The 56,778-nt window shown below is 51.8% G+C and carries 59 protein-coding genes and 1 pseudogene (2 of these 60 only partly in view); 38 read left to right on the top strand and 22 right to left on the bottom strand.

Annotated elements, in window-relative coordinates; all coding sequences use genetic code 11:
- From ydgH to folM, 3 genes are all read left to right on the top strand, one after another.
- Positions 1-70 carry the end of a DUF1471 family protein YdgH gene (gene ydgH / locus WHR59_RS11675; RefSeq protein WP_043016395.1) on the top strand. Its footprint begins 875 nt before the window's first position, so the window shows 70 of its 945 coding nt (coding positions 876-945); the start codon falls outside the window, past its left edge; its stop codon occupies positions 68-70.
- A gap of 244 nt (positions 71-314) precedes the next feature.
- Positions 315-1,697: an amino acid permease gene (locus WHR59_RS11670; RefSeq protein ID WP_047411385.1), complete on the top strand. Its 1,383-nt coding sequence runs from the start codon at positions 315-317 to the stop codon at positions 1,695-1,697.
- Between the two features lie 36 nt (positions 1,698-1,733).
- Complete coding sequence (folM, locus tag WHR59_RS11665; protein WP_100194405.1) at positions 1,734-2,456, top strand: dihydromonapterin reductase; 723 nt, start codon at positions 1,734-1,736, stop codon at positions 2,454-2,456.
- Here folM and WHR59_RS11660 read toward each other — a convergent pair.
- Complete coding sequence (locus WHR59_RS11660) at positions 2,453-2,788, bottom strand: GlpM family protein (protein WP_043016398.1); 336 nt, start codon at positions 2,786-2,788, stop codon at positions 2,453-2,455. The two genes, folM and WHR59_RS11660, sit on opposite strands and share 4 nt — an antisense overlap.
- A 117-nt stretch (positions 2,789-2,905) precedes the next feature.
- On the opposite strand from WHR59_RS11660, the gene rstA reads away from it, so the two are divergent.
- Both rstA and WHR59_RS11650 read left to right on the top strand, forming a co-directional pair.
- Entirely contained in the window at positions 2,906-3,649 is a 744-nt protein-coding gene (rstA, locus tag WHR59_RS11655) for a two-component system response regulator RstA (RefSeq protein ID WP_043016399.1), read from the top strand.
- A 246-nt stretch (positions 3,650-3,895) separates the two neighbouring features.
- Positions 3,896-5,236 carry an L-cystine transporter gene (locus WHR59_RS11650; protein WP_220771808.1) on the top strand — a complete coding sequence of 447 codons (1,341 nt, stop codon included), beginning with the start codon at positions 3,896-3,898 and terminating at the stop codon, positions 5,234-5,236.
- Between the two features lie 54 nt (positions 5,237-5,290).
- Here WHR59_RS11650 and WHR59_RS11645 read toward each other — a convergent pair whose 3' ends face one another.
- Positions 5,291-6,319, bottom strand: a complete 1,029-nt coding sequence (locus WHR59_RS11645) for a HoxN/HupN/NixA family nickel/cobalt transporter (RefSeq protein WP_338844016.1) — start codon at positions 6,317-6,319, stop codon at positions 5,291-5,293.
- 120 nt (positions 6,320-6,439) lie between these two features.
- Positions 6,440-7,282, bottom strand: coding sequence for an aminoglycoside phosphotransferase family protein (locus tag WHR59_RS11640; RefSeq protein ID WP_338844015.1), 843 nt, complete (start codon positions 7,280-7,282; stop codon positions 6,440-6,442).
- A 192-nt stretch (positions 7,283-7,474) separates the two neighbouring features.
- On the opposite strand from WHR59_RS11640, the gene WHR59_RS11635 reads away from it, so the two are divergent.
- The gene (locus WHR59_RS11635; protein WP_220771810.1) at positions 7,475-8,266 is read left to right on the top strand and encodes an MBL fold metallo-hydrolase; all 792 of its coding nucleotides are present in this window, start codon (positions 7,475-7,477) and stop codon (positions 8,264-8,266) included.
- A gap of 29 nt (positions 8,267-8,295) precedes the next feature.
- Here the strand turns inward: WHR59_RS11635 and WHR59_RS11630 are convergent, their stop codons facing one another.
- Positions 8,296-8,637, bottom strand: coding sequence for a DUF1294 domain-containing protein (locus WHR59_RS11630; protein WP_220771811.1), 342 nt, complete (start codon positions 8,635-8,637; stop codon positions 8,296-8,298).
- A gap of 65 nt (positions 8,638-8,702) precedes the next feature.
- On the opposite strand from WHR59_RS11630, the gene rstB reads away from it, so the two are divergent.
- Together rstB and tus are read left to right on the top strand one after the other, a co-directional pair.
- A complete protein-coding gene (gene rstB / locus WHR59_RS11625) occupies positions 8,703-10,004 on the top strand; it encodes a two-component system sensor histidine kinase RstB (RefSeq protein WP_100194413.1) in 1,302 nt (433 codons plus the stop codon).
- 73 nt (positions 10,005-10,077) lie between these two features.
- On the top strand, positions 10,078-11,007 hold the full coding sequence (gene tus / locus WHR59_RS11620) for a DNA replication terminus site-binding protein (protein ID WP_043016405.1): 930 nt from the start codon (positions 10,078-10,080) through the stop codon (positions 11,005-11,007).
- Here tus and fumC read toward each other — a convergent pair.
- Both fumC and fumB read right to left on the bottom strand, forming a co-directional pair.
- Positions 11,004-12,407 (bottom strand): class II fumarate hydratase, encoded by a 1,404-nt coding sequence (gene fumC, locus WHR59_RS11615; protein WP_047411410.1) that lies wholly within the window; start codon positions 12,405-12,407, stop codon positions 11,004-11,006. The genes tus and fumC overlap by 4 nt on opposite strands.
- A 141-nt stretch (positions 12,408-12,548) precedes the next feature.
- Positions 12,549-14,195, bottom strand: a complete 1,647-nt coding sequence (fumB, locus tag WHR59_RS11610; RefSeq protein ID WP_075146135.1) for a class I fumarate hydratase — start codon at positions 14,193-14,195, stop codon at positions 12,549-12,551.
- A gap of 262 nt (positions 14,196-14,457) precedes the next feature.
- Between fumB and manA the strand changes: the two genes are divergently transcribed.
- Positions 14,458-15,633: a mannose-6-phosphate isomerase gene (gene manA / locus WHR59_RS11605; RefSeq protein WP_043016408.1), complete on the top strand. Its 1,176-nt coding sequence runs from the start codon at positions 14,458-14,460 to the stop codon at positions 15,631-15,633.
- A 106-nt stretch (positions 15,634-15,739) separates the two neighbouring features.
- A complete protein-coding gene (locus WHR59_RS11600) occupies positions 15,740-17,248 on the top strand; it encodes a YdgA family protein (RefSeq protein ID WP_100194943.1) in 1,509 nt (502 codons plus the stop codon).
- A 46-nt stretch (positions 17,249-17,294) separates the two neighbouring features.
- Here WHR59_RS11600 and WHR59_RS11595 read toward each other — a convergent pair whose 3' ends face one another.
- Entirely contained in the window at positions 17,295-18,323 is a 1,029-nt protein-coding gene (locus WHR59_RS11595; protein ID WP_043016409.1) for a Mal regulon transcriptional regulator MalI, read from the bottom strand.
- Positions 18,324-18,492: 169 nt separating this feature from the next.
- On the opposite strand from WHR59_RS11595, the gene malX reads away from it, so the two are divergent.
- Positions 18,493-20,085, top strand: a complete 1,593-nt coding sequence (gene malX, locus WHR59_RS11590) for a maltose/glucose-specific PTS transporter subunit IIBC (RefSeq protein WP_075146134.1) — start codon at positions 18,493-18,495, stop codon at positions 20,083-20,085.
- A gap of 10 nt (positions 20,086-20,095) precedes the next feature.
- Positions 20,096-21,268, top strand: a complete 1,173-nt coding sequence (locus tag WHR59_RS11585; protein WP_338844011.1) for a MalY/PatB family protein — start codon at positions 20,096-20,098, stop codon at positions 21,266-21,268.
- A gap of 45 nt (positions 21,269-21,313) precedes the next feature.
- On the opposite strand, the gene WHR59_RS11580 is transcribed toward WHR59_RS11585, so the two are convergent.
- Entirely contained in the window at positions 21,314-22,069 is a 756-nt protein-coding gene (locus WHR59_RS11580) for a hypothetical protein (protein WP_223306641.1), read from the bottom strand.
- 95 nt (positions 22,070-22,164) lie between these two features.
- Here WHR59_RS11580 and add point away from each other — a divergent pair, with 95 nt between their 5' ends.
- Complete coding sequence (gene add / locus WHR59_RS11575; RefSeq protein WP_047413501.1) at positions 22,165-23,166, top strand: adenosine deaminase; 1,002 nt, start codon at positions 22,165-22,167, stop codon at positions 23,164-23,166.
- 45 nt (positions 23,167-23,211) lie between these two features.
- Here add and WHR59_RS11570 read toward each other — a convergent pair whose 3' ends face one another.
- Positions 23,212-24,252, bottom strand: coding sequence for an oxidoreductase (locus tag WHR59_RS11570; RefSeq protein ID WP_043016414.1), 1,041 nt, complete (start codon positions 24,250-24,252; stop codon positions 23,212-23,214).
- 241 nt (positions 24,253-24,493) lie between these two features.
- Between WHR59_RS11570 and blr the strand changes: the two genes are divergently transcribed.
- The 12 genes from blr to gstA all read left to right on the top strand — a co-directional run bounded on the left by blr (position 24,494) and on the right by gstA (position 34,847).
- The gene (blr, locus tag WHR59_RS11565; RefSeq protein ID WP_003029134.1) at positions 24,494-24,619 is read left to right on the top strand and encodes a division septum protein Blr; all 126 of its coding nucleotides are present in this window, start codon (positions 24,494-24,496) and stop codon (positions 24,617-24,619) included.
- Between the two features lie 291 nt (positions 24,620-24,910).
- Entirely contained in the window at positions 24,911-25,126 is a 216-nt protein-coding gene (ydgT, locus tag WHR59_RS11560; RefSeq protein WP_043016415.1) for a transcription modulator YdgT, read from the top strand.
- Positions 25,127-25,217: 91 nt separating this feature from the next.
- Positions 25,218-25,658 (top strand): DUF2569 domain-containing protein, encoded by a 441-nt coding sequence (locus WHR59_RS11555; protein ID WP_047411424.1) that lies wholly within the window; start codon positions 25,218-25,220, stop codon positions 25,656-25,658.
- Positions 25,659-25,734: 76 nt separating this feature from the next.
- Positions 25,735-26,316 carry an electron transport complex subunit RsxA gene (rsxA, locus tag WHR59_RS11550; RefSeq protein WP_003029144.1) on the top strand — a complete coding sequence of 194 codons (582 nt, stop codon included), beginning with the start codon at positions 25,735-25,737 and terminating at the stop codon, positions 26,314-26,316.
- Positions 26,316-26,894 carry an electron transport complex subunit RsxB gene (gene rsxB / locus WHR59_RS11545; RefSeq protein WP_080625148.1) on the top strand — a complete coding sequence of 193 codons (579 nt, stop codon included), beginning with the start codon at positions 26,316-26,318 and terminating at the stop codon, positions 26,892-26,894. The genes rsxA and rsxB overlap by 1 nt, the downstream gene beginning before the upstream one ends.
- The gene (gene rsxC, locus WHR59_RS11540; protein ID WP_172863062.1) at positions 26,887-29,004 is read left to right on the top strand and encodes an electron transport complex subunit RsxC; all 2,118 of its coding nucleotides are present in this window, start codon (positions 26,887-26,889) and stop codon (positions 29,002-29,004) included. The genes rsxB and rsxC overlap by 8 nt, the downstream gene beginning before the upstream one ends.
- Positions 29,005-30,057 (top strand): electron transport complex subunit RsxD, encoded by a 1,053-nt coding sequence (gene rsxD / locus WHR59_RS11535; RefSeq protein WP_047411434.1) that lies wholly within the window; start codon positions 29,005-29,007, stop codon positions 30,055-30,057.
- A 9-nt stretch (positions 30,058-30,066) separates the two neighbouring features.
- Positions 30,067-30,687: an electron transport complex subunit RsxG gene (gene rsxG, locus WHR59_RS11530; RefSeq protein WP_043016419.1), complete on the top strand. Its 621-nt coding sequence runs from the start codon at positions 30,067-30,069 to the stop codon at positions 30,685-30,687.
- Between the two features lie 3 nt (positions 30,688-30,690).
- Positions 30,691-31,383: an electron transport complex subunit E gene (locus WHR59_RS11525; protein ID WP_043016420.1), complete on the top strand. Its 693-nt coding sequence runs from the start codon at positions 30,691-30,693 to the stop codon at positions 31,381-31,383.
- Entirely contained in the window at positions 31,383-32,018 is a 636-nt protein-coding gene (nth, locus tag WHR59_RS11520; RefSeq protein WP_003029161.1) for an endonuclease III, read from the top strand. Before WHR59_RS11525 ends, nth begins: the two co-directional genes overlap by 1 nt.
- Before the next feature lie 613 nt (positions 32,019-32,631).
- Positions 32,632-34,137 (top strand): dipeptide/tripeptide permease DtpA, encoded by a 1,506-nt coding sequence (gene dtpA / locus WHR59_RS11515; RefSeq protein ID WP_020996425.1) that lies wholly within the window; start codon positions 32,632-32,634, stop codon positions 34,135-34,137.
- 104 nt (positions 34,138-34,241) lie between these two features.
- A complete protein-coding gene (gstA, locus tag WHR59_RS11510) occupies positions 34,242-34,847 on the top strand; it encodes a glutathione transferase GstA (protein ID WP_080625144.1) in 606 nt (201 codons plus the stop codon).
- Between the two features lie 77 nt (positions 34,848-34,924).
- Here the strand turns inward: gstA and pdxY are convergent, their stop codons facing one another.
- From pdxY to anmK, 5 genes are all read right to left on the bottom strand, one after another.
- On the bottom strand, positions 34,925-35,785 hold the full coding sequence (gene pdxY / locus WHR59_RS11505; protein ID WP_043016422.1) for a pyridoxal kinase PdxY: 861 nt from the start codon (positions 35,783-35,785) through the stop codon (positions 34,925-34,927).
- Between the two features lie 64 nt (positions 35,786-35,849).
- The gene (gene tyrS / locus WHR59_RS11500; protein WP_003029168.1) at positions 35,850-37,124 is read right to left on the bottom strand and encodes a tyrosine--tRNA ligase; all 1,275 of its coding nucleotides are present in this window, start codon (positions 37,122-37,124) and stop codon (positions 35,850-35,852) included.
- Positions 37,125-37,250: 126 nt separating this feature from the next.
- Positions 37,251-37,907: a pyridoxamine 5'-phosphate oxidase gene (gene pdxH / locus WHR59_RS11495; protein WP_043016423.1), complete on the bottom strand. Its 657-nt coding sequence runs from the start codon at positions 37,905-37,907 to the stop codon at positions 37,251-37,253.
- A 58-nt stretch (positions 37,908-37,965) separates the two neighbouring features.
- On the bottom strand, positions 37,966-38,295 hold the full coding sequence (gene mliC / locus WHR59_RS11490) for a C-type lysozyme inhibitor (protein WP_087050595.1): 330 nt from the start codon (positions 38,293-38,295) through the stop codon (positions 37,966-37,968).
- Positions 38,296-38,382: 87 nt separating this feature from the next.
- Entirely contained in the window at positions 38,383-39,504 is a 1,122-nt protein-coding gene (gene anmK / locus WHR59_RS11485; protein WP_181634677.1) for an anhydro-N-acetylmuramic acid kinase, read from the bottom strand.
- Positions 39,505-39,778: 274 nt separating this feature from the next.
- Here anmK and slyB point away from each other — a divergent pair, with 274 nt between their 5' ends.
- Positions 39,779-40,246, top strand: a complete 468-nt coding sequence (slyB, locus tag WHR59_RS11480) for an outer membrane lipoprotein SlyB (RefSeq protein ID WP_003029175.1) — start codon at positions 39,779-39,781, stop codon at positions 40,244-40,246.
- A 47-nt stretch (positions 40,247-40,293) separates the two neighbouring features.
- On the opposite strand, the gene slyA is transcribed toward slyB, so the two are convergent.
- Positions 40,294-40,734, bottom strand: a complete 441-nt coding sequence (gene slyA / locus WHR59_RS11475) for a transcriptional regulator SlyA (protein ID WP_043016426.1) — start codon at positions 40,732-40,734, stop codon at positions 40,294-40,296.
- Positions 40,735-40,926: 192 nt separating this feature from the next.
- On the opposite strand from slyA, the gene WHR59_RS11470 reads away from it, so the two are divergent.
- The 3 genes and pseudogenes from WHR59_RS11470 to WHR59_RS11460 all read left to right on the top strand — a co-directional run bounded on the left by WHR59_RS11470 (position 40,927) and on the right by WHR59_RS11460 (position 44,066).
- Positions 40,927-41,163 carry a DUF1656 domain-containing protein gene (locus tag WHR59_RS11470; RefSeq protein WP_047411444.1) on the top strand — a complete coding sequence of 79 codons (237 nt, stop codon included), beginning with the start codon at positions 40,927-40,929 and terminating at the stop codon, positions 41,161-41,163.
- A 2-nt stretch (positions 41,164-41,165) separates the two neighbouring features.
- A complete protein-coding gene (locus tag WHR59_RS11465) occupies positions 41,166-42,029 on the top strand; it encodes an HlyD family secretion protein (RefSeq protein ID WP_047411447.1) in 864 nt (287 codons plus the stop codon).
- Positions 42,026-44,066 (top strand): annotated as a pseudogene (locus WHR59_RS11460) (FUSC family protein). Before WHR59_RS11465 ends, WHR59_RS11460 begins: the two are co-directional and overlap by 4 nt.
- Here the strand turns inward: WHR59_RS11460 and sodC are convergent.
- From sodC to WHR59_RS11445, 3 genes are all read right to left on the bottom strand, one after another.
- On the bottom strand, positions 44,042-44,566 hold the full coding sequence (sodC, locus tag WHR59_RS11455) for a superoxide dismutase [Cu-Zn] SodC (RefSeq protein ID WP_047411451.1): 525 nt from the start codon (positions 44,564-44,566) through the stop codon (positions 44,042-44,044). The pseudogene WHR59_RS11460 and the gene sodC sit on opposite strands and share 25 nt — an antisense overlap.
- 81 nt (positions 44,567-44,647) lie before the next feature.
- Complete coding sequence (locus WHR59_RS11450; RefSeq protein ID WP_043016431.1) at positions 44,648-45,544, bottom strand: aldo/keto reductase; 897 nt, start codon at positions 45,542-45,544, stop codon at positions 44,648-44,650.
- Positions 45,545-45,593: 49 nt separating this feature from the next.
- Complete coding sequence (locus tag WHR59_RS11445; protein ID WP_043016432.1) at positions 45,594-45,833, bottom strand: DUF1289 domain-containing protein; 240 nt, start codon at positions 45,831-45,833, stop codon at positions 45,594-45,596.
- 101 nt (positions 45,834-45,934) lie between these two features.
- On the opposite strand from WHR59_RS11445, the gene WHR59_RS11440 reads away from it, so the two are divergent.
- The 4 genes from WHR59_RS11440 to rnt all read left to right on the top strand — a co-directional run bounded on the left by WHR59_RS11440 (position 45,935) and on the right by rnt (position 48,934).
- Positions 45,935-46,534 carry a TetR/AcrR family transcriptional regulator gene (locus WHR59_RS11440; protein ID WP_047411458.1) on the top strand — a complete coding sequence of 200 codons (600 nt, stop codon included), beginning with the start codon at positions 45,935-45,937 and terminating at the stop codon, positions 46,532-46,534.
- 54 nt (positions 46,535-46,588) lie between these two features.
- Positions 46,589-47,686 (top strand): alkene reductase, encoded by a 1,098-nt coding sequence (locus WHR59_RS11435; RefSeq protein WP_213731833.1) that lies wholly within the window; start codon positions 46,589-46,591, stop codon positions 47,684-47,686.
- 97 nt (positions 47,687-47,783) lie between these two features.
- Positions 47,784-48,191 carry a lactoylglutathione lyase gene (gene gloA / locus WHR59_RS11430; protein WP_043016435.1) on the top strand — a complete coding sequence of 136 codons (408 nt, stop codon included), beginning with the start codon at positions 47,784-47,786 and terminating at the stop codon, positions 48,189-48,191.
- A 95-nt stretch (positions 48,192-48,286) separates the two neighbouring features.
- Positions 48,287-48,934 carry a ribonuclease T gene (gene rnt, locus WHR59_RS11425; RefSeq protein ID WP_003029200.1) on the top strand — a complete coding sequence of 216 codons (648 nt, stop codon included), beginning with the start codon at positions 48,287-48,289 and terminating at the stop codon, positions 48,932-48,934.
- 53 nt (positions 48,935-48,987) lie between these two features.
- On the opposite strand, the gene grxD is transcribed toward rnt, so the two are convergent.
- Positions 48,988-49,335, bottom strand: a complete 348-nt coding sequence (gene grxD / locus WHR59_RS11420; RefSeq protein WP_003832760.1) for a monothiol glutaredoxin 4 — start codon at positions 49,333-49,335, stop codon at positions 48,988-48,990.
- 334 nt (positions 49,336-49,669) lie between these two features.
- Between grxD and WHR59_RS11415 the strand changes: the two genes are divergently transcribed.
- Together WHR59_RS11415 and sodB are read left to right on the top strand one after the other, a co-directional pair.
- The gene (locus WHR59_RS11415; RefSeq protein ID WP_043016436.1) at positions 49,670-50,500 is read left to right on the top strand and encodes a C40 family peptidase; all 831 of its coding nucleotides are present in this window, start codon (positions 49,670-49,672) and stop codon (positions 50,498-50,500) included.
- 127 nt (positions 50,501-50,627) lie between these two features.
- On the top strand, positions 50,628-51,209 hold the full coding sequence (sodB, locus tag WHR59_RS11410) for a superoxide dismutase [Fe] (RefSeq protein WP_338844008.1): 582 nt from the start codon (positions 50,628-50,630) through the stop codon (positions 51,207-51,209).
- A 39-nt stretch (positions 51,210-51,248) separates the two neighbouring features.
- Here the strand turns inward: sodB and WHR59_RS11405 are convergent, their stop codons facing one another.
- Together WHR59_RS11405 and cydH are read right to left on the bottom strand one after the other, a co-directional pair.
- Entirely contained in the window at positions 51,249-52,418 is a 1,170-nt protein-coding gene (locus WHR59_RS11405) for an MFS transporter (protein WP_043016438.1), read from the bottom strand.
- 175 nt (positions 52,419-52,593) lie between these two features.
- Complete coding sequence (cydH, locus tag WHR59_RS11400) at positions 52,594-52,683, bottom strand: cytochrome bd-I accessory subunit CydH (RefSeq protein WP_072036634.1); 90 nt, start codon at positions 52,681-52,683, stop codon at positions 52,594-52,596.
- A 297-nt stretch (positions 52,684-52,980) separates the two neighbouring features.
- Between cydH and purR the strand changes: the two genes are divergently transcribed.
- A complete protein-coding gene (gene purR / locus WHR59_RS11395) occupies positions 52,981-54,006 on the top strand; it encodes an HTH-type transcriptional repressor PurR (RefSeq protein WP_043016439.1) in 1,026 nt (341 codons plus the stop codon).
- Here purR and punR read toward each other — a convergent pair.
- Positions 54,003-54,935, bottom strand: a complete 933-nt coding sequence (punR, locus tag WHR59_RS11390; protein WP_043016440.1) for a DNA-binding transcriptional activator PunR — start codon at positions 54,933-54,935, stop codon at positions 54,003-54,005. The genes purR and punR overlap by 4 nt on opposite strands.
- A gap of 113 nt (positions 54,936-55,048) precedes the next feature.
- On the opposite strand from punR, the gene punC reads away from it, so the two are divergent.
- Together punC and cfa are read left to right on the top strand one after the other, a co-directional pair.
- A complete protein-coding gene (punC, locus tag WHR59_RS11385) occupies positions 55,049-56,254 on the top strand; it encodes a purine nucleoside transporter PunC (RefSeq protein ID WP_338844075.1) in 1,206 nt (401 codons plus the stop codon).
- Positions 56,255-56,545: 291 nt separating this feature from the next.
- A protein-coding gene (gene cfa / locus WHR59_RS11380; RefSeq protein ID WP_043016442.1) for a cyclopropane fatty acyl phospholipid synthase crosses the window boundary here: on the top strand, positions 56,546-56,778 show its beginning. 916 nt of this gene lie beyond the right edge of the window; the window shows 233 of its 1,149 coding nt (coding positions 1-233); the start codon lies at positions 56,546-56,548; the stop codon falls past the right edge of the window.

Here is a 56,778-nt window from a genome sequence, read left to right as displayed (position 1 = left end):
CTATCACATCACCCGCCAGTGGTCAGAACGTGGTAACAACATGACCATTAGCGCTGACCTGTATAAGTAATACCCAATTCCTTATCAGGTCTACAACCCTGTAGGCCTGATAATTTCCCGCCACCCAGTCTTCCGGTAAAACAAAAACAGCAGTATTAAGACAACTTTTCACACTATTAGTCACAAATCTCTCTATCCCCATTGCATGCGTTCTCTTCTCTCCGTAAAATCCCGCGCCTTAGTGGCTTTCACCATTTTTATGCGGTTTGCCAAAATAATTATTCTCTCACTCTCGTTTTTGTCACTGGATACAAATGGAAAAGAAATTGGGTCTGAGCGCACTCACCGCGCTGGTTTTAAGCTCAATGCTCGGCGCTGGCGTTTTCAGCCTGCCACAAAATATGGCGGCGGTAGCGAGCCCGGCTGCATTACTGATTGGTTGGGCGATTACCGGTGCAGGTATCCTTTTGCTCGCCTTTGCCATGCTGATCCTGACGCGTATCCGTCCTGAACTCGATGGCGGCATCTTTACCTATGCACGTGAAGGTTTCGGTGAGCTGATTGGCTTCTGCTCCGCATGGGGGTACTGGCTGTGTGCTGTTATCGCTAACGTTTCGTATCTGGTGATCGTTTTCTCTGCGTTCAGCTTCTTCACCGATACACCAGAGTTACGTCTGTTTGGCGACGGTAATACCTGGCAGTCGATTGTTGGCGCATCGGTGCTGTTGTGGGTAGTCCATTTTCTGGTACTGCGTGGTGTGCAAACGGCTGCCAGTATTAACCTGGCCGCGACGCTGGCAAAATTATTGCCGCTTGGCCTGTTTATCGTCCTGGCGTTCATGCTGTTTAAGCTCGATACCTTTACCCTCGATTTTACTGGCGTTGCATTGGGCGTTCCCGTCTGGGAGCAGGTTAAAAACACCATGCTCATCACCCTGTGGGTTTTCATCGGTGTGGAGGGCGCGGTGGTGGTTTCAGCCCGTGCCAGAAATAAACGCGATGTTGGACGCGCTACCCTGCTGGCGGTACTCGCCGCGCTGGGCGTCTACCTACTGGTTACCCTGCTGTCTCTGGGCGTTGTCGCGCGTCCCGAACTGGCGGAGATCCGCAACCCGTCAATGGCAGGCCTGATGGTGGAAATGATGGGGCCATGGGGTGAAATTATTATTGCCGCAGGCCTGATTGTCTCAGTGTGCGGTGCCTATTTAAGCTGGACCATTATGGCGGCGGAAGTACCGTTCCTCGCCTCTACGCACAAAGCGTTTCCACGCATTTTTGCGCGCCAGAACGCGCAAGGCGCGCCGTCAGCATCTCTGTGGCTGACCAACATCTGCGTTCAGATCTGCCTGGTGCTGATCTGGCTCACCGGTTCGGACTACAATACGTTATTGACCATCGCCTCAGAGATGATTCTGGTGCCCTATTTGCTGGTCGGCGCCTTTCTACTGAAAATTGCCACCCGTCCAATTCATAGGGCTGTTGGTATCGGAGCGAGTATTTATGGCATATGGTTATTGTATGCCTCAGGTCCGATGCACCTGCTGCTGTCCGTGGTGCTGTATGCGCCAGGACTGCTGGTTTTCCTTTATGCCCGTAAAACGCACGCGCATGAAAATGTATTAAAACGTCAGGAGATGGCGCTGATCGGCCTGCTGCTTGTTGCTGCTGTTCCGGCGACCTGGATGTTGATGGGGTAACATTGTCCCCATCGTTCGCGACACATGGAGATTACGATGGGTAAAAAAAACCCTTTGCCAATTCTTATCACCGGAGGAGGTCGACGTATCGGCCTCGCCGTCGCATGGCATTTTATAAATCAAAAACAGCCGGTTATCGTCAGCTACCGCACGCATTATCCGGCCATTGACGGCCTGCGAGATGCCGGTGTGCTGTGTATCCAGGCTGATTTTTCCAGCGATGAAGGCGTGCTGGCTTTTGCTGATGAAGTCAAAACACATACAGATGGCCTGCGCGGCATTGTGCATAATGCCAGTGCCTGGCTCGCAGAAAAGCCCGGTACTCCGCTGACCGAAGTGCTGTCAGCCATGATGCAGATTCACGTCAATACCCCCTACCTGCTCAACCACGCACTGGAAGGATTGTTGCGCGGTCACGGACACGCTGCCAGCGATATTATCCATTTTACAGATTACGTGGTGGAGCGAGGCAGCGATAAGCACATTGCTTATGCTGCCAGCAAAGCGGCGCTGGACAATATGACCCGCTCGTTCGCCCGCAAACTGGCGCCGGAAGTGAAAGTCAACGCGATTGCCCCCTCGTTAATCCTGTTTAACGAGGGTGACGATGCAGAATATCGTCAGCAGGCATTGAACAAATCACTGATGAAAACAGCACCGGGTGAAAAAGAGGTCATTGACCTAATTGACTATCTGTTAACCAGCTGTTTTGTCACCGGACGTAGTTTTGCCCTGGATGGTGGGCGTCATCTACGTTAGTGCAGTTTAATCCAACAAAAAATCAGCAACCACGCGCTCAGGCCCCAGCATACTACTGAACTGCCGAGCGCAACGGGTAAGCGCATAAATCCGGTGAAATACCACAGCGAAACGAGGTAGACAAAATAAGGAATAATCGACCACATGCTGAAGACAATGGTTGTACGTAACGCCTCGATCCCACGTTCACTGGCCACGATATAATGGGCAATCAACGCAAAGGTTGGGAACAACGGAATTAATCCGGCAATATAGTAGTTCTTTGTTTTCGCCAGCAAACCAATCAACACCACCACCAGCGCACCGAGCGCCGCTTTTATAACGAGTCCCATCACCCTGCCTTAACACATCAATAACATCAGCCTCTAGCATAACGGAAGCGTTCTTGTTTAGAAAAGATTAATGGAAGGAAAAACCAGGGCGGTGTATGTTGGCGTTTTATATTCAAAATGAATGATATGAACACCATCGTATTTGTTGAAGATGATCCCGAAGTTGGATCACTGATTGCGGCCTACCTTGCCCGGCATGATATTGAGGTTATCCTTGAACCTCGTGGTGATCTGGCCGAGGAGAAAATCCTGCAAGTTCAACCCGACCTGGTGTTATTGGATATCATGCTGCCGGGCAAAGACGGGATGACTATCTGCCGCGATTTACGTGGACGCTGGCAGGGCCCGATTGTCCTGCTCACCTCGCTGGACAGCGACATGAACCATATTCTGGCGCTGGAAATGGGTGCCTGTGACTATATCCTGAAGACAACGCCACCCGCAGTGCTGCTGGCTCGTCTGCGCCTGCATCTGCGCCAGAGTGAACATTCAACCCAGTCTAAAGGCATTCAGGCGGCAACGATCACTCCACACACAACGCTGCGCTTTGGCACACTCACTATCGACCCCACCAACCGCTCCGTTCTACTCGGCGGCGAGCAAGTTTCTCTTTCCACCGCTGATTTTGAATTACTGTGGGAGCTGGCAACCCATGCAGGGCAGATTATGGACCGCGATGCGTTGCTGAAGAACCTGCGTGGCGTAAGTTATGACGGCATGGACCGCAGCGTCGATGTCGCGATTTCCCGGTTACGCAAAAAGCTCCTCGATAACGCGACTGAACCTTATCGAATTAAAACAGTGCGCAACAAAGGTTATCTCTTTGCACCCCACGCCTGGGACGACGAGCCGCAGAAGTAATGCCACTGGGCCGATCTCATTGATCGGCTGGATTACTCACAATACGTTACACTGTCACGTAAAATTGTCTACAGAACAGGCATACAAACGCCATCCGGATACGTTCCACATTTTTTGTGTGGCTGTTGGTCTCCCCCCTCCCTATAATCCGTGGCGGTCCTGAACCCTTATGGTTCATAGGTTTATTTCGCAATAACAAAACTCTTTCCGGCATTTCAGGTGCTGAATGAGGCAAGAGGCTACAATATGTTCGTTACGCTTGCGTATGTCGCATTCTTTTTGGTTTGTTCATGGGCAATTTTCAGAATCAACCAAAAAAGTCACTCCCTGTCAAAAAGTGTCTTCATCGCTATATTTTTGGGTGCTGTTATCGGCTTATCCCTGCATCTTATTGCTGCTGACGACAGTAAAACGGTTATCGATTGGTATAATATTATCGGCAACGGCTATGTAAATTTACTGAAGCTGGTCGCGGTTCCGCTGATTTTCATTTCTATACTCTCAGCTATTAACAAACTCGAAAATAGCGCTGGCATTGGGAAAATGTCGTTAACCATCGTCGGGTGCATGCTCTGTCTGGTGATGATTGCCGGGTTTGTTGGGTTGCTGACTGCACATGTATTAGGTCTGGACGCCAGCGCATTTGTTCATATGCAGTCCACGCTGACGGCTGACGATGTGAGCAAAACGGCTGCCATTTCACTGCCTAAACTGGTTACATCTCTAATCCCTACGAATATCTTCCTCGATCTCACTGGAGCCAGAAGCGTTTCCGTCATTGGCATTGTTATCTTCACCCTACTTGCCGGCGTGGCATTATTAAAAGTCAAACAAGATGCTCCGCAAGAAGGTGAAAAGTTAAGCGCAGGCATTAATGCCATCCAGTTCTGGGTGATGAAGATGGTGCGCATCGTTATTGCCCTCACCCCTTATGGCGTGATGGCATTAATGGCAGGCGTATTTTCTGCGTATCGCTTCGAACAATTTGCCAGTCTGTTAGGCTTTATTGGCGCTTGTTACATTGCGATTCTGATGATGTTTATCGTCCACGCGCTAATCCTGGTGCTGAGTGGCAATAATCCCGTTCACTATTTTAAAACTGTCTGGCCAGTATTAACCTTTGCATTTGTTTCCCGCAGTAGTGCGGCATCTATTCCACTGGCTATTTCCGCACAGGAAAAGTTTGGCGTGCAAAACACCATTGCCAATATCGCGGCCTCATTTGGCTCCAGCATGGGTCAAAACGGCTGCGCCGGGATCTATCCGGCCATTATGGTAGCGATGATTGCGCCAACAATTGGAATTGATCCATTATCGGTGCATTTTTTGCTCGCCATGCTGCCTGCAATTGCGCTCGGCTCTATCGGGGTTGCGGGCGTAGGCGGCGGCGGAACATTTGCTGCGCTGATCGTCCTTTCAACGCTGAACTTCCCGGTTGCACTGGTCGGAATTTTCATTGCCATCGAGCCTGTCGTTGATATGGCCAGAACGGCATTAAACGTGAACGGTTCGATGATGTCGGGCGTGTTGGCTAACAGGATCCTGAAAAAGAGTGCTGAAGAACCACAACGCGTGAATGCGAATTAGCCTGTCCTCTAGTAAGAAACAAGCCTTCCTGTTCACGGAAGGCTTTATTTTGCGTCAACTAAACGTCAGTCCGTCGTATTTTCTCCAACGATAGTTTACTGCGGAGATAATCCAGCAGCCGATAAAGACGCCAATAATCGCAAATCCGACATTCCCCATATGGTCACTTAAATCGCTGACGGTATCCCACAAACCACCCTGGAGCGAAAACGCGTCAGAGAGAAGCCCCAACGCCTCCAGTCCACCAATAAATAGCGCGACAATCACCGAAGTCCCGGTAATGGTCATATTGTAATAGAGCTTACGTTGCGGCTTATTGAATGCCCATCCGTAGGCCTCAACCATCAGAATACTGTCGAGACAATCAATTAACGCCATACCGCAGGTAAACAACGCAGGGAACACGAGAATGGACCATAACGACATACCACTGGACGCGCTTGAAGCGGAAATTCCCAACAGAGAAATTTCAGTGGCGGTATCAAAACCCAGACCAAACAGAAAACCGACAAAATACATATGCCAGTCTTTGCCTACCAACCGAAACGCCGAGCGGAAAAGCCAGCTCAGTGGACCTGAAACCGTAATGTCTTCCGTGGTGCCATCGTAAGTTCCGGTGCGCTTTAGATGGCGAAAGGCCTTCCAGACATGGCAGAAAATAATGAGATTAAGAGTAGCCAGAATCAGCAAAAACACGGCAGAAACCGTGGTCCCAATCAGGCCGCCGATATTCTGAAACCATGCCATGTGTTGCTTAAACGCGCTGGTGCTCAACGCAATGCCAATGCTGGCCAGCAACACGATGGTGGAGTGGCCGAGGGAAAACCAGGCTCCCGTCGTCAGGGCGCGTTTTTTCTGCTGCATGAGTTTGCGCGTAGCGCTATCTATCGCGGCGATATGATCGGCATCAACGGCATGGCGCAAACCATAGCACCACGCGATCAGACTCAGCGCCAGTAACGAAGTGTTGTTGCTAAACGCGCTGAAAGCCCACAGCCACGCTACGATGTTTGCCCCGATGAGTAAGACCATCAACAAAAGAATGTTCGGGCGTTTTTTTAATAATGAAAACAATGCCTTCATTGTTTCCACCCTGTCAAATTTGCGCTAAACAACACTCCACACCGCCATTCACTGATTGATTAATAAAACGTTTACCCGGCTAATGATAACTCTTAAGAATTACCAGCCCAGTGTCGTAGATCAAAGTTGATTACCACCTGAAGCGAGCTCCGCCATCGCTAACTCCGCGATGCGCAGGGGTACAGAGGCGCAGTCCCCTTCTTGCAAGAACCAGGCAGACGACAACCCACACCAGGCAATAATCCACATCAGCAAACGTTGCCGTTCAATGCGGGCGGTTTCAGACACGATGTTGACCCGTTGGGTGAATCTTTCTGGCTCAATGGCGACAGGCCTGGAGGGGTCGGCAAGATCGGGGTTGGTAAAAATATTGGCATAATCAAAGCCACGCTCGCCCACCAGCCCTTTAGGATCGATAGCCAGCCATCCTTTCGCTCCGAAATCCAGAATATTGCCGTGGTGTAGGTCGCCATGTAATACAACTTCATTCAAGGGAGATGAGAGCAGCACGTCTGCCACCTTTGCGCAACGCGTCAGGATACCGCCATACTTTTTCGCTGCAGGAGCGAGAGCGCGAAACCAATGATGCAGCGGTGTTAACTCAGGCGTTGACGCATTCCGGGGAAGATGAAGTCGACTGGCTGCATGGCAAATAATGCGACACGCCTGCGCATCGTTACCAGTCCAGGACATGTCCGCTAAAGACCCCGTCCCTGTCGCACGTTCCAACAGGATCGCCCCTGTTGCATGAGCAAGCACTTTCGCTGCGCCATTCCCGTTCCACCAGACCATGAGTTCGCAGCCGCTCCGTTCACTGTCATCGTCGGTAAGTTTAAGTATGGCTTTCTGACCCTCTTTGATAGCCACCACGGGCAAAAGCTGTGATGTGTGCGTCTCAAAGGGTTCGCCATCAGGAGTCAGTCCCCAACGGTTGAGCCAGGTGTTGAACAGACTCTTTTCCAAACAATATCCTCTTTTTTTCGCCGGATGATAACCACCGAAAGATGCCGGTTCAGCATTATTCCTGTTTTCTTTTGGTTGAGCCACAACCCCCCACTGTCAACATCATTGGCTTACCTGGTAGAGCACTAACGAGCACACCCTTGCGTATTGGTGTGCCATGCTGACTGTGTTTTTTTCAATGAGGAAGGCCCGATGATCACGATATGCAAAACCTGTGGAACATCCTATGACGCTGCTAACGCCTATCCAGAACATTGCGATATCTGCCAGGATGAACGTCAGTATGTCCCCGCAACCGGGCAGGAATGGGTCGATTTTGCCGCCCTTTGTGCTTCGCACACAAATAAGTGGCGGCAACATGATAGCGCTCTCTTCAGTATCCGCACCGTTCCCGATTTTGCAATTGATCAACGGGCGTTTATTCTGCGTACCCCGGAAGGCAATATTTTATGGGACTGCATTGCCACGCTCGACGATGCAACAAAAATGCTAATAACATCCCTGGGCGGGCTTAAGGCCATCGCGATATCGCATCCACATTACTACACCACCATGCAGGACTGGGCTGAAGAATTTAACGCTCCGATTTACCTTCATGCCAATGACCGCAAGTGGGTAATGCGCAACAGCCCGTGGATTAGATTTTGGGATAGCGATACCCTGGAACTGACACGAGACGTTAGTGTGATACGTCTGGGCGGACACTTTGCTGGCGGCTGCGTATTGCACTGGGCACGAGATGAAGGCGTGGTGCTTTCCGGCGATATCGTTCAGGTTACCCCTGGCGCGCATGCCGTCTCCTTTATGTGGAGTTATCCCAATATGTTGCCGTTGCCGGCCGCAACGGTCAGCGACATTACCCACCGCCTGAGCACGGTGAGATTTAAGCAGCTTTACGGCGCGTTTGAAGGAAAAGACATCACGCAAAATGCCGATGAAATCGTGCAGCGTTCAGGTGAAAAGTATGTTTCCTGTCTCAAATAAGCAGACCGTTTGTCTGTCATTGGCGCTCATCAGGATGATATGGGATAGAAATGATAGACTGCTCCAATGACAGATAAATTCACTATCACACTGATAATGAAGTAGGTTTTGAATGGCTGTTTTTGTGTTTTATGGCGAAAGATTTGTTGACCGGCTATCGCGCCAGGCCAACCACCCACAACGCCAAACAACAGCAAGGTGGATTCCGGCACCCGCCGCCAGGCCCTGCGCGCCGCCATTTTGTCCGCGCCGTACATCGCCAACGTCAGTATGTTGGCGATCAAAAACCATATAATCAGGGGATACGAGGTGAAAATGCAGCCTGTCGCCGCGAAAATGAGTAGCAAATAACAACAGCGATTGAAATTCATATTTTTATATCACAGCAATTTTGAGAGTATCAGTAAGCATTATATTGTGTATTCGGTGATTTTATATGAAGAAGCTGTTTGTACAGTTTTATCTCCTGCTGTTTGTCTGCTTTCTGGTGATGACCCTGTTGGTCGGCCTGGTATATAAATTCACCGCAGAACGCGCGGGCAGGCAGTCGCTCGACGATTTAATGAAAAGCTCGTTGTACCTGATGCGCAGTGAGCTGCGCGAGATCCCACCACGCGACTGGGGGAAAACGCTGAAGGAGATGGATTTAAACCTCTCTTTTGACCTGCGCGTTGAACCGCTGAATAAGTACACGCTGGACGCGCCTACCATGCAGCGTTTGCGCGAAGGCGATATCGTTGCGCTTGACGATCAGTACACGTTTATTCAACGGATCCCCCGCAGCCATTATGTACTGGCCGTCGGCCCGGTCCCCTATCTCTATTTTCTCCATCAAATGCGCTTGCTGGACGTCGCGCTGATGGCGTTCATTGCCATCTCGCTGGCCTTCCCGGTACTGATCTGGATGCGCCCACACTGGCAGGAAATGCTCCGACTGGAAGCCGCTGCACAACGCTTTGGGGAGGGACATCTGAGCGAACGCCTCCATTTTGATAGCGGTTCCAGCTTTGAGCGGCTGGGGGTGGCGTTTAACCAGATGGCGGACAACATCAACGCGCTTATCGCCAGTAAGAAACAGCTTATCGATGGTATTGCCCATGAACTTCGTACCCCACTGGTTCGCTTACGTTATCGGCTGGAAATGAGTGATAACCTCACCGAGCAGGAATCTCAGGCACTGAATCGTGATATCGGCCAACTGGAGTCGTTGATCGAAGAGTTACTGACCTACGCCCGGCTGGACCGTCCGCAAAATGAACTAAAGCTCAGCGTACCGGACCTCCCTGTTTGGCTGACAACCCATCTGGAGGATGTGCAAAGCGTGAATCCCCAGCGTGCAGTACGTTTACGTCATCTCAAGAGTGGCGACTACGGTGCACTGGATATGCGCCTGATGGAGCGTGTACTGGATAATCTACTGAATAACGCCCTGCGTTATTGCCAGTCTACGGTGCAAGCGAGCCTGTTATTGCACGGCAGTCAGGCGATGCTGGTTGTGGAAGACGATGGTCCCGGTATTGCACCCGATGCTCGTGAACAGATTTTTGAACCGTTTGTTCGCCTTGACCCCAGCCGCGACCGGGCGACCGGTGGTTGCGGACTTGGGTTAGCCATCGTCCACTCAATTGCTTTGGCAATGGGCGGTACGGTCGTCTGTGATGAAGGTGAACTCGGCGGCGCCCGTTTTACGTTCAGTTGGCCCGTATGGCATAACATTCCTGAATTTTCAGCTGCCTGACCCACATTGCTCGGTGGTCAGGTGGCAGATGTTGTGCTATAAAGAAGTATGTTGTAACTAAAATGGTGAATTTATGGCCCGTTACGATCTCGTCGACCGCCTGAACGGCACCTTCCGCCAGATGGAACAAGAGCTGGCGCTTCTGAACGCAAACCTGTTGCAGCAGACGCTGCTGATTGCGCGCGTCTTTTCGTTACCGGAAGTGGTCAAGGAGGCAGAGCATGCCCCATTGCAAAGCATTGATGTTAAGCAGCATTTAGGCAAAGAGGCTGAAACGCTGGCGCTAGGCCACTATCGTCACCTGTTTATCCAGCAACAATCCGAGAATCGTAGCAGCAAAGCGGCCGTCCGCCTGCCAGGAGTGCTGTGTTATCAGGTAGATAGCGCTGCCCAGCGTGCTCTGGAAGAGCAAATACAGCGTATTAACCAGCTAAAAACGACATTCGAGCGTATTGTCACGGTGGAATCCGGGCTGGCGCCGGCAGCACGTTTCGAATGGGTGCATCGCCACCTGCCGGGACTGATTACGCTGAATGCCTATCGCACACTTACACTTGTCAGAGAGCCTGCTACCCTGCGATTCGGCTGGGCCAATAAGCACATTATTAAAAATCTGAAACGCGATGAAGTTCTGCAGCTACTGGAAAAAAGCCTGACGTCACCGCGTAGCGTACACCCCTGGACGCGTGAAGAGTGGCAGGCGAAGCTTGAGCGGGAATATCAGGATGTCGCGGCCCTGGGGCAGCATGCTCGTCTGAAAATCAAACGACCGGTAAAAGTGCAGCCCATCGCTCGCGTCTGGTACAAAGGGGAGCAAAAGCAGGTGCAATATGCCTGCCCGACGCCATTGATCGCGCTAATTAACAACGAAAACGGTATGACCGTACCGGATATCGGCGAGCTACTGAATTACGATGCCGACAATGTTCAGCATCGTTTTAAACCTCAGGCACAGCCGTTGAAATTGATAATTCCCCGACTGCACCTGTACGTTGCTGATTAGCTGCCTGGCCGCATGCTGCCAACCATCAGCTCCGGACGTACCCAACTGTCAAACTCCGCTTCGGTCAGATATCCCAGCGCCAGAGCGGAGGCTTTTAGCGTCAGACCCTCTTTGTGCGCCTTTTTGGCAATTTCAGCGGCTTTATCATAACCGATATGGGTGTTGAGCGCCGTCACCAGCATCAGCGACTCGTTGAGCAGTTGATCGATTCGCTCACGATTGGGCTCGATCCCCGTCGCGCAGTGCTGGTTAAAGCTTTCCATACCGTCAGCCAGCAGACGTACCGACTGCAGGAAGTTGTGGATGACCATCGGTCGGTAAACGTTGAGCTCAAAGTTACCTGACGCCCCGCCCATATTGATGGCGACATCGTTGCCCATTACCTGACAGCAAAGCATGGTCAGCGCTTCACACTGGGTGGGATTGACCTTGCCCGGCATGATCGAGCTGCCCGGTTCATTTTCCGGAATCGAAATCTCACCAATACCACAGCGTGGACCGGATGCCAGCCAGCGTACATCGTTGGCGATTTTCATCAGCGACGCCGCCAGCCCTTTTAGCGCGCCGTGAGCGTGAACCAGGGCATCGCACGTGGCCAGCGCTTCAAATTTATTCGGTGCGGTAACGAACGGCGCACAGGTGATAACCCGCAGTTCATCCGCGACCCGACGAGCATATTCAGGATGTGTGTTCAGTCCGGTCCCTACCGCAGTTCCCCCCAGCGCCAGTTCTGCCACGTGCGGTAAACTGTTTTCAATGTGTCTGAGATTATGTTCGAGCATTGCCACCCAGCCGGAAATCTCCTGGCCAAGCGTAAGTGGGGTTGCATCTTGTAGATGTGTACGACCAATTTTGACGATATCGGCGAAAGCGTGGGACTTATCACTGAGCGTTTTGGTCAACACATTTAATTGCGGGATCAGAGCGTTACGTAGCGCAAGCAGTGCGGCAACGTGCATTGCGGTTGGAAAGACATCATTCGAGCTTTGGCTCTTATTAACATCATCATTGGGGTGTACCTTGCGTTCCATCCCTCGTACGCCGCCCAGTAATTCGCTGGCCCGGTTTGCCAGCACCTCGTTCATGTTCATATTGCTTTGTGTACCAGAGCCGGTTTGCCAGATGGCCAGCGGAAACTCATCACGATGTTTATCCGCCAACACCTCATCTGCGGCCTGCATAATAGCCCTGGCTTTATCCTCCGCCAACAGCCCGAGATCCTGGTTAACCTTTGCAGCGGCGCGTTTCGTCAGCGCCAGCGCATGGATCAGCGAGACCGGCATTTTCTCCGTAGAGATACGAAAATGCTCCAGCGAACGTTGGGTTTGCGCCCCCCAAAGCTTATCGGCAGGGACATCAATTGCCCCCATTGAATCATTCTCGCGGCGTACCGTTACCATTACCTGCTCCTTACATTAACAATTGATTAGGTTATGTTTCGACATTGCCCATTTGCATTGGTCTTATGAGTATTAACGAGGATTAATCTGTCGTTTGGTGGTTCGTGCGGTAAAAAAAACCGCCCCGAAGGGCGGCTGACGTTACTTAACGCAGCGTGCGCACTGCGACGTCTGAATTTGCTTGAAGAAATCGTTGCCTTTGTCATCCACCAGGATAAACGCCGGGAAATCTTCCACTTCAATTTTCCAGATAGCTTCCATCCCGAGTTCAGGGTATTCCACACACTCCAGACTCTTGATGCTGCCCTGGGCCAGTACCGCAGCGGGGCCGCCAATACTGCCTAAGTAGAAACCGCCATGCTTATGGCAAGCGTCGGTCACCTGCTGGCTACGGTTGCCTTTCGCCAGCATGATCATACTCCCACCAGCGCCCTGGAGCTGGTCAACATACGAGTCCATACGCCCGGCAGTGGTTGGACCAAGCGAACCAGAGGCATAGCCTTCCGGCGTTTTTGCCGGACCGGCGTAGTAGATCGGGTGATCCTTAACATACTGCGGCAAACTTTCGCCGTTATCCAGCCGTTCTTTCAGTTTCGCATGCGCAATATCACGGCCAACAATGATTGTACCGTTAAGCGACAGACGCGTAGATACCGGGTACTGCGACAACTGGGCCAGGATCTCTTTCATCGGGCGATTGAGGTCAACGTGCACCGCTTCCCCCTCTCCCGCCTGGCGCAGCTCTTCTGGTATATATTTGCCAGGATTATGCTCCAGTTTTTCGATCCAGATACCTTCGCGGTTGATCTTAGCTTTGATATTTCTATCGGCTGAGCAAGAAACACCCATACCAACCGGACACGACGCGCCGTGACGCGGCAGACGGATCACGCGGATGTCATGTGCGAAGTACTTCCCACCAAACTGCGCGCCCAGTCCCAAATTCTGCGCCTCAATCAGCAGCTCTTTTTCCAGCTCGACATCGCGGAATGCCTGGCCGTGTTCGTTACCTTCGGTCGGCAGCTCATCGTAATATTTAGCCGAGGCCAGTTTCACCGTTTTCAGCGTGGCCTCCGCTGACGTACCACCAATAACAAACGCAATGTGATACGGCGGGCAAGCCGCAGTTCCCAGCGTTCGCATCTTCTCAACCAGGTAATCTTTTAATTTGCCTGGCGTCAGCAGCGCTTTGGTTTCCTGGTACAGATAGGTTTTGTTCGCCGAACCACCGCCTTTGGCAATACACAGGAATTTGTATTCGTCGCCGTCGACGGTATACAAATCTATCTGTGCAGGCAGGTTGGTACCGGTGTTTACCTCTTTATACATATCCAGCGCGGCGTTTTGCGAATAGCGCAGGTTGTCTTCGATGTAGGTGTTATACACCCCCCGCGCCAGCGCAGCTTCATCGCCGCCACCGGTCCAGACGCGCTGACCTTTTTTACCTACGATAATCGCGGTTCCGGTGTCCTGACAGGTAGGCAAAATACCTTTAGCCGCGATATCGGAATTGCGCAGGAATTGCAGGGCCACATATTTGTCGTTTTCACTGGCTTCGGGGTCACGCAGAATATCGGCCACCTGCTGTTGATGCGCAGGACGCAGCATAAACGACGCATCATGAAAGGCCTGACGAGCCAGCAGGGTTAAGGCTTGCGGTGCTATTTTAACAATCTCCTGCCCTTCAAATTCGGCAACAGAGACATGATCGCTGGTCAGCAGATAGTATTCGGTATCATCCTTTTTGAGGGGGAAAGGATGCTGATAATGAAAGGGTTTGTTTGACATTGTGCTCTCACTTACTGCTCGGTCTGGTTATTCTCTGGGCAGATGTTCCATTGCCCTGCTTCCCTGCCGCAGGTCGGATTGTAGAAGTAAGGGCTTTCTGCAACCGGAATTGCTCAGGGTATTAAAAGCGAGTCACCATATCCTACACAATTTTTTAACAAAAACTGAGACAAGTACGACTTTTTACATGTGCAGGTTACTTCCCTCGGGGTTTCTTGGTTTAATAGCCGCAGAAAATTCCACATTGAAACAGGGCTTGAGAATGCAAAAACTCATCAACTCAGTGCAGAACTACGCCTGGGGAAGTAAAACTGCGTTAACGGAACTTTATGGGATTGCCAACCCCACTCAGCAACCGATGGCTGAGTTGTGGATGGGCGCGCATCCGAAAAGCAGCTCGCAGGTTCTGGGCGCTGACGGCCAGAAGGTCGCTCTGCGCGATGTCATCGAACACGATAAATCCGCACTGTTAGGCGATGCCGTTGCCAAACGCTTTGGTGAACTGCCTTTCCTGTTTAAAGTGCTCTGCGCCGCGCAACCTCTTTCGATTCAGGTTCATCCTAACAAGCGCAATTCTGAAATCGGATTTGCCAAAGAAAACGCGGCGGGGATCCCGATGGATGCCGCCGAGCGCAACTACAAAGATCCTAACCACAAGCCGGAACTGGTTTTTGCTTTAACGCCATTTCTGGCGATGAACGCATTTCGCGAGTTCTCAGACATTGTTGCACTGTTACAACCGGTTAGTGCAGCGCACCCGGCTATTGCGCATTTCCTGCAGGAACCGAGCGCAGAACGTCTGAGCTATCTTTTCGCCAGCTTACTGAATATGCAGGATGAGGAGAAATCCCATGCGCTGGCAATCCTGAAATCAGCGCTGAACAGCCAGCAGGGTGAACCCTGGCAAACCATTCGCCTGGTAGCCGACTTCTACCCGAACGACAGCGGGCTCTTCTCCCCGTTGCTGCTCAATGTGGTGAAGCTCAATCCAGGCGAGGCGATGTTCCTGTTTGCCGAAACCCCACATGCCTACCTGCAAGGTGTGGCGCTTGAGGTAATGGCTAACTCGGACAACGTGCTTCGCGCCGGACTGACACCAAAATACATTGATATCCCGGAGCTTGTCGCCAACGTTAAGTTTGTCGCCAAACCTGCAAACCAGCTGCTGACCACACCGGTTAAGACCGATGGCGAACTGGACTTCCCCATTCCTGTCGACGATTTCGCCTTCTCCCTGCATGAACTGACCGCCGATGGCACAGAAATCAGTCAGCAAAGTGCGGCTATTTTGTTCTGCATCGAGGGGGAAGCCGTGCTGAGTAAAGGCGAGCAGCGTCTGGTCCTGCTGCCGGGTGAATCGGCCTTTATTAGCGCGAATGAATCGCCGGTAAACGTCAGCGGCAAGGGTCGTTTAGCTCGGGTTTATAACAAGCTGTAGCAAGATACTGATATTTTTAACAACTCTTGCTAAGCTGTAGTGAGTTAAAGACATGTCACTCCTCCAGGCGTCTTCAAACGCCTGGTTTTATTTTATGGATATCAAAATGAAAAAATCGCTGGTAGCTGCGGGTGTAGTGGTTGCACTGGGTATCGTCTGGACGGGCGGAGCCTGGTACACAGGAAAGAAACTCGAAACGCATCTCGCCGAGATGGTGACGCAGGCAAACGATCAGTTAAAACGCTACTCCCCTGAGGCGGGCATTGAACTGAGTTATCAAAACTACCAGCGCGGCGTTTTCAATAGCCAACTGCAGTTGGTGGTAAAACCTATCGCCGGACAGGCTGATTCCTGGCTGAAACCGGGACAAAGCATCGTCCTGAATGAAACCGTGGATCACGGTCCTTTCCCGCTGGCTCAGTTGAAATCACTGAATCTGGTTCCGGCAATGGCCTCCGTGAAAACGACGCTGGTCAATAACGACGTTACCAAACCGTTGTTTGATATTGCCAAAGGTGAGACGCCATTCATCATTAACTCCCGTATTGGCTACAGTGGCGATACCCGTTCCGCTCTCTCTCTCAAGCCACTGAACTATGAGAAAGGCGATGAAAAAGTGGCCTTCAGCGGCGGCGAGTTCCAGTTTACGGCTGACAAAGACGGCAATGCTGTATCGCTGACTGGCGAAGCACAAAGTGGCCTGGTTAATGCGGTCAATGAGTACGATCAGAAAGTACAGGTTACTTTTAATAACCTGAAAACTGAAGGTTCCAGCAGTATCGCCAGCTTTGGTGAGCGCATCGGAGACCAGAAATTGTCACTCGAAAAACTGTCGATTTCAGTCGAGGGTAAAGAACTGGCGGTACTGGAAGGTATGGGTATCGATGGCAAATCCGATCTGATCAACGATGGCAAAACCGTAAACAGCCAGCTGGATTACACCCTGAACAGTCTTAAACTTCAGGGCCAGGATATGGGAAGCGGTAAACTGACGCTGAAAGTGGGCCAGATAGACGGTGAAGCGCTGCACCAGTTCAGCCAGCAGTATAGCGCCCAAACCAAAGCGCTGATGTCACAGATTGACGTGGTGCAAAATCCTGAGCTTTATCAGCAGAAAGTCACCGAAGCCTTCTTCAATGCACTGCCAATTCTGATGAAAGGCGAGCCGGTCATTACTATTGCCCCGCTGAGCTGGAAGAACGCAAAAGGTGAAACCGCATTTAATCTGTCCCTGCTGCTAAAAGATCCGACCGCAAACTCCGTGGAGCCGCAAACGCTGGCGCAGGAAGTGGATCGCTCCGTCAAATCACTGGACGCTAAACTGACAATTCCTGTCGATATGGCGACTGAGTTCATGACGCAGATTGCCAAACTGGAAGGATATCAGCAGGAAGAAGCGGCAGGTCTGGCGAAGCAACAGGTTAATGGCCTGGCGGCGATGGGTCAGATGTTCCGTATTACGACGCTGCAGGACAACGTTATCGGCTCCAGCCTGCAATATTCAAACGGCCAGGTAACGCTGAACGGACAAAAAATGCCGCTGGATGAGTTTGTTGGCATGTTCGGTATGCCTTCTCTTACACAGCCGGACGTTCCTGCCATCCCGCAGCAGTAATCACTGTTTTATGACTGGCCCGATAGCGTTGCTTATCGGGCTTTTTTTATTTCGCTGCCACCAGCCGAGCGGAAAGAGTCAGATTGCGTGAATGGCCTTCATCGTGGCCAATGCGTTGGAGCATGCGTTCAGCAAGGGTATATCCCATTTCACGAGCGGGCGTACAGGCCCAAATAATAGGGATATCGTCCAGCGCGTTTTCTGCCACATCGGCGAATCCGGCCAACGATATTTGCTGTTCGAAATAACGATCTACGCCAATTTCACCACTCTGACGTCCAGCTCTCATCAGGCCGAACCAGGCGCCTATGGCGATTATTTCGTTGTAGCACACTACCGCGCTGATTGTCGGATTGCGACGCAACAGCGCTGTCACCTCTTCAGCGGCCTGCTTCTGGCTGGATGAACACTCCAGCACCCAGTCGCTATGGAACGGTAAACCATATTTTAGCAACGTGGCACAATAGCCGCCGACGCGCTCTGCGCGGGTCAATGAAGAACTCTGCCCCCCCAGCCAGGCAATACGCTGGTGCCCGTGGCGGATAAGATGTTCAACTAATAACTGGGCAGCCTGCATGTTATCGGGTCTGACGGTGTCAACCTCATCCATGTAGCTGGCGCGTGATGCAAATACTACCGGGATCCCTTTGTCAGCGGCCAGTTGTTGCAGCGCGTCACTGCTGCCGGCAGCTCCGGCAATGACCACGCCATCCACCCCTTGATTGAGCAACATCGCGAAACGCTGCGCCAGCTGTTCGCCATCTTTACCACCATGCAGTAAAAAGACCATGCGCCCCTGCGCTTCTAACGCTTCCGTCAGCCCCGCCGTCAGCTCTGCGTAAAACGGCGTAGACAGATCGCGCACAATCAGACCAATTACCCCGCTCTGCCCGCCACGCAGCGCTGATGCCTGGCGGTTACGCACAAACCCCAGTTGCTCAATAGCAGCATTAACTCGTTCGCCGGTCGCTGATGAAATTCGCCCTTTTCCACTGAGCACTAATGAGACGGTACTGACCGAAACCCCTGCAGCCAGCGCAACATCATGGATGGTTATTTTTTTGGCTATAGCCATAAAAACAGAAAACTCCCTGATAACGTGACGGATAAAACGTTTTATCAATCACTTATATTTATACGCCCTATTATCGTTCGATAATGTGATTTATACCGCACTAAAATTAGGTAAAACGTTTTATCTTCTCGCCATCATTAGTCAGCCAGCTTTAACAAGGAGTCGTTTGATGACGACGAGAACCACACCAAAAATAACGTTATGGGAATTTTTCCAGCAGTTGGGCAAAACCTTTATGTTGCCCGTAGCACTGCTCTCATTTTGCGGGATCATGTTGGGGATCGGCAGCTCGTTAAGCAGCCATGATGTTCTGACGCTGATCCCGGCGTTGGGAAACCCTGTGCTTCAGGCCATCTTCACCTGGATGAGCAAAGTTGGCTCGTTTGCGTTTAGCTTCCTGCCGGTCATGTTCTGTATTGCCATTCCTCTGGGCCTGGCGCGCGAGAACAAAGGTGTTGCTGCGTTTGCCGGTTTTGTCGGTTATGCGGTCATGAACCTTGCCGTCAACTTCTGGTTAACTGCCAAAGGTATCTTACCCACCACAGATGCGGCGATCCTCAAAGCCAACAACGTGCAAAACATTTTGGGGATCCAGTCGATCGACACGGGGATCCTCGGCGCGGTTATTGCCGGGATCATCGTTTGGATGCTGCATGAACGCTTCCACAACATTCGTCTGCCGGACGCGCTGGCCTTCTTCGGCGGTACCCGTTTTGTGCCTATTATCTCTTCAGTGGTGATGGGTCTGGTCGGCCTGGTCATTCCCCTGATTTGGCCGGTTTTCGCCATGGGCATTACCGGACTCGGCCACATCATCAATAGCGCGGGAGAATTTGGTCCTATGCTGTTTGGTACCGGCGAACGCCTGCTGCTGCCTTTCGGCCTGCATCATATTCTGGTGGCATTGATTCGCTTCACCGAAGCTGGCGGCACGCAGGAAGTCTGTGGTCACAGCGTAAGCGGCGCACTGACTATTTTTCAGGCTCAACTGAGCTGCCCAACAACCCAGGGGTTCTCTGAAAGCGCCACTCGCTTCCTGTCCCAGGGTAAAATGCCGGCGTTCCTCGGTGGTTTACCGGGCGCGGCATTAGCCATGTACCACTGCGCACGTCCTGAGAATCGTCATAAGATTAAAGGGTTATTAATCTCTGGTTTGATCGCCTGTGTCATTGGCGGTACCACTGAACCCCTCGAGTTCTTATTCCTGTTCGTCGCCCCGGTACTGTATGTGATCCACGCCCTGCTTACCGGTCTTGGCTTCACCGTGATGGCGGTGCTTGGCGTCACAATCGGTAACACGGACGGTAACCTGATTGACTTCGTGGTGTTCGGTATCCTGCACGGATTGTCCACCAAGTGGTACCTGGTTCCTGTTGTGGCGGCTATTTGGTTCGCGGTGTATTACGTTATCTTCCGCTTCGCTATCACGCGCTTTAATCTCAAAACACCGGGTCGTGAAGTCGAAATTGCCAGCAATATCGAAAAAGTCATGGCTGGAGCGCCGGGTAAATCGGGTTACAACGTCCCCGCCATTCTGGCGGCGCTCGGCGGCGCGGAAAACATAGTCAGCCTGGATAACTGCATCACCCGTCTGCGCTTGTCAGTAAAAGATATGTCGCTTGTTAACGTACAGGCTCTGAAGGACAATCGAGCCATTGGCGTAGTACAACTCAATCAGCATAACCTCCAGGTGGTTATCGGCCCACAGGTCCAGTCGGTAAAAGACGAGATCGCGGTTCTGATGAATACCGTACAGGCGTAAGGACAACATTATGTTTGATTTCTCAAAGGTTGTGGACAGACACGGTACCTGGTGTACCCAGTGGGATTACGTTGCCGACCGTTTTGGTTCAGCAGACCTGCTGCCGTTCACCATTTCCGATATGGATTTTGCCACCGCACCTTGCATTCTGGAGGCGCTGACTCAGCGCCTGTCACATGGCGTGTTGGGTTACAGCCGCTGGAAAAATGATGAATTTCTGGCGGCGATTAGCCACTGGTTTCTCTCGCGTCATAATACCCAAATTGATCCTCAATCGCTGGTTTATGGCCCCTCGGTCATCTATATGGTGTCGGAGCTGATTCGCCAGTGGTCCTCAGCAGGCGATGCGGTGGTGATTCATACGCCAGCTTACGACGCGTTTTACAAAGCGATTGAAGGTAATCAGCGCCAGGTGCGCGCTGTCGGACTGGAAAAACGCGCTGACGGTTGGTTTTGCGACATGGCTGCGTTGGAGCAAGCCCTGTCCCTATCTGAAAGCAAAATTCTCCTGCTTTGCAGCCCGCACAATCCAACCGGTAAGGTATGGACGCGCGACGAACTGGAAACCATGGCGGAACTGTGTCAGCGCCACGGTGTAAAAGTCATCTCTGATGAGATCCATATGGATATGGTATGGGCAGACCAGCCGCACATCCCGTGGAGCAACGTCGCGCGCGACAGCTGGACGCTGTTCACCTCCGGTTCAAAGAGTTTCAATATTCCGGCATTAACCGGGGCTTACGGAATCATTGAGGATGCGCAAAGCCGTAACGATTATCTCAGCGCGTTAAAAGGCCGCGATGGCCTTTCCTCGCCTGCGGTGTTGGCGCTTACTGCACATATTGCAGCCTACCAGCAAGGCGCTAGCTGGCTTGATGCGCTACGCGATTACCTTGCCAGTAATCTGCACTTTGTTGCCCGTGAGCTAAATAGTGCATTCCCTGAGCTAAACTGGCAGGTTCCGCAATCCACCTATCTGGCATGGATTGACCTGCGCCCGCTCAATATTGATGACCACGCGCTGCAGGATGCGCTCATCCACCAGCAGAAAGTCGCCATCATGCCGGGATACACTTACGGAGAAGAAGGCCGCGGTTTTGTACGCCTCAATGCCGGATGCCCGCGCTCCAAGCTTGAAAAAGGCGTTCAGGGTTTGATTAACGCCATCCGCACAATACGTTAAATAGTAAAGTAAAAGATCGCCACTTGGGCGATCTTTTACTCATTATTAGTTGGTAATTTTCATATGCAGCTGGAATGCGTTGGTTTTCCCTTCATCTTTCGCCGCGCCTTTTTGATATATTCTGATAGTATACTTACCGCTGGCAGGCAGCGTATTTTTATAAGTATCACCGCTCATCATGCCATCAAAAATGAATTGATCGCCCGGTGCAATAATACTCATGAAAGGATGAGGCCAGGCGCTTTTCAGCACTGCTTGCAGGGTCTGCCCTTTTTTGGCGACAAACGTATAATCTTTTGTTTTATCACCCGTAATTGTACCCTTGATATCTGCCCCGCTGGTGCCTTTTTTAAACTGGATCACATGCGTTTCATCCGCTTTATACGCCGCATGCGCAGGTACAGTTGCCAAAAGCAAACCTCCACAGAACATTGTACTGATAATTAACTTTACACTTTTCACTTTATTAATACCCTCAGTCATTATTGTGTTTTTTATAACATACCTCGCTGTGCATTCATAAATGGGAAAGTGTCCATTTTTCGCTATTAGCAATGTTATCCAATTAATATTTGAATAAATTAACACTGAAAGGCAGTGATTAAATAAAATCGAGGGAAATAATCTTAAAAAAAGAACAAATCCGCCATTAAACACATGCTGTAGAAAATGCGTTATTGCTAACTTTACGCCTGTCTTACCACCGCCAGGCAAAAGCATGCTGGTACGATCTGCCGGAACCCCATTCTGTTGATGCGTTGGCAGCATGGCGAGCAATTTTGCACCACTTGCTTCCCTCACACCCCGAACTCTGCACTGTTTTTTTTAAAGTTTTTAGAGGAACATTTTTCTGTTGTATAATGGCCTGCACTTTACCTAAAAACACGAGTGCGACCATGATTGATACTTCTCTCCCCCTGACCGACGTCCATCGCCACCTTGATGGTAACATCCGTGCCCAAACGATCCTGGATCTGGGTCGTCAGTTCAACTTGACGCTTCCGGCGCAAACGCTGGAAACGCTGATCCCTCATGTGCAAGTCACATCAACTGAGCCGGATTTAGTGAGCTTTTTATCCAAGCTCGACTGGGGCGTGAAGGTTCTGGCCTCGCTGGATGCCTGTCGCCGCGTGGCATTTGAGAATATTGAGGATGCGGCACGTAACGGTCTGCACTATGTAGAATTACGTTTTTCTCCAGGCTATATGGCGATGGCGCATCAGCTTCCCGTCGCGGGCGTGGTTGAAGCCGTCATTGCCGGCGTACGCGAAGGTTGCAAGACCTTTGGCGTTGAAGCACGCTTAATTGGCATTATGAGTCGTACCTTCGGCGAAGCTGCCTGTCTGCAGGAACTGGATGCGCTGTTAGCCCACCGCGACCATATTACGGCACTGGATCTGGCTGGTGATGAACTGGGGTTCCCGGGCAGTCTGTTCCTGTCACACTTCAACCAGGCACGAGACGCCGGCTGGCGTATCACCGTGCATGCGGGCGAAGCTGCGGGCCCCGAAAGCATCTGGCAGGCCATTAAAGAGCTGGGCGCTGAACGTATTGGTCACGGCGTTAAAGCCGTAGAAGATCGCGCGTTGATGGATTATCTCGCCGAGCACCGTATCGGCATCGAATCCTGCCTGACATCAAATATTCAGACCAGCACCGTTGCCTCTCTGGCGGCCCATCCGCTGAAAACGTTCCTCGAGCATGGGGTGTTAGCCAGTTTGAATACGGACGACCCGGCTGTTCAGGGGGTGGATATTATTCACGAGTACACCATTGCCGCACCAGCAGCAGGCCTTACGCGCGAACAGATCCGCCAGGCGCAAATCAACGGTCTGGAAATGGCATTCCTGAGTAACGAAGAAAAACGTGCCTTGCGTGAGAAAGTCGCCGCAGCGTAACGATAAAGTGCCGGATGGCGTAACGCTTATCCGGCATTAGTTCAATCAGGCAAGGCACAGCGTCGAACGATGTTTTGCGGATTCGATACCCAGCTCAATCAGCTCCATAATTTGGATAGCCTGTCTTGCCGGGACCGGGTTCTCACCGTTACCGTTTAGCGCATCACGAATGCCAGCATAGTACGCCGGATAGTTACCCGGTACGGTAAGCCAGGTTTCTTCAACCTGCTCTTCACCTTCTATTCGCGTCAATACGCCATCGCGCATGTCATAACCCCAGTCTTCCTGAGGCAACCGCTCGCCATTTTTCAAACGCTCTTCCTGCGGGTCAAGACCATACTTCACATAGCTGCCGCGCGATCCGTGCACAATATAACGGGCCGATTCTGCGGCAGCGAGCATGGTACCGTGTAGAATCACTCGCCGCTGCGGATACGTCAGGATGGCATGAAAGTAATCCGTCGCCTGCGCACCGGGGCGCAGTTGGGCGAGGTCTACCGTCAGGCTGACGGGCAAACCAAACAGATTAATCGCCTGATCCAAAAGATGCGGTGCTAAATCGTACCAGATGCCGCTTCCCGGGCCGCCCTGTTCACGCCAGCGGTCACGAACCTGCGGGCGAAAACGATCGAAATGAGATTCAAAATACGCAACCTCCCCCAAAACGCCATCCGCCAACAAGGCTTTCAGCGTCAGGAAATCACTGTCCCAGCGACGGTTATGGAACACAGATAATACGCGCCCGAGGCTGCGCGCCAGCGCATCCAGCTCACGAGCTTGTGACAGTGTCACGGTGAAAGGCTTATCAACAACCACATGTTTGCCCGCTTCCAGCGCGGCCTTCGCTAACGGGAAGTGCGTGTCATTAGGCGTGGGGATCACTATCAGGTCGATATTGGGATCGTTAAAAAGATGTTTAGGCTCGGCAACAACCGCCACCGTAGGCCAGTCTGCCTTCACTTTTGCTTCATCACTACTGGAAACCGCAGCCAGTTCCAGGCCCGGTGTGCCCACAATCAGGGGGGCATGGAAGGTTTTGCTGGCATAACCATAGCCAATTAGCCCAACGCGGATGTTGTCACTCATGTTATTGCCTCTCAATTCAGGACAGACCTATTTCACACCATACCTTGCAACGTCTCAATAGTTTAATAACCTTTGCGCTACAAAGGTCGTTTCTTAACTTAAGTCAAACATATGCCACTTACGCTTAACTTGCAGCGAAAAAGAGGTAGAAATCGTTCCCAATCATCTTGCTGTATTAATGAGAGATTAGTAACATTTGCAGCCTGTGTTTAAGGATAAATCAAAGCAAATGTCATCAGTAATGAATCGTCTTATTGAATTAACAGGTTGGATTGTTCTCGCCGTCTCCGTAATCCTGCTGGGTGTTGCCAATCATATTGACAATTACCAGCCACCGGAGCCCGTTGCTGCTGTGCAGAAGAAATAAGCGTCGGTAGTCGTTTATTCCCGGCAATTCACATGTAGTAGCTGCAAGGTTTGGCTGCAAAAGATCGAATTCTGTCAAAAAAAGCGAATTAGGCCGCATCCCGCTCCGCCGCATATTGCCTGCTGTGGCGAAGCGGGTTACCCTTGCTGCAGGTGCGTATAGCGCCTGCTTTTTCACAGGTATGAACACTCTTCTTACACTTGCACGTAAATCCGCTTTTACCTGTGCACGTTGTTTATTTTTATATTTTCTACTCCGTTGGTATTATTTTATTTATATGGATCTGCATTTATGACTGTTCAGGATTACTTATTAAAATTCCGCAAAATCAGTTCACTCGATAGTCTGGAAAAACTGTTCGACCATCTTAACTACACGCTTACTGACGATAGCGACATTATCAATATGTACCGTGCCGCAGACCATCGCCGTGCGGAGCTTATCTCGGGAGGTCGTCTGTTTGATGTCGGTCAGGTACCTAAATCAGTCTGGCATTACGTGCAATAAAGAAGAAAGTAGCGCTCAACGTTAAAAGCTTTATAATAATTGCCCCAAAATGAATGGCATGATTGATTGCGCGCGTAAACCTGGAGAAGAGATGACTACCACACCGGCACAACGTATCGGAGGCTGGCTCCTTGGGCCACTGGCCTGGCTGTTAGTCGCGTTGTTGAGCGCTTCGCTGGCGTTACTACTTTATGTCACTGCGCTGGCTACACCGCAAACCTTCAAAATGCTGGGTGAACAAAGTTCGGCCAATTTGCTGTTATGGGGCGTTTCCTTTATTACCGCGATCGCCATGTGGTATTACACGCTGTGGCTGACGATTGCGTTTTTCAAACGCAGAGCCTGTGTGCCTAAACATTATATTCTGTGGCTGCTGATCTCCGTGTTGCTGGCGATTAAAGCGTTTGCGTTTTCACCGGTCCCGGACGCCTTTGCCGTGCGCCAACTGCTGTTCCCATTACTGGCTGCAGCACTGCTGGTGCCCTACTTCAAACGATCGCAGCGCGTTAAATCGACGTTTGTGAACCCGTAATAACCCTACAGTTAACCTGTTGTCGCCTGTTGTAGATTGTCAGATAATAGGCGGCTTTTTTATTTCAGGCCGAAAAATGACTGATTACCTGCTGCTGTTTGTCGGAACTGTACTGGTCAATAACTTTGTACTGGTCAAGTTTCTGGGCCTTTGCCCGTTTATGGGTGTTTCCAAAAAACTGGAAACCGCAATGGGTATGGGCCTTGCCACGACGTTTGTCATGACACTGGCATCCATTTGCGCATGGCTGATTGATACCTGGATCCTAATCCCGCTCAATCTCATCTATCTGCGCACGCTGGCTTTTATTCTGGTTATCGCCGTCGTGGTGCAATTTACCGAGATGGTTGTACGCAAAACCAGCCCTGCACTTTACCGCCTGCTGGGGATCTTCCTTCCGTTGATCACCACTAACTGCGCGGTATTGGGTGTAGCGCTACTGAACATCAACCTCGGTCATAACTTTTTACAGTCGGCGCTATACGGTTTTTCTGCCGCAGTCGGCTTCTCGCTGGTGATGGTACTGTTCGCAGCAATTCGCGAACGTCTCGCCGTGGCGGACGTCCCTGCGCCATTTCGCGGGAATGCGATTGCGCTGATTACCGCCGGTTTAATGTCATTGGCCTTTATGGGCTTTAGTGGTTTGGTGAAGTTGTAATGAATGCTATCTGGATTGCCGTTGCCGCAGTGAGTCTACTGGGTCTGGCGTTCGGCGCTATTTTGGGTTATGCCTCACGACGTTTCGCCGTTGAAGATGATCCGGTTGTGGAGAAAATTGATGAAATTCTCCCGCAAAGCCAGTGTGGACAATGTGGCTATCCGGGCTGTCATCCTTACGCTGAAGCGATCGGCGCTCAGGGTGAAAAAATTAACCGTTGCGCCCCCGGTGGCGAAGCGGTGATGTTAAAAATTGCCGCCCTGCTGAACGTCGATCCGCAGCCGATTGATGGTGATGAACAAGACGTTACGCCCGTGCGTATGCTGGCGGTCATTGATGAAAATAACTGTATCGGTTGCACAAAGTGCATTCAGGCCTGCCCGGTTGATGCGATTGTGGGTGCGACGCGCGCCATGCATACGGTAATGAGCGATCTCTGCACCGGGTGCAACCTGTGCGTTGATCCGTGCCCAACGCAATGTATCGAATTACGTCCGGTAGCCGAAACACCAGATAGCTGGAAATGGGATTTAAACACCATTCCTGTGCGCATCATTCCCGTGGAACAACATGTTTAAGTTATTCTCTGCATTCAGAAAAAACAAAATCTGGGACTTTGATGGCGGCATTCATCCACCAGAAATGAAAACCCAGTCAAACGGCACGCCGTTGCGGCAGGTTCCGCTGGCGCCACGCTTTGTTATTCCGCTGAAGCAACATATTGGCGCGGAAGGTGAGCTGTGCGTAAACGTGGGTGATACCGTACTGCGAGGTCAGGCGTTAACCCTCGGGCGAGGCAAAATGCTTCCGGTCCATGCACCAACGTCAGGCACCGTTGTTGCCATTGCCCCGCACTCTACGGCACACCCATCTGCACTGGCTGAGTTAAGCGTTATCATAGACGCCGATGGCGAAGATCGCTGGATTGAGCGGGATGGCTGGACCGATTACCGCTCCCGCAGCCGGGAAGAGCTGATCGCGCGTATTCACCAGTTCGGCGTTGCCGGACTGGGTGGCGCAGGTTTCCCCACCGGCGTCAAACTACAGGGCGGCGGAGATAAAATTGAAACGCTGATCATCAACGCCGCTGAATGCGAGCCATACATTACGGCTGATGACCGCCTGATGCAGGACTGCGCGGCGCAGGTCGTCGAAGGTATCCGTATCCTTGCGCATATTCTTCAGCCACGCGAAATTTTGGTGGGCATCGAAGATAACAAACCGCAGGCAATTTCTATGCTGCGCGCAGTGCTGGCTGATTCACACGATATTAGCTTACGTGTGATCCCCACTAAGTATCCTTCAGGCGGGGCCAAGCAATTAACACAAATCCTGACTGGCAAGCAGGTTCCCCACGGCGGACGTTCCTCAGATATCGGTGTACTGATGCAAAACGTCGGAACCGCTTATGCCATCAAACGCGCGGTGATTGATGGTGAACCGATCACCGAGCGTGTCGTGACGCTCACTGGTGAAGCCGTCAGCCGTCCGGGCAACGTCTGGGCGCGTTTAGGCACGCCGGTTCGTCATCTGCTCAACGACGCGGGCTTCTGCCCTTCCGCCGACCAGATGGTCATTATGGGCGGACCGCTGATGGGCTTTACGCTGCCGTGGCTGGATGTACCCGTGGTAAAGATTACCAACTGTCTTCTGGCGCCCTCTGCCAGTGAAATGGGGGAAACGCCGGAAGAGAAAGGCTGCATTCGCTGTAGCGCTTGCGCCGATGCCTGCCCAGCCGATCTCCTGCCGCAGCAGCTTTATTGGTTCAGTAAAGGGCAACAGCACGACAAAGCAACGGCTCACAATATCGCCGACTGTATTGAATGCGGTGCCTGCGCCTGGGTATGCCCTAGCAACATTCCACTGGTGCAGTATTTCCGCCAGGAAAAAGCCGAGATTTACGCCATTAGTCAGGAAGAAAAACGTGCCGCCGAAGCAAAAGCACGATTCGAAGCCCGACAGGCACGCCTTGAACGAGAAAAAGCTGCACGTCTTGAACGCCACAAAAGCGCCGCTGCTCAGCCTGCAGCTAAAGATCATGATGCCATTGCCGCCGCGCTGGCTCGCGTAAAAGAAAAGCAGGCCCAGGCAATGCAGCCGGTAGTCATTCAGGCTGGCGAAAAACCTGACAATAGCGCCGTGATTGCCGCACGCGAGGCGCGTAAGGCACAAGCTCGCGCGGCCCGGACTGAAAATCCACCACAAATTGAAGGCAACAGTGCGGGTACAGATCCGCGTAAAGCCGCCGTGGAAGCGGCTATTGCTCGCGCCAAAGCCCGCAAGCTTGAGCAGCAGTCGGAAACGGAAACCGTCGAACCGGTGGATCCGCGAAAAGCCGCCGTGGAAGCGGCTATCGCCCGTGCCAAAGCCCGCAAGCTTGAGCAGCAACCGGAAACGGAAACCGTCGAACCGGTGGATCCGCGCAAAGCCGCCGTGGAAGCGGCTATCGCCCGTGCCAAAGCCCGCAAGCTTGAGCAGCAGCCGGAAGCGGAAACCGTCGAACCGGTGGATCCGCGCAAAGCCGCCGTGGAAGCGGCTATCGCCCGCGCTAAAGCCCGCAAGCTTGAGCAGCAGGCAGTAACGGAAACAGCCGAGCCAGTTGATCCGCGTAAAGCCGCCGTCGCGGCCGCTATCGCACGCGCTCAGGCAAAGAAAGCCGCACAGCAGCAGGTTGTAAACGAGGAATAAATGGTATTCAGAATAGCAAGCTCCCCTTATACCCATAACCAGCGCCAGACATCGCGTATCATGATGCTGGTGTTACTTGCTGCATTGCCGGGGATCGCCGCTCAGCTGTGGTTTTTTGGCTGGGGAACGTTGTTCCAGATAGTTCTGGCAGCCGTCAGCGCTATCGCTGCCGAAGCGGGCGTACTTAAACTGCGTAAACAGCCTATTGTCACGGTATTAAAAGACAACTCTGCATTACTCACCGGGCTGCTACTGGCGGTGAGTATTCCCCCGCTCGCCCCCTGGTGGATGGTGGTTTTAGGCACGGTATTCGCCGTTATCATCGCTAAGCAACTGTATGGCGGCCTCGGCCAGAACCCGTTTAACCCTGCCATGATTGGTTACGTCGTACTGCTTATCTCATTTCCGGTACAGATGACCAGTTGGCTGCCGCCGCATGAAATTGCGGCTACTGTGCCTGGGTTCTTTGACGCCCTTAACGTTATCTTTAGTGGACATACCGCCAGCGGCGGGGATATGAACACGTTGCGTATGGGCATTGATGGTATCAGTCAGGCAACGCCTCTCGACACCTTTAAGACTTCGCTGCATGCGGGACATACTGTTGAGCAGGTGATGCAATACCCAATCTACAGCGGCATGCTTGCAGGCGCTGGCTGGCAGTGGGTTAACCTTGCCTGGCTGGTCGGCGGTGTCATACTGTTATGGCAGAAAGCGATTCGCTGGCATATCCCGGTTAGCTTCCTGCTGTCGCTTGCGGTTTGCGCAACTTTAGGCTGGATTTTCTCGCCAGAATCGCTGGCCTCACCTCAGTTGCACCTCCTTTCCGGCGCGACCATGTTAGGTGCATTTTTTATTCTTACCGATCCCGTTACAGCATCAACCACCAACCGTGGCCGTCTGATTTTTGGCGCGCTTGCAGGCCTGCTCGTGTGGTTGATTCGCAGTTTTGGCGGTTATCCTGATGGCGTCGCTTTTGCCGTTTTACTGGCAAATATCACGGTTCCGCTGATTGATTATTACACTCGCCCTCGCGTGTACGGACATCGCTAAGGATTCCCTATGCTGAAAACGATTCGTAAACACGGTATTACACTGGCGCTATTTGCTGCGGGCTCGACGGGGTTAACCGCGGCAATCAATCAATTAACTAAGTCCACTATTGATGAACAGGCCGCGCTGCAGCAAAAAGCGCTGTTCGATCAGGTTCTGCCTGGCGATCGCTACAATAATAACTTGTCTGAGAGTTGTTATCTGGTCGATGCGCCAGCGTTGGGCAAAGGCAGTCACCGGGTGTATATTGCCCGCCAGGACGATCGCCCCGTTGCAGCAGTTCTTGAAGCTACGGCGCCAGATGGTTATTCCGGGGCTATTCAACTGCTGGTTGGCGTCGATTTTACCGGTACCGTGTTGGGTACGCGGGTGACCGAGCATCATGAAACGCCAGGACTGGGCGATAAAATCGAACTGCGACTGTCCGATTGGATAACCCACTTTAGCGGCAAAACGATCGCGGCGGGTAATGATTCCCACTGGGCGGTGAAAAAAGACGGCGGAGACTTTGACCAGTTTACAGGTGCCACCATTACACCGCGTGCGGTAGTGAATGCAGTAAAACGCGCCGGTTTGTATGCGCAGACGCTACCCGCGCAACTTCCTCAACTTAGCGCCTGTGGAGAATAAACCATGAGCGAAATTAAAGACGTTATTGTCCAGGGGTTATGGAAAAATAACTCCGCGCTTGTGCAGCTACTCGGGATGTGTCCGCTGTTGGCCGTCACCTCTACTGCCACTAATGCGCTGGGTCTGGGACTCGCGACTACGCTCGTCCTGACGTTGACGAACCTGACGATTTCAGCACTTCGTCGCTGGACACCGCCAGAAATTCGTATTCCGATTTATGTCATGATCATCGCCTCCGTGGTGAGCGCGGTGCAGATGTTGATCAATGCCTACGCTTTTGGACTGTATCAGTCTCTGGGCATCTTTATCCCGCTGATTGTGACCAACTGTATTGTTGTTGGTCGTGCGGAAGCCTTCGCCGCCAAAAAGGGACCTGCGTTATCCGCACTCGATGGTTTCTCCATCGGCATGGGCGCAACAGGTGCCATGTTTGTTCTGGGCTCGCTGCGTGAAATAATTGGTAACGGTACACTATTTGATGGCGCAGACGGTTTGTTGGGTAGTTGGGCCAAAGTCTTGCGCGTTGAGATCTTCCATACTGATACGCCATTTCTGCTGGCCATGCTGCCACCGGGCGCGTTTATTGGCCTGGGTCTGATGCTGGCAGTGAAGTATCTGATTGATGAGAAAATGAAGAAACGTCGTGCCGAGGCGGCTGTCGCGGACAGTCCCGTGGGTGAAACAGGGAATGTGTAATGAACAAAGCAAAACGTCTGGAAATACTGACGCGCCTGCGTGATAACAATCCGCATCCGACAACCGAGCTTAATTTTACATCGCCGTTTGAACTGCTGATTTCGGTCTTGCTCTCCGCGCAGGCCACCGATGTCAGCGTCAATAAAGCGACGGCTAAGCTGTACCCCGTCGCTAATACCCCTGCCGCGATGCTGGAGCTCGGCGTTGAAGGTGTTAAGTCCTACATCAAGACAATTGGTTTGTTTAACAGCAAAGCGGAGAATGTGATTAAAACCTGCCGCATTCTGCTGGAACAACATAATGGTGAAGTGCCTGAAGACCGTGCCGCATTAGAAGCCCTGCCCGGAGTTGGACGAAAAACTGCAAATGTAGTGTTAAATACCGCCTTTGGCTGGCCCACTATCGCCGTAGATACACATATTTTTCGCGTCTGTAATCGTACGCAATTCGCTCCGGGTAAAAACGTTGAGCAGGTTGAAGAGAAACTGCTGAAGGTTGTACCCAGTGAATTTAAAGTCGATTGCCATCACTGGTTAATTCTTCATGGCCGCTACACCTGCATAGCCCGAAAGCCGCGCTGCGGTTCCTGTATTATCGAAGATCTCTGCGAATTCAAAGAGAAAGTCGATATCTGATGCTGCCGGGGCATCCTGTTCGCCCCTCGCACGCATAACGATTAGTTATGCACTCCCCTGAGTTTCTTTTGCCGACAATGATGCCGCTCTGGCGCTCATATCTAATGTAATATTCTTGTGAATTATCACCTGAGCAGGTTAATCGTTTTTTTAGCAAAAGAAATTTCTATCTATACGTGATCCAGATCACCCAGATAACACAATGTTAATAATTTTTTATTTTTCAGTTAAAGTGACAATCAGATGACCTAACTGAACAGTTTCTAAACAAAACATTACACTGGCTATTTTTCAGATAATGGCCTATATCACTGGATTCAACCTTAAATAGCAGAACATATCGCCGCATTGCGGTTTATGGCCTGATTAAACAGTGTAAAAATCTGCCATTTTTCAAATGAAGAAATTTAACGCTAGATAACATTTCGCAGCCCCGACGATTTCACCAGTCATGATATATGTAACAGATTATTACAAAGCACTTGTCTGAAGGGTCAAGATAGTGAACATTACTTGCCGTTTCCCCTCCCACTATAACAATCGGACGGATGAACTTGACTCATCACGTACCTGAACACCCCCGTTGATATGGGATGTAAAAAAAGAGGTAAAAGTGTCTACTGCAAACAATAAACCAACAGAAAGCGTGAGTTTAAACGCCTTCAAACAACCAAAAGCGTTCTATCTCATTTTCTCTATTGAGCTGTGGGAACGTTTTGGTTATTACGGCCTGCAAGGGATTATGGCCGTCTACCTGGTTAAACAGCTGGGTATGTCAGAAGCGGATTCCATCACCCTTTTCTCGTCCTTTAGCGCCCTGGTGTACGGTCTGGTTGCCATTGGCGGCTGGTTAGGTGATAAAGTTCTGGGAACAAAACGCGTCATTATGCTCGGTGCCGTTGTCCTGGCCATCGGTTATGCACTGGTTGCATGGTCCGGTCATGATGCGGGTATCGTTTATATGGGCATGGCGGCCATCGCGGTCGGTAACGGCCTGTTTAAAGCAAACCCATCCTCCCTGCTCTCTACCTGCTATGCCAAAGATGACCCGCGTCTTGATGGTGCATTTACTATGTACTACATGTCCGTCAACATCGGTTCATTCTTCTCTATGCTGGCAACGCCGTGGTTAGCTGCGCGTTACGGCTGGAGCACCGCGTTCGCCCTGAGCGTCGTAGGTATGCTGATTACCGTTGTTAACTTCGCATTCTGCCAGCGCTGGGTTAAACAGTACGGTTCTAAACCTGACTTTGAGCCGATCAACTTCCGTAACCTGCTGCTGACTATTGCTGGCGTTGTGGTACTGATCGCCATTGCAACCTGGTTGCTGCACAACCAGCAGATCGCACGTATGGTTCTGGGCGTCATTGCGCTGGGTATCGTATTTATCTTCGGTAAAGAAGCCTTCACCATGCACGGTGCTGCACGTCGTAAAATGATCGTCGCCTTCATTCTGATGCTTGAAGCGATTATCTTCTTCGTACTGTACAGCCAGATGCCGACCTCACTGAACTTCTTCGCGATTCGTAACGTTGAGCACTCTATTCTTGGTATTGCTTTCGAACCTGAGCAGTATCAGGCGCTGAACCCGTTCTGGATCATCATTGGTAGCCCAATCCTCGCCGCTATCTATAACAAGATGGGCGATACCCTGCCAATGCCGACTAAGTTTGCGATTGGTATGGTGCTGTGTTCCGGTGCGTTCCTGATCCTGCCGCTGGGCGCGAAATTCGCTACCGACGCGGGCATCGTATCCGTTAACTGGCTGATCATCTGCTATGGTCTGCAAAGTATCGGTGAACTGATGATCTCCGGTCTGGGTCTGGCAATGGTGGCACAGTTGGTACCGCAACGCCTGATGGGCTTCATCATGGGTAGCTGGTTCCTGACCACTGCCGGTGCAAACATCATCGGTGGTTACGTCGCTAACATGATGGCTGTACCAGAGAACGTGACTGACCCGCTGATGTCCCTTGAAGTCTACGGTCGTGTGTTCCTGCAGATTGGTGTTGCAACGGCGGTTATCGCTGTTCTGATGCTGCTGACGGCGCCAAAACTGAATCGTATGACTCAGGACGATGACGTCAATGAGAAAGCCTCTAAGGCCGCGACAGCGTAATTCTCAGGGAAACTCATTTTCAGGCCGCTAACTGATGTTAGCGGCTTTTTTTTTGCCTGAGCTAGCACTACCATACGATATACCTCAGCCAAAAGGAGTTACCGATGAAACTGTTCTACAAACCGGGCGCTTGTTCTCTCGCTTCCCACATCACCCTTCGGGAGAGTGGTAAAGATTTCACGCTGGATGGTGTTGATCTGATGAAGAAACGTCTGGAAAACGGCGATGATTTTTTCGCGGTAAACCCAAAAGGTCAAGTTCCCGCGCTGCTGCTGGATGACGGTACGCTATTGACCGAAGGCGTCGCCATCATGCAATATCTGGCGGACACCGTACCAGACCGTCAGCTCCTTGCCCCAACCAGCAGCCTCTCCCGTTACAAAACCATCGAATGGCTTAACTACATTGCGACAGAACTGCATAAAGGCTTTACGCCTCTGTTCCGTCCCGATACGCCGGAAGACTTCAAGCCAACCGTTCGTGCGCAGTTGGAGAAAAAAATGCAGTACGTAAACGAGTCGCTGAAAGACGATCAATGGATCTGCGGCCCGCGCTTCAGCATCGCCGATGCCTATCTGTTCACCGTGCTGCGTTGGGCTTATGCGGTTAAGCTGAATATGGCAGGATTAAGCCATATCGACGCGTATATGGCACGTATGGCTGAACGCCCGGCAGTTGCCGCAGCGCTTAAAGCAGAAGGGTTAAATTAATTGTGGTTGCCGGGTGACGCTAACCCGGCCTACAGCTAAACATATGCCCGATAAGCGTGAACGCCATCGGGCATTGATTACAGCTGCGTCGCGCTGAAGTAGTGCTCAGGCTTCGCGATACGATCCTGTGCGGCCACGACCTGCAGCTCATACTCGTGCATTTCTTTGGTGGTAATCATCACTTCGTATACCGCCGCCGTCACATGCTCAAGCGCCTGCTGTAAAGATGCGCCCTGCAGCAGTTTCACCAGTAATAAGCCACTGGTAACATCACCCACGCCAACCGGCTGACGAGCGCCAAAATCAACTAACGGTCGGCTGATGTGCCACGCCTGTTCAGCCGTGACCAGCAGCATCTCGAAACGATCGGTGCTGATACCCGCGCGGGCCAGATGCTTCACCAGCACAATTTCTGGTCCCTGAGCGATAAGCTCACGCGCTGCCGCCACTGCCTCATTGACATTACTCACCGCATGCTCGCACAGAATTTCGAGTTCAACCAGGTTTGGGGCGATAATATCGCTGGCCGGAAGCGCATGGCGTACATGAAACTCCGCCACGCCCGGCGCGACAATACACCCTTTTTCCGGATGGCCCATCACCGGATCGCAAAAGTATTTCGCCCGCGGGTTGGCCGCTTTAACCTGGCGAACAATGCCCAGAATATGCTCGCCCTGTTCAGCAGAGCCAAGATAGCCACTCAATACGGCGTCACAGGTCTGAAGTTTATCGATATCGGCAATACCCTGGACGATTTCGGTCAGATGGCTCGGCGGCATCACGCAACCGGTCCATTTGCCGTACTGTGTGTGGTTAGAAAACTGAACGGTATTCAGCGGCCAGACATTTGCGCCAAGACGACGCATTGGAAACTCTGCTGCACTATTGCCCGCATGACCAAAAACAACGTGGGACTGGATGGCGAGGATATTCTTCATTTTACTTACCACAACCCTGAAAAAATAAAGGGGCGTAGTTTCCCACGCCCCTGCTAACTAAATCTTACTTCCAGCAAATCAGACAATAGTTCTTCTTGCCACGGCGCAGTAAGGTGTAGCGCCCAAACAGGATATCACTCTCCTGGAAGAAATATTCCGGATCGGATTGCTTCTCACCGTTGATGGTTACCGCGTTTGACGCAATAGTCTTACGTGCCTGACCGCGAGAAGGCTGCAACTCGGAGTCCACCAGCGCTTGCATCAGATCGGCACCTTTGTCCATCTCGATCATCGGCACGCCATCCTGCGCCAGCTGTTCGAAATCCGCTTCGCTCAAATCGCTCAGATTGCCGTTGAACAAGCTTTCGGTAATGCGTTTTGCCGCTACCAGACCTTCTTCACCGTGAACCAGACGCGTTACCTGCTCGGCCAGTACATACTGGGCGCGCGGTGCTTTACCGCTGTTTTTATCTTCTTCTTCCAGCGCATTGATCTCTTCAATGTCCATGAAAGTAAAGAATTTCAGGAAGCGATAAACGTCCGCATCGGCGGTGTTGATCCAGAACTGGTAGAATTTATACGGACTGGTTTTCTTCGGATCCAGCCACACAGCGCCGCCTTCAGTCTTACCGAATTTGGTGCCGTCAGCTTTAGTAATCAGCGGAACGGTCAGACCAAACACCTGGTTCTGATGCAGACGACGGGTCAAATCGATACCGGAAGTAATGTTGCCCCATTGGTCAGAACCGCCAATCTGCAGCGCCACGCCGTGCAATTTATTCAGGCAGGCAAAGTCATAACCCTGCAGCAGGTTGTAAGAAAACTCGGTAAAGGAGATCCCCTGATCGTCACGGTTCAGACGCTGCTTTACCGCTTCTTTGTTGATCATCTGGTTAACGGAGAAGTGTTTGCCGATATCACGCAGGAAAGTCAGTACGTTCATACCGCCAAACCAGTCGTAGTTATTCGCAGCAATCGCCGAGTTGTCGCCACAGTCGAAATCGAGGAACGGCGCAACCTGTTTGCGGATTTTATCCACCCACTCCTGCACGGTGTCTTCGGTATTCAGTTTACGCTCGGCGGCTTTAAAGCTCGGGTCACCAATCAAACCCGTTGCGCCACCTACCAGTGCGACAGGCTTATGGCCTGCCTGCTGGAAGCGTTTCAGGCATAACAATGGAACCAGATGCCCCAAATGCAAGCTGTCAGCGGTAGGATCGAAGCCGCAATAGAGCGCGATCGGGCCTTGCGCCAGTCGCTCTGCTAACGCTTCCTCGTCCGTCACCTGGGCCACCAGCCCCCGCTCTTGCAATTGTTTAATCAAGTTACTGCTTGCCATCAAAATCTCCATGTATAAAACGACTGCACCTTAGCCGGTACACGACTTTTCGCCTGATGCGAAAGAAACATAGAATAAAGCGCCGGATTGTTCAGCACCAGCGCTTAAAACAAGAAATTTGCATCTTTAGGGGGCAAGGCGATCAATTTTCCACGCGTTATCTTCGCGTTGGTATAAAAAACGATCGTGCAGACGGTTTTCACCACCCTGCCAGAATTCCATTTGCTCAATACTCACGCGAAAGCCGCCCCAGAAACTGGGCAGTGGTACTTCCCCTTGCTGGAACTTCTGCTTCAGTTCGAGGAATTTGCTTTCGAGAATACCGCGAGCGGAGATTCGGCTGGATTGCTTAGATACCCAGGCGCCAATCTGGCTGTCGCGTGGGCGACTGTGGAAGTATTTCACCACTTCGAGTGTGGAAAGACGCTCAGCCTTGCCGATCACCATCACCTGCCGTTCCAGCATGTGCCATGGGAATAAGAGGCTGATACGGGGATTTTTCTCGATCTGGTGCGCCTTGCGGCTGCCGAGATTGGTATAGAACACCAGACCTTTATCATCATAATGTTTGAGCAACACGATACGCTGATAAGGCTGGCCATTTTCATCAACGGTCGCAACGACCATTGCGGTAGGATCGGCCAGTTTGGCGTCACAGGCTTGCCCGAGCCAGCGCTCAAACAGCGCAAGGGGTTCGGCGGGAAGATCGCGGCGGCGAAGGCCGCCTTTCGTGTATTCACGGCGCAGATGCGCGATTTGCTGCAATTCGTCGTTATCAGACATGATGTTGGCTACGGATTGTCAGTGGGTGACGCTATTGTGCGCCGCCCAGGTGAAAATCTCAACGCTTCGGGTTCTGTAACTGACAGTTATTTAGCACAATTCTGTCTCGTTTATAGACCGTTGCCTCGTCGCCTTTAGACCAGAAGACGTAAATACCATCGGTATAGCGCGCGCCTGATGCTGACACGCCCTGTTTGAGGTTCAATAGCTGATTATCATAAACAAAACTCGCCTCCTGGCGGGTATTGTTCAGCTTGACGGTAAGCGGTTTTTCGTCACAGCGGTATTCCAGCGTATCCGTTTGCATACGCTCGACAAATTGGTTGTACACGCTACATCCGCTAAGCAGTACCGGCAGACACACTAATAACAGTTTTTTCATAGCCATATCCTGAAGACTTTCCTGGTCCAGGAGGGTAATGGCACCCTCCCTAATATCCCGAGTTTACCGGCATATGGCGCTGAATAATTTCAGTTAACTCTGAGTTCGCAGGTTAGCAGGATAAATTGCCCCTAAAACGCTCGGTTCTGACGCACCGGTCACGGAAGGTAAATTTCCCGGTAATCCCGCCAGCGTGCGCCACGCCAGCCAGGCAAAGGCTAACGCTTCCATATCATCGCCGCTAATCCCGGCCTCATCGGTTGAGGTGACCTCTGTACCCGGCAATAATGCCGCCAGACGCATCATCAGCAGCGGATTACGGCTTCCACCACCGCATACCATTAGCCGTTCACAACCGCCGCTCAACAGGACTTGCTCGGAAATGGTGACCGCCGTCAGTTCGGCAAGCGTCGCCTGCACATCGCGCGGACTTATTCCCGGGAAATGCGCCAGATGACGTTCTATCCAACCATAATTAAAATACTCGCGGCCTGTGCTTTTCGGCGCAGGCGCAGAAAAATACGGATCGTTCAGCATATTTTGCAATAAAGGCAAGATCACCGTTCCCGAATTGGCCCACTGCGCATCTTTGTCGTAGGGTTGACCGCATTGCCGCCAGATCCAGGCATCCATCAGCATATTACCCGGCCCGGTGTCGTAGCCGCGAACGGGCTGCTGCGGAATAAGCAGAGACAGATTGGCAATTCCGCCAATGTTCAGCACCATCCGTCGTTCCGTTGGATGTGCCAACAGCGCCTGATGAAAAGCGGGAACCAGCGGCGCGCCCTGCCCGCCGAGGGCGATATCGCGACGGCGAAAATCGCCAACCACGGTGATGCCGGTTCGCGCGACGATCTGATTGTTGTCGCCAATTTGCAGCGTATGCGGTGCGCGTCCCGTGGGTTCATGCCACACGGTTTGCCCATGACAGCCAATCGCGACGATCTCCTGCGGCTTCAATTTTTCCTGTGCCAGCAGCGCATTCACCGCCTCGGCAAACAGATAACCGAGCTGCGCATCCAATTGGCCAAACTGCGATAGCGTAAGCTGCTGGCCCTGGCAGATATCCAGAATCGCCTGCTTTATATGGAGGGGGATAGGCCAGGTCAGACTCGCCTGCTGCGCAACCATCGTTTCATCTATCGTCGCCAGCACAACATCGACGCCATCAAGGCTGGTTCCAGACATTACACCGATAAAACGGCCCGATTTCATATGTCATCCTTTTAAGCAAATTAGCCTTGACACTCAACCATAAAGTGCCGACTAATGCCATGCTTCCTTAATGATTTTTAATGCCTAATCATTACACTGGACGCTTTATTACATCAATTATATGAATGATTCGTTTATACTCGGTATATCCGATTTCGGTTAAGATTTTCATATTGTTCCAGTAGAACATGTGACCTTAGGCTCACAAATGCCATATAATTTAGCCATGAAGAGTGCTTAATTAGCGTTTCGTGGTGACAAAGGAGATTTGTAAATGATTAAACGTGTGCTGATTGTTTCATTAATGGGCGTATCTTTAGCGGGCTGCGTTAACAATGATAGCCTCTCAGGCGACGTCTATACTGCATCCGAAGCGAAACAAGTTCAGAACGTTACCTACGGTACGATTGTTCATGTTCGTCCGGTGCAAATCCAGGGTGGCGATGACGCAAACGTGATTGGCGCAATCGGTGGTGCGGTACTCGGCGGGTTCCTTGGTAACACCGTCGGCGGCGGTACCGGTCGTTCGTTAGCCACGGCTGCTGGCGCAGTTGCCGGTGGCGTAGCGGGTCAAGGCGTACAAGGTGCGATGAATAAAACCCAGGGTGTGGAACTGGAAATCCGTAAGGACGACGGTAATACCATCATGGTGGTTCAGAAACAGGGTGCGACCAAGTTCTCCGCCGGCCAGCGCGTTGTTATGGCTAACAACGGCAGCCAGGTTACCGTGTCTCCACGATAATCAAATTCACGTGTGGTCAGACCCTGGCCACACGTCATCTTTGCGCTTCAGCTCTGTGACTGCAGCTCAATAATATTGTGTTCCAGTCTGGCGACCAGTTTAATCAGCAGATCAATTTCCTCAGCTGAAATCCCTTCCAAAATTTCTCCACGCGTCTTGTTGATAACCGCTTCCATATCAGCAATCAGCGGCTCTGCTTTTTCTGTCAGTTTAATTCTCTTTGCCCGACGATCGCTGGCGCAAGTCTGTCGTGAAATGAGTCCCTTTTCTTCCAGTTGGTCAAGCGTACGAACTAACGAAGGCTGCTCGATGCCAATTGCTTTAGCCAACTGAATCTGCGATTGATCAGGCGGCAATTGATGAATGTTGTGCAGCGTAACCCAATGCGTCTGCGTCAACTCCAGAGGTTTCAGGCGATGGTCAATCAGAGCACGCCAAATGCGCACCAACCGTGCCAGATCAGAACCTAATGGCGATTCCAATTTCATCTCCTTATAATTAGCTTGCTAAGTTATTGTGCTGATTTTAGAATAGTGTGCAGCATTTGTATTGCCAAAACAAATGTATTGCCAAATTTGCTTACCGGCTGACATTTTTTCAGACATTATGCGTTACAGAGACTCATTGTCTCTTTTTTGCTAAACCTATAGCAATGCTCTCTTCCGCCAAGGATTTTGCCCGTGAAGTTTATGTTTAATGCAACAGGATTGCCCCTACAAGATTTAATGATCGGAGCGTCTGTTTATTTCCCCCCTGTTTTCAAGGCGTTTGTAGCAGGATTCCTTCTCTGGCTGGTTGTCCATCGCCTGCTGCGCGACTGGATTTATTCCGGTGAGATCTGGCATCCCCTGTTAATGGATCTGTCACTCTTTACGCTTTGCGTATGTCTGGCCTTTGTAATGCTGATTGCGTGGTGATTATGTCGCTTAAAACCGTTAAATACTTCTCCACCATTATAGTCGCTGCAATCGCAGTTTTCGCCGGATGGTGGATGTGGAATTACTATATGCAGTCGCCCTGGACGCGTGACGGTAAAGTGCGTGCTGAGCAGGTTAGCATCACGCCGCAGGTCTCAGGCAGCATTAGCGAACTCAATATAAAAGATAACCAGTTCGTGAATAAAGGCGATGTGCTTTTTATCATCGACAAGACGCCGTTTCACATTGCTGAACTGAATGCGCAAGCGCAGCTGGCGAAAGCTCAGTCCGACCTGGCGAAAGCCAATAACGAGGCCAACCGACGCCGCCATTTATCGCAAAATTACATCTCAGCCGAAGATCTGGATACCGCTAATCTCAATGTGAAAGCCATGCAGGCCAGCGTTGAAGCAGCCGAGGCCAGTCTGCGCCAGGCACAATGGCAACTGACGCAAACGGTGGTCAAAGCGCCCGTGGCGGGTTGGGTTACCAATCTTTCTACCCGTACCGGAGACTATGCCTCAACCGGTAAGCCCTTGTTTGCCCTTGTCGACAGCCACTCTTTTTATGTGATGGGATATTTTGAAGAAACCAAGCTGCGCCACATTCGTGAAGGTGCGCCTGCGGTTATCACGCTCTACAGCGGCAATATTAAGTTACAGGGTCACGTCTCCAGTATTGGTCGCGCTATCTACGATCAAAGCGTGGAAAGTGATTCCGGCCTGATTCCCGACATCAAACCTAACGTGCCGTGGGTGCGTCTGGCGCAGCGTGTTCCGGTACGCATCGAATTCGACGCGCTACCGCATGATGTCACGCTGGTTTCTGGTACGACCTGCAGCGTGTCTGTCGGCCCGCGTAAATGAAACTGCCCCTCCTGACGCCAGGCAATTGGCCGTGGTTCAAAGCCACAGCAGCGCAGTGGCGTTACGCGCTGCGAAATACCATTGCCATGTGTCTGGCGTTGACGTTTGCCTATTATCTGAATCTGGATGAGCCCTACTGGGCGATGACCTCGGCGGCCGTGGTCAGTTTTCCTACCGTCGGCGGTGTTATCAGCAAAAGCCTGGGTCGCATGGCGGGTAGCTTGCTTGGCGCCACCGCCGCGTTGATTATCGCCGGTCATACCCTCAATGAACCATGGCTGTTTTTACTTTGTATGTCGGTGTGGATCGCTTTTTGTACCTGGGCCTGCGCGCATTTCACCAATAACGTCGCCTACGCTTTTCAATTGGCAGGTTATACGGCGGCGATCATCGCATTTCACATGGTCAATACCGTGGAGATTACCCAGCTATGGGACATCGCGCAGGCCCGCGTATGCGAGGTTATCCTCGGTATCCTGTGCGGTGGCGTGATGATGATGATCCTGCCCAGCACTTCCGATGGCACCGCGTTACTGACTGCGCTGAAAAACATGCATTCGCGTTTACTGGAACATGCCAGCTTACTCTGGCAACCTGAGACAACGGATGCCATTCGCACGGCTCATGAAGGTGTCATTGGCCAGATTTTGACCATGAACCTGCTACGAATTCAGGCATTCTGGAGTCATTACCGTTTTCGCCGTCAAAATGCGTTGCTCAATTCGCTGTTGCACCAGCAGTTGCGCATGACCAGCGTAATTTCTAGTCTGCGCAGGATGCTGCTGAACTGGCCTAATCCCCCGGCCAATACCCGGGATATCATCGAACAATTACTCAGCGAGCTGGTCAAATCCAATACCGACAGCTACACCGTTGCACGAATTATCGCTCCACTGCGGCCCGTCGATGCCCGTGACTATCGACATGTCGCCTTCTGGCAACGACTGCGTTATTTTTGTCGGCTCTATTTACGCAGCAGTCAGTATCTGCATTTGCTGGAAAATGGCGTTACCGCCGAACGTATAAATATCGCCCGCACACCAGGACTTGCCCGTCATACCGATAGTGCGGAAGCTATCTGGAGCGGGTTGCGTACGTTCTGCACGTTGATGCTTATCGGCGCATGGAGCATTGGCGCACAATGGGAATCAGGATCTGGCGCACTCACGCTCGCGGCCATCAGCAGCGTGCTGTATTCCGCCGTTGCCACGCCTTTCAAGTCGCTTTCTTTACTGATGCGCACGCTGGTTCTGCTGTCGCTGTTTAGCTTTGTGGTTAAGTTTGGCCTGATGGTGCAAATCTCTGACCTCTGGCAATTCATTCTGTTTCTTTTCCCGCTACTCGCCACCATGCAACTTCTGAAGCTGCAAATGCCTGCTCTGGCAGGTCTTTGGGGACAGTTGATCGTGTTTATGGGATCGTTTATCGCGGTGACCAATCCACCGGTTTACGATTTTGCTGGTTTCCTGAATGACAATATGGCAAAAATCGCTGGCGTGGCGCTGTCATGGCTGGCCTTCGCCATTTTGCGTCCCGGATCGGATGCGCGGAAAAGTCGCCGCCATATTCGCGCCCTGCGCCGGGATTTTGTCGATCAGCTCAGCCGACATCCATCACTCAGTGAAAACGAATTTGAGTCGCTGACCTATCATCATGTCAGCCAGCTCAGTAACAGTCAGGATGCGCTGGCGCGACGCTGGTTATTGCGCTGGGGGGTTGTCTTGCTGAACTGTTCGCACGTGGTGTGGCAACTGCGCACCTGGGAGGCGCGTTCAGATCCGCTGGCTCGCGTCAGGGACGTGTGTATCTCACTGCTTCGCGACGTGATGAGTGAACGCGGCGTTCAGCAACGTCCGCTGAATGCCACGCTGAGTGAGCTACAGCGCATCTGCGATACGCTTGCCCATCATCATCAACCTGCTGCGCAGGAACTGTCGGCATTGGTCTGGCGGCTACACTGCTCGCTTTCGCAGCTTGAACAAGCGCCGCCGCCGGGTACGCTAAGCAACTGATTATTTGATAACACCACAGGCGTAGCGCGCTCCGCCACCACCAAGCGGTTTCGGCTGATCGGACATATTATCGCCGCCCACATGGATCATCAGCGCTTTGCCTTTAACCTCATCGAGCGTTTTCAACCGCGGCGCAACAACGGGTGTTGTAGCGATACCGTCGTTATTCACCACCAGCAGTGGCAGGTCGCCCATATGGCCTGCGCCTTCGGGGCCTTCATGCTTGCCGGTTTGGTGCGGATCATAATGGCCTCCAGCCGATTCCGCGGCTGAGGCTTTCCCGTCTTTAATAGCCGGTTGGCAACTGCCGTTCGCATGCACATGGAAGCCATGTTCACCCGGCGGCAGGGCTTTCAGATCGGGCGTAAACTCCAGCCCCTTCCCGGTTTCAGCAATAGTGACCGTACCAATCGCCTGACCGACGCCTTGCGACGTTACCAGATTCATCGTCACTTTTTCTTCACTGGCAGCCTGCGCACCTGCACAGGCCAGTAAAGTGATAATGGCCAAACTCAAACGCTTCATAAGACCTCCATCCAAAAGGTGTCTGATTGTTAAGTGTAAACCAGTGACACAATTTTGAGCGGAGAAGCATCAAAAACGCGATTAAGGTACGTCGTAACCCAGCGCGGCTTTACGGATACGGAACCATTGCTGGCGAGACATGTTCAGTGACTCAGACTCAATGGCGGTACGTACGCGCTCTATTTTCCCTGAGCCAATAATCGGCAGCGGCTGAGACGGTAACCGTAAAATCCAGGCGTACACCACTTGTTCAATGGACTGCGCGTTCAGCTCTTCTGCGATCGCGGCAAGTTCATTACGTAATGGCTGAAAGGCATCGTCATTAAACAGACGACCACCGCCAAGGCAGGACCAGGCCATCGGACGAATGCGCAGCTGTTGCAATTGATCTAAAGTACCATCCAGCAGGAGCGGCTGATGTACTGGTGAAATCTCAACCTGATTGGTTGCCAGAGTAAACGGCAGACGCGATTGCAGCAGTGAGAACTGCGCCGGGGTAAAGTTAGAGACGCCAAAGTGACGCACTTTGCCGCTGTGGTGCAATTTTTTAAATGCATCAGCTACATCATCTGCATCCATAAGCGGATCGGGGCGGTGGATCAGCAGCAAATCAATATGATCGGTCGCCAGCAACTTCAACGACTCTTCCGCACTGGCAATAATGTGCGCGCTGTCGGTGATGTAATGACCCAGCGCATTTTCCGCGCGCGCCGTCGTCGCGATCCCGCATTTGGTCACAATTTGCATTTTTTCACGCAGGTGCGGAGCCAGCTTCATTGCCTCGCCAAACGCCGCCTCACACTGGTATCCGCCGTAAATATCGGCGTGATCGACGGTGGTAACGCCCAAATCCAGATGTTCTTCAATAAAGCTGACTAGCTGGCGCGGGGACATATTCCAGTCCATCAGGCGCCAGTAACCCATCACAAAGCGAGAAAATTCCGGACCTTGCGGCGCAATAGTAATACGCTGAACCATAGCAGCTTCCTTATAAGTGAATGTGCATCGAGTATACGCAATTACGCTTTTAAAAGAGTGAAGGTTGTTGCGGTTCTTCCGAAGGATTGGCTTTGTTTGCTCGTAATTTACGCATCAGTCGCTGACGACATAGCCGCAGCACTTCCTGCTTCTGGGCATCGCTCATATTTTGCCAGTTAAAACGCTCATCCCGACTGCGAAAACAGCCACGACAAAAACCGCGTTCGTCAGACTGACATATTCCACGGCATGGGCTCTGGACGGGGAAAAACTCCAGCTGTTCGGCCACATCCCCTCCTTTAATAAGATTGATATACCTATTGAAGACGTTAACTGAATTTCTCGCAAGCGCTATTGCATTAGACCGACTGGTCTATTACACTCGTTTCCATGAACAAAATCACTGAACACGATACACGCGAACATCTTCTGGCGACTGGCGAGCTGCTGTGTATGCAGCGCGGCTTCACCGGCATGGGCTTAAGCGAATTACTGAAAACCGCTGAAGTGCCCAAAGGTTCGTTTTATCACTATTTTCGCTCCAAAGAAGCGTTCGGTGTGGCGATGCTGGAACGCCACTATGCGGCCTACCATCAGCGACTGGCTACGCACTTTGATTCGGGGGCGGGTAACTACCGCGACCGTATTCTGGCCTACTATCAGGAAACCCTGAACCAGTTTAGCCAGCACGGCATTATTAGCGGCTGTTTAACTGTAAAACTGTCTGCCGAAGTGTGCGATCTCTCAGAGGATATGCGCACCGCGATGGATAAAGGCGCGCGGCACATTATTGTGCTGTTAGCGCAGGCGCTGGAGAAAGGTCAGGCAAACCATTGTCTGTCCTTTGTTGGCGAGCCGTTACAGCAGGCGCAAGTGTTGTATGCGCTATGGCTGGGCGCCAATTTGCAGGCCAAGATTTCTCGTAGCGCCACCCCGCTGGAAAATGCGCTGGCACACGTTAAAACCATCATCACAACGCCTGCCGTTTAACAGGCGTTTTTATTTCTTTTATTACTAGACGACCGGTCTATTCAGGAGTATCACATGTCATCTGAAAAACTGTTTTCCCCGCTGAAGGTGGGTGCCATTACGGCAGCAAACCGCGTATTCATGGCGCCATTGACGCGTCTGCGCAGTATTGAGCCTGGCGACATCCCTACTCCGCTAATGGTCGAGTATTACCGTCAACGCGCCAGCGCAGGTCTTATCATCAGCGAAGCGACGCAGATCTCCGCACAGGCGAAAGGCTATGCAGGGGCACCCGGCATACACAGCGAAGCGCAAATCGACGCATGGAAGAAAATCACCGCGGCCGTACACGCGGAGCAAGGCCATATTGCTGTCCAGTTGTGGCACACTGGGCGTATTTCTCACGCCAGTCTGCAGCCAAACGGTCAGGCACCGGTTGCACCTTCTGCGATTAGCGCCGGTACCCGCACCTCTCTTCGCGATGAAAACGGTCTGGCAACGCGTGCCGATACTTCAATGCCACGCGCACTGGAAACCGAAGAAATTCCGGGCATCGTTAATGACTTCCGTCAGGCTATTGCCAATGCACGCGAAGCGGGTTTCGACATGGTTGAACTGCACTCCGCTCACGGCTACCTGCTGCACCAGTTCCTGTCACCAACGTCAAACCAGCGTACCGATCAATACGGCGGCAGCGTCGAAAATCGTGCGCGGCTGGTGCTGGAAGTTGTCGATGCAGGAATTAAGGAATGGGGCGCCGATCGTATTGGTATTCGCGTCTCCCCGATTGGCTCTTTCCAGAACGTTGACAACGGCCCAAACGAAGAAGCTGATGCGCTGTATCTGATTGAACAACTGGGCAAACGCGGAATTGCTTACCTGCACATGTCTGAACCAGACTGGGCCGGTGGCGAGCCGTATTCCGACGCGTTCCGCGAAAAAGTTCGCGCACGTTTCCACGGCCCGATCATTGGCGCGGGCGCCTACACGCCTGAAAAAGCAGAAGCGCTGATCGAGAAAGGCCTGATCGACGCCGTTGCTTTTGGTCGCGCCTATATCGCTAACCCGGATCTGGTGGCTCGCCTGCAGCGTAAAGCTGAGCTGAATCCGCAACGTGCCGAAAGCTTCTACGGCGGCGGCGCGGAAGGTTACACCGATTATCCTACCCTCTAACGTCACAATCTCCGTTCTGCCATTGATAGCGGCGTAACAACGCCGCTATACTAAAACAACATTTTGAATGTATTAGCCATTTTCGAAGGGGAAAAAGATGCGTTTACTTCATACCATGCTGCGCGTGGGTGACCTGCAGCGTTCCATCGAGTTTTATACCAACGTGCTGGGCATGAAACTGCTGCGGACCAGCGAAAACCCTGAATACAAATATTCTCTGGCCTTTGTCGGTTACGGCCCTGAAACCAGTGAAGCCGTGATCGAATTGACCTATAACTGGGGTGTCGACAAGTATGAGCTGGGCACCGCCTACGGCCATATCGCTCTGAGCGTAGACAACGCAGCCGAGGCGTGTGAACGCATTCGCCAGAATGGCGGTAACGTTACGCGTGAAGCAGGTCCGGTAAAAGGCGGCTCCACAGTGATCGCGTTCGTTGAAGATCCCGACGGTTACAAAATTGAGCTGATCGAAGAGAAAGACGCCGGGCGCGGCCTGGGCGACTAACCTCCCCCTCGGGCACAGATCGTCTGTGCCCGTAGTTTTATACTCATCATTTTGCCATAATACGCGCTGCAATTTTCCCGTATTAAGAGACCCAGATGTCCGATAACGCTCAACTTTCCGGTCTGTGTGACCGTTTTCGTGGTTTTTATCCTGTCGTCATTGATGTCGAAACCGCAGGGTTTAATGCCAAAACCGATGCGCTGCTTGAGATCGCAGCCATCACACTGAAAATGGATGAACAAGGCTGGCTGATGCCGGACACGACGTTACATTTCCACGTAGAGCCGTTTGAAGGCGCGAATTTGCAGCCGGAGGCCCTCGCCTTTAACGGTATTGACCCTAACAATCCGCTACGCGGCGCGGTCAGCGAATATGACGCTCTGCATGCCATCTTCAAAATGGTGCGTAAAGGCATTAAAGACAGCGGCTGCAATCGGGCGATCATGGTGGCGCACAACGCTACGTTCGACCACAGTTTCATGATGGCTGCAGCAGAACGCGCCTCGCTGAAACGTAATCCGTTTCATCCGTTTGTCACCTTTGATACGGCGGCATTAAGCGGCCTGTCACTGGGACAGACGGTGTTGTCAAAAGCGTGTCTGGCGGCGGGAATGGAATTTGACGGGAATCAGGCGCACTCGGCGCTGTATGATACCGAACGTACTGCCGTGCTGTTTTGTGAAATCGTTAACCGCTGGAAACGTCTCGGCGGCTGGCCTCTTCCCGTACCTGAAGAAGCGTAACGGCGACATAAAAAAAGCGACCATTTCAGGTCGCTTTTTTACTTCTGCTGATATTACTCAGCGTCCGGCTCTTCAGTTTTGTATTTCGCCGCTGTTTCTTTAATCAGCTGCTGCAACTCACCGCGCTGGTACATTTCGATCAAAATGTCACAGCCGCCAACCAGCTCGCCGTCAACCCACAGTTGCGGGAAGGTCGGCCAGTTTGCGTATTTCGGCAGCTCGGCGCGAATATCTGGGTTCTGCAGAATATCAACATAAGCAAAGCGTTCACCACAGGCGGACAGCGCCTGCACAGCCTGTGCGGAGAAACCGCAGCTTGGCAGTTTAGGGGAACCTTTCATGTACAGGAGAATCGGGTTTTCAGCGATCTGGCGCTGGATTTTTTCGATAGTGGTGCTCATTATCTTGCTTCCTTAAACTTCTTTTACGGCAGTAGTCTGACATTGTAGCGGGTCAGACAGGCAACGGAAAATAACATTTTCATTACGCGTTATTATTTTATCCCCTGACGCTAAAAGTTGCATTCACAATCTCATTTATCCCTTTAAAGGCTGTGGATTTGATTATCCGTTCACCAACTCCTACGTTAATTGCTGTTTTTTTTTGCGGTCGGTTACGAAACATAAGTTTAAACAAAAAAAGCTATTAACTTTCCCTCTTTCTATAGATTAGAATCATCAAGTTTTGAAAATCACACGCAGGCACGATAGACCTGCCTTACCAGAGGACTGCTCAGTGGCGCGGATAAACCGAATCTCGATCACGCTCTGTGCTTTACTTTTTACTACACTGCCCTTTACGCCTATGGCTCATGCTTCCAAGCAGGCCAGGACGACACCTACCAATTCTCACACCATCAAAACGGTAGATAAAAAGAAAAGCGCTACAGCCAGCCAAAAAACAACAAAGACCAGCAAGAAAACGGCGACAAAGACCACCAGTAAAACCAGCACCAAAACCGCTTCCTCTTCAAAAAAACGCACAGCCGCTCCGGCAAAGTCGACTAAAACTGTAAATCGTCGTGGTAAAACTGCCGCAGCACAAACTGCTGCCGTTACCTGGACTGAAAAATGCACACCGCGCAAAGGCCATAAGCCGCGCTGTGTGAAGGTGAAAACCACCACCCCAACGACGCTTGCTGACGCGCATAAAGTGAAAGTGCAGAAAGCGACTAAAACCGCCATGTCTACCTTGATGAACCAAATCGGCAAACCTTATCGCTGGGGCGGCACCTCACCAAGAACCGGGTTTGACTGCAGCGGACTGGTCTATTACGCCTATAAAGATCTGGTGAAATTCCGCATTCCGCGTACCGCGAACGAAATGTATCACCTGCGCGATGCCGCGCCGATCGAACGTGGCGAACTGAAAAATGGCGATCTGGTCTTTTTCCGTACCCAGGGTCGCGGAACCGCCGATCACGTTGGCGTGTATGTTGGCAACGGTAAGTTTATTCAGTCACCGCGAAGCGGGCAGGAAATTCAAATCACCTCTCTGAGTGAAGATTACTGGCAGCGCCACTATGTGGGCGCTCGTCGGGTAATGACGCCAAAAACAATTCGCTAAAAACTTACCCTACAGAACATGCTGTAGGGTAAGTTCTTCTTTTGCATAACCTTTCAATTTGCTACCCTATCCTTACTCACAATGAGGCTATTGTGTGTACTCAATATAAATAATAAGGAGAGAAGCAATGTCGTTTGAATTACCTGCATTACCGTATGCCAAAGATGCTCTGGCACCGCATATTTCTGCCGAAACGCTGGAATACCACTATGGCAAACACCATCAAACCTACGTGACCAATCTGAACAACCTGATTAAAGGCACTGCGTTTGAAGGTAAATCACTGGAAGAGATCGTACGTAGCTCTGAAGGTGGTGTCTTCAATAACGCAGCACAGGTCTGGAACCACACGTTCTACTGGAACTGCCTGGCACCGAACGCAGGTGGCGAACCAACCGGTAAACTGGCCGAGGCAATTGTCGCCTCCTTTGGCAGCTTTGCGGATTTCAAAGCGCAGTTCACCGACGCCGCTATCAAAAACTTCGGTTCTGGCTGGACCTGGCTGGTTAAAGGAACGGATGGCAAACTGGCTATCGTTTCCACCTCCAACGCGGGTACTCCGCTGACCACCGACGCGACGACGCTGATGACCGTTGACGTATGGGAACACGCCTACTACATCGATTATCGCAATGCCCGTCCTGGTTACCTGGAGCACTTCTGGGCGCTGGTGAACTGGGAATTTGTTGCGAAGAACTTCGCAGCATAAAAAGATAACGCAGAAGGGAACCCCTTCTGCGTTTTAGTTTTAATGAGTGGCAGTACAGACCTCTTCAGGCTGTTTCCGCGCCGAGATAAAGACCAGCAGCAGCGCAAGCCCCGCCACAATCGCCCCCATCACCGGCACAAAACTGTAGCCTAAACCACCGGAAATCACCGCCCCACCGGCTGCGGCACCCAGTGCGTTCCCCAGGTTAAATGCGCCAATATTGACTGACGACGATAATCCAGGCGCTTCGCTGGCAACGCGCATCACACGCATCTGCAACGGTGGAACGACGGCAAACGTCGCCGCGCCCCAGACCACCATACTGACCGCCGCGCCCAGCTCATTTCGCGCAAGCAAAGGAATGGCCAGCATAATAACCATCAACAGCAGTAAAAAACCTTTCAGCGTACCGTTCACTGAACGGTCAGCCAGTTTGCCGCCAAAGTAGTTACCGATCGAGAAGCCAACGCCTATCAGCACCAGCATACCGGTGACAAATGCCGGTGTGGCATGGGTGATAGTATGCAACACCGGTGAGATGTAGGTATAAAGCGTGAACATCGCCCCGGCGCCCAGAACGGTCGTCAGCAGTGCCGACAGCACCTGCGGGCGCATAAGTACCGCCAGTTCACTACGGACATCCGGGCGCTCTCCTGCCCCACCTTTGGGTAATGAGAAGAACAGGCTGACCATCGCGATGACCCCAAGACCCGCCGTTGCCATAAACGACATGCGCCAGCCGATGGTTTCACCAAGCCAGGTTGCCGCCGGAACTCCGCCAATATTGGCAATGGTTAACCCCATAAACATGGTTGCCACGGCGCTGGCCTGCTTATGTTTGGGTACCACGCTTGCAGCAACCACAGAGCCAAGACCAAAAAATGCCCCGTGATTCAGACTGGTCAAAATACGCGATAACATCAGCGTGGTGTAATCCGGTGAGATAGCCGAGAGCACGTTACCCAGCGTAAAAATCGCCATCAGGAATATCAACGCATTACGTCGCGCACGATGAGACAGCAATAATGTCATCAGCGGAGCGCCCACCATTACGCCAACCGCATACGCGCTGATCAACATGCCGGCCGCCGGAATCGAGACATCCACACCTTTGGCTATGACGGGCAATAATCCCATTGGCGAAAATTCGGTGGTACCAATGCCAAACGCGCCGATCGCCAGCGCCAGTAATGGATAATTGAGTTTCATATTGCGACTCCGTAACGTCGAGCCATGGCGCGACATAAAATAAGAGTCAAAAGCATGACATTGATCGCAAAATTAATAAAGTTAACAAAACTGCAAAAGACTTTTGCTTATTCGCAAACAATAGAGGGGAAAAGCCAGCGGAAAGGATGAGGGAGAATTAACTCCCTCGGGGAAATCAATGCAGCGCTGCGGTCAGGCCACTCGCGACGATCAAGCCCAGAACAATAATGGTAGTTACTAACGAAAATTTCAGATCGGTGCTCATCAAGTTTTCTCCTTTTTATTCCCACACAAAAAGTGATATTGCGCATTTTTACACACTTGAAAGCAAAAATCTCTCACGATTTATATTGATAACTGCTTTTAACTCTTCCCCTTTTCGTTAAGATCAGACAAAATTCCACGCTTACTTGATTAGCGTACCGGCCATTGACCCCTTCCTGACGTTCCGTGTCGTTTTCCCGGCGTGCCGCAACCCTTACGTTGCGCTAAGGGTGTGTTAAGGCAAACGTTTACCTGGAGTATTCTCAGGAGCTTAGGATATGGTCTGGAGTGAGATGTAATGGCAACAATTAAAGATGTAGCGAAGCGAGCAAACGTTTCCACTACAACCGTATCACACGTAATTAACAAAACACGCTTTGTCGCGGAAGAAACGCGTAATGCTGTCTGGGCGGCGATCAAAGAGCTGCACTATTCTCCGAGCGCAGTGGCACGCAGCCTGAAGGTGAATCACACCAAGTCTATTGGCTTGTTGGCCACCAGCAGCGAAGCGGCCTATTTCGCTGAAATTATCGAAGCCGTTGAGAAAAACTGTTTCCAGAAAGGCTATACCCTGATTCTGGGTAACGCATGGAACAGTCTCGAAAAACAGCAGGCCTATCTGTCGATGATGGCGCAAAAGCGCGTTGATGGTCTGCTGGTGATGTGTTCCGAGTATCCGGAGCCGCTGCTGACGATGCTCGAAGAGTATCGCCATATTCCGATGGTCGTCATGGACTGGGGCGAAGCAAAAGCCGACTTTACCGATACGGTCATTGATAACGCCTTCGAAGGCGGTTACATGGCAGGTCGGTATCTGGTAGAACGCGGTCATCGTGAGATTGGCGTGATCCCTGGCCCAATGGAACGTAACACCGGAGCCGGGCGTCTGGCAGGTTTTATGAAAGCGATGGAAGAAGCGCTGATTAAAGTGCCTGAAAACTGGATTGTGCAGGGCGATTTTGAACCTGAGTCCGGCTATCGCGCCATGCAGCAAATTTTGTCACAGTCGCATCGTCCGACCGCCGTCTTCTGTGGTGGCGATATTATGGCGATGGGTGCACTGTGCGCCGCTGACGAGATGGGACTGCGCGTACCGCAGGATGTCTCGCTCATCGGGTACGACAACGTGCGCAACGCCCGCTTCTTCACGCCGGCCCTGACGACTATTCACCAGCCGAAAGATTCGCTGGGTGAAACGGCCTTCAACATGTTGTTAGACCGTATCGTGAATAAGCGCGAAGAGTCACAATCTATCGAGGTGCATCCGCGTCTGGTAGAACGCCGCTCGGTTGCCGACGGCCCGTTCCGCGATTACCGCCGCTAAGCCTGTTGCGCGGGGGCCTCATCTGGCTCCCGCAGCCATTCCTTGTTCAACGTTTCACTATCCCCTAAATAATCCAGCAGCCAGCTCAATGCCGGCGACGTATCGTTCTGTTGCCATGTCAGGCAGCATGCGGCATCAGGAAATGGATTCTCCAACTGTAGCGCAACCCATTTGCCGCTATCGATCCACGGTTTGGCAAAATGCGTCGGTACCATGCCGACGCACAACCCTGCAGACAAACAGGTAGCGGAAGATTCCCAGTCTGGCACCACAACGCGCTTTTGGTTATCCAGCAGCCAGGTAATACGCTTTGGCAACGTACGGGAGGTATCTTCACGCACCAGTGACGGCCAGTTGCGCAACGTGTCATCACTCAGCGGCCCGGGCATTGACGCCAACGGATGATGGCTAGCCACCACGCAGCTCCAGCTCAGCATTCCCATGTCACGGAAGGTATAGCGGCCCCCCACCGGAATCGCCTGCGTGGCGCCGATTGCCAGTTCAACGCGCCCATCGGACAGCGCATCCCAGACGCCGTTAAAGACTTCCTGGAAAACCAACAGTTCCACATCGTCAAAATGACGATAGAAATCGACGATCATTTGTCGGGTACGATCTGGGCGGACAATGTTATCGACTGCGATCGCCAGTTGTCCGCGCCAGCCGTTGGCAATTTGCTGGCATTGCTGGCGAGTGATCTGCATTTTTTTGATAACAGAGCGGCCTTCTTTAAGAAACCATGCGCCAGCAGGCGTCAATTCCACATCCCGATGGCGCCGCTCAAAAAGCGGCACCGCCAGCCACTCTTCCAGTTGACGTACGGTGTAGCTTACCGCGGAGGGTACACGGTGCAACTCCTGGGCGGCAGAACTAAAGCTGCCGTTACGCGCAACGGCATCAACCACTTCAAGTGAATATTCCGACCACATATTCTGCCTGCAAAAAATTTGAAATCAGTAAGCAAATATTAGCGTTTCACAGCGAGAATTACACTCACTACACTCAGCGGCATTGTTCTATTGCTAAAAAAAGAGAAATGATGATGCAACCTGGGAAAGGGTTTTTAGTCTGGCTGGCAGGTCTTAGCGTGCTCGGCTTTCTGGCAACGGATATGTATCTGCCCGCCTTTGCCGCAATTCAGTCCGATTTGCAAACACCTGCATCTGCCGTCAGCGCCAGCCTTAGCTTGTTCTTAGCCGGTTTTGCCGTCGCGCAACTTTTGTGGGGGCCACTTTCCGACCACTACGGTCGCAAACCTATTTTGCTGCTGGGTTTATCTATCTTTGCACTGGGCAGTCTGGGCATGCTGTGGGTTGAAAACGCCACCGGCCTGCTGGTGCTGCGCTTTGTCCAGGCCGTTGGTGTTTGCGCTGCATCGGTTATCTGGCAGGCGTTGGTCACCGATTATTATCCTTCACAAAAAGTAAACCGCATCTTTGCCACCATTATGCCGCTGGTCGGATTATCTCCGGCATTAGCACCATTACTAGGCAGTTGGATCCTGGTACATTTTTCCTGGCAGGCCATTTTCGCCACCCTTTTTGCCATTACCCTAATTCTGATGCTTCCCGCACTGCGCTTAAAACCGACGGTTAAAGCACGCGACGACAGCCAGGACAAACCGACGTTCGCCACCTTGCTACGCTCGAAAACTTACCGCGGAAACGTGCTGATTTATGCCGCCTGTTCCGCAAGCTTTTTCGCATGGCTGACGGGTTCCCCGTTCATCCTCAGCGAAATGGGCTACAGTCCAGCGGTGATTGGCCTGAGCTATGTTCCGCAAACTATCGCTTTCTTAATCGGTGGTTACGGCTGCCGCGCTGCGCTGCAAAAATGGCAGGGCCGTCAACTGCTGCCCTGGTTACTCATTCTGTATGCCATCAGCGTTGTGGCCACCTGGGCAACCGGCTTTATTCATCATGTTGCGCTGGCTGAAATCCTGATCCCATTCTGTGTGATGGCGATCGCTAACGGGGCAATCTATCCTATCGTCGTCGCGCAAGCATTACGTCCTTTCCCACAAGCAACAGGACGCGCAGCCGCATTGCAGAACACACTGCAACTGGGTTTATGCTTCCTCGCAAGCCTTGTGGTTTCCTGGTTAATCGCTACCCCACTGCTCACCACCACCAGCGTGATGCTGACAACGGTGCTGCTGGCGGGCGTGGGTTACAAAATGCAATCACAGAAAGCTGACGCCCCGCAAACAGATGATCGTGCGCAAATTGCCCACGGTGAGTCTCACTAAAGATTGTTGCGGGCAATTAATTAGCCCGCTAACAATTATCAGTTGAATCGATAAAAAATCAGGCCTATACTGATTTCCGGTTGTTAAAAATAACGATAATTTCTATGTATTAACGGTGACAAGAACGTTCCCGTTTTTCCACGGATGGCCTTTTCGGCAAGGGTTCCTCCCTTCCTCTGTTCTACGTCGGATTATAGATTCGCGGATTAATTCCGTGAGATTTCTCACAAAGCCCAAAAAAGCGTCTACGCTGTTTTAAGGTTCTGATCACCGACCAGTGATGGAGAAGCTATGAGTTCATCGTGTATAGAAGACGTCAGCGTACCGGATGATGACTGGTACCGCATCACCAATGAATTATTGAGCCGTGCAGGCATTACCATTAATGGCCCGGCACCGGCGGATATTCGCGTAACAAACCCCGATTTTTTCAAACGCGTATTACAGGAAGGATCGTTAGGGTTGGGTGAAAGTTATATGGATGGCTGGTGGGAATGTGACCGGCTGGACATGTTTTTTAGTAA

It is taken from the genome of Citrobacter europaeus (genome assembly GCF_037482245.1).
In the GTDB taxonomy this organism is placed as follows: Bacteria; Pseudomonadota; Gammaproteobacteria; order Enterobacterales; family Enterobacteriaceae; genus Citrobacter; species Citrobacter europaeus.
The sequence above is the reverse complement of the archived record's forward strand: the minus strand, read 5'-3'. Positions and strand labels throughout refer to the sequence as shown.

Excerpts from the sequence above, each read along its gene's own strand:
- WHR59_RS11670 (WP_047411385.1), top strand. The coding sequence starts at position 315 with ATGGAAAAGAAATTGGGTCTGAGCGCACTCACCGCGCTGGTTTTAAGC.
- folM (WP_100194405.1), top strand. The coding sequence starts at position 1,734 with ATGGGTAAAAAAAACCCTTTGCCAATTCTTATCACCGGAGGAGGTCGA.
- WHR59_RS11660 (WP_043016398.1), bottom strand. The coding sequence starts at position 2,788 with ATGGGACTCGTTATAAAAGCGGCGCTCGGTGCGCTGGTGGTGGTGTTG.
- rstA (WP_043016399.1), top strand. The coding sequence starts at position 2,906 with ATGAATGATATGAACACCATCGTATTTGTTGAAGATGATCCCGAAGTT.
- WHR59_RS11650 (WP_220771808.1), top strand. The coding sequence starts at position 3,896 with ATGTTCGTTACGCTTGCGTATGTCGCATTCTTTTTGGTTTGTTCATGG.
- WHR59_RS11645 (WP_338844016.1), bottom strand. The coding sequence starts at position 6,319 with ATGAAGGCATTGTTTTCATTATTAAAAAAACGCCCGAACATTCTTTTG.
- WHR59_RS11635 (WP_220771810.1), top strand. The coding sequence starts at position 7,475 with ATGATCACGATATGCAAAACCTGTGGAACATCCTATGACGCTGCTAAC.
- WHR59_RS11630 (WP_220771811.1), bottom strand. The coding sequence starts at position 8,637 with ATGAATTTCAATCGCTGTTGTTATTTGCTACTCATTTTCGCGGCGACA.
- rstB (WP_100194413.1), top strand. The coding sequence starts at position 8,703 with ATGAAGAAGCTGTTTGTACAGTTTTATCTCCTGCTGTTTGTCTGCTTT.
- tus (WP_043016405.1), top strand. The coding sequence starts at position 10,078 with ATGGCCCGTTACGATCTCGTCGACCGCCTGAACGGCACCTTCCGCCAG.
- fumC (WP_047411410.1), bottom strand. The coding sequence starts at position 12,407 with ATGGTAACGGTACGCCGCGAGAATGATTCAATGGGGGCAATTGATGTC.
- fumB (WP_075146135.1), bottom strand. The coding sequence starts at position 14,195 with ATGTCAAACAAACCCTTTCATTATCAGCATCCTTTCCCCCTCAAAAAG.
- manA (WP_043016408.1), top strand. The coding sequence starts at position 14,458 with ATGCAAAAACTCATCAACTCAGTGCAGAACTACGCCTGGGGAAGTAAA.
- WHR59_RS11600 (WP_100194943.1), top strand. The coding sequence starts at position 15,740 with ATGAAAAAATCGCTGGTAGCTGCGGGTGTAGTGGTTGCACTGGGTATC.
- WHR59_RS11595 (WP_043016409.1), bottom strand. The coding sequence starts at position 18,323 with ATGGCTATAGCCAAAAAAATAACCATCCATGATGTTGCGCTGGCTGCA.
- malX (WP_075146134.1), top strand. The coding sequence starts at position 18,493 with ATGACGACGAGAACCACACCAAAAATAACGTTATGGGAATTTTTCCAG.
- WHR59_RS11585 (WP_338844011.1), top strand. The coding sequence starts at position 20,096 with ATGTTTGATTTCTCAAAGGTTGTGGACAGACACGGTACCTGGTGTACC.
- add (WP_047413501.1), top strand. The coding sequence starts at position 22,165 with ATGATTGATACTTCTCTCCCCCTGACCGACGTCCATCGCCACCTTGAT.
- WHR59_RS11570 (WP_043016414.1), bottom strand. The coding sequence starts at position 24,252 with ATGAGTGACAACATCCGCGTTGGGCTAATTGGCTATGGTTATGCCAGC.
- blr (WP_003029134.1), top strand. The coding sequence starts at position 24,494 with ATGAATCGTCTTATTGAATTAACAGGTTGGATTGTTCTCGCCGTCTCC.
- ydgT (WP_043016415.1), top strand. The coding sequence starts at position 24,911 with ATGACTGTTCAGGATTACTTATTAAAATTCCGCAAAATCAGTTCACTC.
- WHR59_RS11555 (WP_047411424.1), top strand. The coding sequence starts at position 25,218 with ATGACTACCACACCGGCACAACGTATCGGAGGCTGGCTCCTTGGGCCA.
- rsxA (WP_003029144.1), top strand. The coding sequence starts at position 25,735 with ATGACTGATTACCTGCTGCTGTTTGTCGGAACTGTACTGGTCAATAAC.
- rsxB (WP_080625148.1), top strand. The coding sequence starts at position 26,316 with ATGAATGCTATCTGGATTGCCGTTGCCGCAGTGAGTCTACTGGGTCTG.
- rsxC (WP_172863062.1), top strand. The coding sequence starts at position 26,887 with ATGTTTAAGTTATTCTCTGCATTCAGAAAAAACAAAATCTGGGACTTT.
- rsxD (WP_047411434.1), top strand. The coding sequence starts at position 29,005 with ATGGTATTCAGAATAGCAAGCTCCCCTTATACCCATAACCAGCGCCAG.
- rsxG (WP_043016419.1), top strand. The coding sequence starts at position 30,067 with ATGCTGAAAACGATTCGTAAACACGGTATTACACTGGCGCTATTTGCT.
- WHR59_RS11525 (WP_043016420.1), top strand. The coding sequence starts at position 30,691 with ATGAGCGAAATTAAAGACGTTATTGTCCAGGGGTTATGGAAAAATAAC.
- nth (WP_003029161.1), top strand. The coding sequence starts at position 31,383 with ATGAACAAAGCAAAACGTCTGGAAATACTGACGCGCCTGCGTGATAAC.
- gstA (WP_080625144.1), top strand. The coding sequence starts at position 34,242 with ATGAAACTGTTCTACAAACCGGGCGCTTGTTCTCTCGCTTCCCACATC.
- pdxY (WP_043016422.1), bottom strand. The coding sequence starts at position 35,785 with ATGAAGAATATCCTCGCCATCCAGTCCCACGTTGTTTTTGGTCATGCG.
- tyrS (WP_003029168.1), bottom strand. The coding sequence starts at position 37,124 with ATGGCAAGCAGTAACTTGATTAAACAATTGCAAGAGCGGGGGCTGGTG.
- pdxH (WP_043016423.1), bottom strand. The coding sequence starts at position 37,907 with ATGTCTGATAACGACGAATTGCAGCAAATCGCGCATCTGCGCCGTGAA.
- mliC (WP_087050595.1), bottom strand. The coding sequence starts at position 38,295 with ATGGCTATGAAAAAACTGTTATTAGTGTGTCTGCCGGTACTGCTTAGC.
- anmK (WP_181634677.1), bottom strand. The coding sequence starts at position 39,504 with ATGAAATCGGGCCGTTTTATCGGTGTAATGTCTGGAACCAGCCTTGAT.
- slyB (WP_003029175.1), top strand. The coding sequence starts at position 39,779 with ATGATTAAACGTGTGCTGATTGTTTCATTAATGGGCGTATCTTTAGCG.
- slyA (WP_043016426.1), bottom strand. The coding sequence starts at position 40,734 with ATGAAATTGGAATCGCCATTAGGTTCTGATCTGGCACGGTTGGTGCGC.
- WHR59_RS11465 (WP_047411447.1), top strand. The coding sequence starts at position 41,166 with ATGTCGCTTAAAACCGTTAAATACTTCTCCACCATTATAGTCGCTGCA.
- sodC (WP_047411451.1), bottom strand. The coding sequence starts at position 44,566 with ATGAAGCGTTTGAGTTTGGCCATTATCACTTTACTGGCCTGTGCAGGT.
- WHR59_RS11450 (WP_043016431.1), bottom strand. The coding sequence starts at position 45,544 with ATGGTTCAGCGTATTACTATTGCGCCGCAAGGTCCGGAATTTTCTCGC.
- WHR59_RS11440 (WP_047411458.1), top strand. The coding sequence starts at position 45,935 with ATGAACAAAATCACTGAACACGATACACGCGAACATCTTCTGGCGACT.
- WHR59_RS11435 (WP_213731833.1), top strand. The coding sequence starts at position 46,589 with ATGTCATCTGAAAAACTGTTTTCCCCGCTGAAGGTGGGTGCCATTACG.
- gloA (WP_043016435.1), top strand. The coding sequence starts at position 47,784 with ATGCGTTTACTTCATACCATGCTGCGCGTGGGTGACCTGCAGCGTTCC.
- rnt (WP_003029200.1), top strand. The coding sequence starts at position 48,287 with ATGTCCGATAACGCTCAACTTTCCGGTCTGTGTGACCGTTTTCGTGGT.
- grxD (WP_003832760.1), bottom strand. The coding sequence starts at position 49,335 with ATGAGCACCACTATCGAAAAAATCCAGCGCCAGATCGCTGAAAACCCG.
- sodB (WP_338844008.1), top strand. The coding sequence starts at position 50,628 with ATGTCGTTTGAATTACCTGCATTACCGTATGCCAAAGATGCTCTGGCA.
- WHR59_RS11405 (WP_043016438.1), bottom strand. The coding sequence starts at position 52,418 with ATGAAACTCAATTATCCATTACTGGCGCTGGCGATCGGCGCGTTTGGC.
- cydH (WP_072036634.1), bottom strand. The coding sequence starts at position 52,683 with ATGAGCACCGATCTGAAATTTTCGTTAGTAACTACCATTATTGTTCTG.
- purR (WP_043016439.1), top strand. The coding sequence starts at position 52,981 with ATGGCAACAATTAAAGATGTAGCGAAGCGAGCAAACGTTTCCACTACA.
- punR (WP_043016440.1), bottom strand. The coding sequence starts at position 54,935 with ATGTGGTCGGAATATTCACTTGAAGTGGTTGATGCCGTTGCGCGTAAC.
- punC (WP_338844075.1), top strand. The coding sequence starts at position 55,049 with ATGCAACCTGGGAAAGGGTTTTTAGTCTGGCTGGCAGGTCTTAGCGTG.